This window comes from Nitrospirota bacterium, from assembly GCA_035873375.1.
Taxonomy (GTDB): Bacteria; Nitrospirota; Thermodesulfovibrionia; order Thermodesulfovibrionales; family JdFR-85; genus BMS3Bbin07.
On sequence record JAYWMQ010000002.1, the window covers coordinates 1 to 57,671 of the forward strand.

At 45.6% G+C, this 57,671-nt stretch carries 51 protein-coding genes, 5 tRNA genes and 3 pseudogenes (1 of these 59 running past the window's edge); 41 read left to right on the top strand and 18 right to left on the bottom strand.

Features of this window, described 5'->3' with window-relative positions:
* The first annotated feature begins 71 nt into the window (after positions 1–71).
* The 5 genes and pseudogenes from VST71_00015 (at position 72) to VST71_00035 (ending at position 6,642) form a co-directional block, all read left to right on the top strand.
* Positions 72–1,201 (top strand): IS3 family transposase gene (locus VST71_00015; protein ID MEC4684114.1). Its coding sequence is split into 2 segments (ribosomal slippage): positions 72–330 and positions 330–1,201, totalling 1,131 coding nucleotides; the frame shifts between segments, so codons are not numbered across the junction.
* A gap of 505 nt (positions 1,202–1,706) precedes the next feature.
* Positions 1,707–2,912, top strand: a pseudogene (locus tag VST71_00020) (ISL3 family transposase).
* A gap of 279 nt (positions 2,913–3,191) precedes the next feature.
* The gene (locus tag VST71_00025; GenBank protein MEC4684115.1) at positions 3,192–4,187 is read left to right on the top strand and encodes a glycosyltransferase; all 996 of its coding nucleotides are present in this window, start codon (positions 3,192–3,194) and stop codon (positions 4,185–4,187) included.
* Entirely contained in the window at positions 4,184–5,365 is a 1,182-nt protein-coding gene (locus VST71_00030) for a glycosyltransferase family 4 protein (GenBank protein MEC4684116.1), read from the top strand. Before VST71_00025 ends, VST71_00030 begins: the two co-directional genes overlap by 4 nt.
* Positions 5,362–6,642, top strand: coding sequence for an O-antigen ligase family protein (locus VST71_00035; protein ID MEC4684117.1), 1,281 nt, complete (start codon positions 5,362–5,364; stop codon positions 6,640–6,642). Before VST71_00030 ends, VST71_00035 begins: the two co-directional genes overlap by 4 nt.
* A 165-nt stretch (positions 6,643–6,807) precedes the next feature.
* Here VST71_00035 and VST71_00040 read toward each other — a convergent pair.
* The 8 genes and pseudogenes from VST71_00040 to VST71_00075 all read right to left on the bottom strand — a co-directional run bounded on the left by VST71_00040 (position 6,808) and on the right by VST71_00075 (position 14,079).
* Positions 6,808–6,942, bottom strand: a pseudogene (locus tag VST71_00040) (transposase domain-containing protein).
* A gap of 476 nt (positions 6,943–7,418) precedes the next feature.
* Positions 7,419–8,867: a catalase gene (locus VST71_00045; GenBank protein ID MEC4684118.1), complete on the bottom strand. Its 1,449-nt coding sequence runs from the start codon at positions 8,865–8,867 to the stop codon at positions 7,419–7,421.
* A 340-nt stretch (positions 8,868–9,207) separates the two neighbouring features.
* Positions 9,208–9,507 (bottom strand): antibiotic biosynthesis monooxygenase, encoded by a 300-nt coding sequence (locus VST71_00050; GenBank protein MEC4684119.1) that lies wholly within the window; start codon positions 9,505–9,507, stop codon positions 9,208–9,210.
* Positions 9,508–9,521: 14 nt separating this feature from the next.
* Complete coding sequence (locus tag VST71_00055; GenBank protein MEC4684120.1) at positions 9,522–10,184, bottom strand: helix-turn-helix domain-containing protein; 663 nt, start codon at positions 10,182–10,184, stop codon at positions 9,522–9,524.
* Positions 10,185–10,771: 587 nt separating this feature from the next.
* A complete protein-coding gene (locus VST71_00060; protein ID MEC4684121.1) occupies positions 10,772–12,094 on the bottom strand; it encodes a hypothetical protein in 1,323 nt (440 codons plus the stop codon).
* Positions 12,095–12,248: 154 nt separating this feature from the next.
* Positions 12,249–12,653 (bottom strand): hypothetical protein, encoded by a 405-nt coding sequence (locus VST71_00065; protein ID MEC4684122.1) that lies wholly within the window; start codon positions 12,651–12,653, stop codon positions 12,249–12,251.
* Positions 12,654–12,823: 170 nt separating this feature from the next.
* Positions 12,824–13,144 (bottom strand): hypothetical protein, encoded by a 321-nt coding sequence (locus VST71_00070; GenBank protein MEC4684123.1) that lies wholly within the window; start codon positions 13,142–13,144, stop codon positions 12,824–12,826.
* 257 nt (positions 13,145–13,401) lie between these two features.
* Entirely contained in the window at positions 13,402–14,079 is a 678-nt protein-coding gene (locus VST71_00075; GenBank protein MEC4684124.1) for a hypothetical protein, read from the bottom strand.
* 645 nt (positions 14,080–14,724) lie between these two features.
* Between VST71_00075 and pyk the strand changes: the two genes are divergently transcribed.
* From pyk to VST71_00220, 29 genes and pseudogenes are all read left to right on the top strand, one after another.
* Complete coding sequence (pyk, locus tag VST71_00080) at positions 14,725–16,152, top strand: pyruvate kinase (protein ID MEC4684125.1); 1,428 nt, start codon at positions 14,725–14,727, stop codon at positions 16,150–16,152.
* 100 nt (positions 16,153–16,252) lie between these two features.
* A complete protein-coding gene (locus tag VST71_00085; protein MEC4684126.1) occupies positions 16,253–16,876 on the top strand; it encodes an MBL fold metallo-hydrolase in 624 nt (207 codons plus the stop codon).
* A gap of 1 nt (position 16,877) precedes the next feature.
* Positions 16,878–17,513 (top strand): endonuclease III, encoded by a 636-nt coding sequence (nth, locus tag VST71_00090; protein MEC4684127.1) that lies wholly within the window; start codon positions 16,878–16,880, stop codon positions 17,511–17,513.
* Entirely contained in the window at positions 17,513–18,382 is an 870-nt protein-coding gene (locus tag VST71_00095) for a biotin--[acetyl-CoA-carboxylase] ligase (protein MEC4684128.1), read from the top strand. Before nth ends, VST71_00095 begins: the two co-directional genes overlap by 1 nt.
* On the top strand, positions 18,372–19,127 hold the full coding sequence (locus VST71_00100; GenBank protein MEC4684129.1) for a type III pantothenate kinase: 756 nt from the start codon (positions 18,372–18,374) through the stop codon (positions 19,125–19,127). The genes VST71_00095 and VST71_00100 overlap by 11 nt, the downstream gene beginning before the upstream one ends.
* Entirely contained in the window at positions 19,108–20,139 is a 1,032-nt protein-coding gene (locus VST71_00105) for a galactose-1-phosphate uridylyltransferase (GenBank protein MEC4684130.1), read from the top strand. Before VST71_00100 ends, VST71_00105 begins: the two co-directional genes overlap by 20 nt.
* Positions 20,129–20,581 carry a universal stress protein gene (locus VST71_00110; protein ID MEC4684131.1) on the top strand — a complete coding sequence of 151 codons (453 nt, stop codon included), beginning with the start codon at positions 20,129–20,131 and terminating at the stop codon, positions 20,579–20,581. The genes VST71_00105 and VST71_00110 overlap by 11 nt, the downstream gene beginning before the upstream one ends.
* 65 nt (positions 20,582–20,646) lie before the next feature.
* Positions 20,647–21,786, top strand: a complete 1,140-nt coding sequence (locus VST71_00115; GenBank protein MEC4684132.1) for an NAD(P)/FAD-dependent oxidoreductase — start codon at positions 20,647–20,649, stop codon at positions 21,784–21,786.
* 122 nt (positions 21,787–21,908) lie between these two features.
* The gene (locus VST71_00120) at positions 21,909–22,595 is read left to right on the top strand and encodes a TonB family protein (protein MEC4684133.1); all 687 of its coding nucleotides are present in this window, start codon (positions 21,909–21,911) and stop codon (positions 22,593–22,595) included.
* Positions 22,596–22,827: 232 nt separating this feature from the next.
* Complete coding sequence (locus VST71_00125) at positions 22,828–25,158, top strand: GAF domain-containing protein (protein ID MEC4684134.1); 2,331 nt, start codon at positions 22,828–22,830, stop codon at positions 25,156–25,158.
* A 70-nt stretch (positions 25,159–25,228) separates the two neighbouring features.
* Positions 25,229–25,735, top strand: a pseudogene (gene cysE, locus VST71_00130) (serine O-acetyltransferase).
* 159 nt (positions 25,736–25,894) lie between these two features.
* Complete coding sequence (gene cysS / locus VST71_00135; protein ID MEC4684135.1) at positions 25,895–27,352, top strand: cysteine--tRNA ligase; 1,458 nt, start codon at positions 25,895–25,897, stop codon at positions 27,350–27,352.
* Entirely contained in the window at positions 27,349–28,101 is a 753-nt protein-coding gene (rlmB, locus tag VST71_00140) for a 23S rRNA (guanosine(2251)-2'-O)-methyltransferase RlmB (GenBank protein ID MEC4684136.1), read from the top strand. Before cysS ends, rlmB begins: the two co-directional genes overlap by 4 nt.
* A 134-nt stretch (positions 28,102–28,235) precedes the next feature.
* Positions 28,236–28,311: transfer RNA gene (locus VST71_00145), tRNA-Thr, on the top strand.
* A 53-nt stretch (positions 28,312–28,364) separates the two neighbouring features.
* Positions 28,365–28,449: transfer RNA gene (locus VST71_00150), tRNA-Tyr, on the top strand.
* A 97-nt stretch (positions 28,450–28,546) separates the two neighbouring features.
* Positions 28,547–28,621 (top strand) — tRNA-Gly (locus tag VST71_00155).
* Between the two features lie 40 nt (positions 28,622–28,661).
* A tRNA-Thr gene (locus VST71_00160) sits at positions 28,662–28,737 on the top strand.
* Between the two features lie 81 nt (positions 28,738–28,818).
* The gene (tuf, locus tag VST71_00165; GenBank protein ID MEC4684137.1) at positions 28,819–30,018 is read left to right on the top strand and encodes an elongation factor Tu; all 1,200 of its coding nucleotides are present in this window, start codon (positions 28,819–28,821) and stop codon (positions 30,016–30,018) included.
* Between the two features lie 40 nt (positions 30,019–30,058).
* A complete protein-coding gene (gene rpmG / locus VST71_00170; protein MEC4684138.1) occupies positions 30,059–30,211 on the top strand; it encodes a 50S ribosomal protein L33 in 153 nt (50 codons plus the stop codon).
* A 75-nt stretch (positions 30,212–30,286) separates the two neighbouring features.
* Positions 30,287–30,363: transfer RNA gene (locus VST71_00175), tRNA-Trp, on the top strand.
* Positions 30,364–30,437: 74 nt separating this feature from the next.
* Positions 30,438–30,623 carry a preprotein translocase subunit SecE gene (gene secE, locus VST71_00180; GenBank protein ID MEC4684139.1) on the top strand — a complete coding sequence of 62 codons (186 nt, stop codon included), beginning with the start codon at positions 30,438–30,440 and terminating at the stop codon, positions 30,621–30,623.
* A gap of 10 nt (positions 30,624–30,633) precedes the next feature.
* Positions 30,634–31,158, top strand: coding sequence for a transcription termination/antitermination protein NusG (gene nusG, locus VST71_00185; protein MEC4684140.1), 525 nt, complete (start codon positions 30,634–30,636; stop codon positions 31,156–31,158).
* Positions 31,159–31,265: 107 nt separating this feature from the next.
* A complete protein-coding gene (gene rplK, locus VST71_00190) occupies positions 31,266–31,694 on the top strand; it encodes a 50S ribosomal protein L11 (protein ID MEC4684141.1) in 429 nt (142 codons plus the stop codon).
* Between the two features lie 68 nt (positions 31,695–31,762).
* Entirely contained in the window at positions 31,763–32,458 is a 696-nt protein-coding gene (gene rplA / locus VST71_00195) for a 50S ribosomal protein L1 (GenBank protein ID MEC4684142.1), read from the top strand.
* Positions 32,459–32,816: 358 nt separating this feature from the next.
* Positions 32,817–33,362 (top strand): 50S ribosomal protein L10, encoded by a 546-nt coding sequence (rplJ, locus tag VST71_00200; GenBank protein ID MEC4684143.1) that lies wholly within the window; start codon positions 32,817–32,819, stop codon positions 33,360–33,362.
* A gap of 61 nt (positions 33,363–33,423) precedes the next feature.
* Positions 33,424–33,804, top strand: coding sequence for a 50S ribosomal protein L7/L12 (gene rplL / locus VST71_00205; GenBank protein ID MEC4684144.1), 381 nt, complete (start codon positions 33,424–33,426; stop codon positions 33,802–33,804).
* Positions 33,805–33,926: 122 nt separating this feature from the next.
* Positions 33,927–37,904: a DNA-directed RNA polymerase subunit beta gene (rpoB, locus tag VST71_00210; GenBank protein ID MEC4684145.1), complete on the top strand. Its 3,978-nt coding sequence runs from the start codon at positions 33,927–33,929 to the stop codon at positions 37,902–37,904.
* Positions 37,905–37,977: 73 nt separating this feature from the next.
* Entirely contained in the window at positions 37,978–42,087 is a 4,110-nt protein-coding gene (gene rpoC / locus VST71_00215) for a DNA-directed RNA polymerase subunit beta' (GenBank protein MEC4684146.1), read from the top strand.
* A gap of 144 nt (positions 42,088–42,231) precedes the next feature.
* On the top strand, positions 42,232–43,230 hold the full coding sequence (locus VST71_00220) for a potassium channel protein (protein MEC4684147.1): 999 nt from the start codon (positions 42,232–42,234) through the stop codon (positions 43,228–43,230).
* On the opposite strand, the gene VST71_00225 is transcribed toward VST71_00220, so the two are convergent.
* From VST71_00225 to VST71_00250, 6 genes are all read right to left on the bottom strand, one after another.
* The gene (locus VST71_00225) at positions 43,225–43,422 is read right to left on the bottom strand and encodes a hypothetical protein (protein ID MEC4684148.1); all 198 of its coding nucleotides are present in this window, start codon (positions 43,420–43,422) and stop codon (positions 43,225–43,227) included. The two genes, VST71_00220 and VST71_00225, sit on opposite strands and share 6 nt — an antisense overlap.
* 41 nt (positions 43,423–43,463) lie before the next feature.
* Positions 43,464–44,108, bottom strand: coding sequence for an ABC transporter ATP-binding protein (locus VST71_00230; GenBank protein ID MEC4684149.1), 645 nt, complete (start codon positions 44,106–44,108; stop codon positions 43,464–43,466).
* A gap of 65 nt (positions 44,109–44,173) precedes the next feature.
* Positions 44,174–44,878 carry a cobalt ECF transporter T component CbiQ gene (gene cbiQ / locus VST71_00235; GenBank protein ID MEC4684150.1) on the bottom strand — a complete coding sequence of 235 codons (705 nt, stop codon included), beginning with the start codon at positions 44,876–44,878 and terminating at the stop codon, positions 44,174–44,176.
* Positions 44,879–45,046: 168 nt separating this feature from the next.
* Positions 45,047–45,712: a hypothetical protein gene (locus tag VST71_00240; protein MEC4684151.1), complete on the bottom strand. Its 666-nt coding sequence runs from the start codon at positions 45,710–45,712 to the stop codon at positions 45,047–45,049.
* On the bottom strand, positions 45,709–46,314 hold the full coding sequence (cbiM, locus tag VST71_00245) for a cobalt transporter CbiM (GenBank protein ID MEC4684152.1): 606 nt from the start codon (positions 46,312–46,314) through the stop codon (positions 45,709–45,711). The genes VST71_00240 and cbiM overlap by 4 nt, the downstream gene beginning before the upstream one ends.
* Position 46,315: 1 nt before the next feature.
* Positions 46,316–47,089 carry a DUF4198 domain-containing protein gene (locus VST71_00250; protein ID MEC4684153.1) on the bottom strand — a complete coding sequence of 258 codons (774 nt, stop codon included), beginning with the start codon at positions 47,087–47,089 and terminating at the stop codon, positions 46,316–46,318.
* 516 nt (positions 47,090–47,605) lie between these two features.
* Here VST71_00250 and bioA point away from each other — a divergent pair.
* On the top strand, positions 47,606–48,967 hold the full coding sequence (gene bioA / locus VST71_00255) for an adenosylmethionine--8-amino-7-oxononanoate transaminase (GenBank protein MEC4684154.1): 1,362 nt from the start codon (positions 47,606–47,608) through the stop codon (positions 48,965–48,967).
* A gap of 12 nt (positions 48,968–48,979) precedes the next feature.
* Here bioA and VST71_00260 read toward each other — a convergent pair whose 3' ends face one another.
* Positions 48,980–50,734, bottom strand: a complete 1,755-nt coding sequence (locus tag VST71_00260) for an ABC transporter ATP-binding protein (protein MEC4684155.1) — start codon at positions 50,732–50,734, stop codon at positions 48,980–48,982.
* Positions 50,735–50,793: 59 nt separating this feature from the next.
* On the opposite strand from VST71_00260, the gene VST71_00265 reads away from it, so the two are divergent.
* From VST71_00265 to VST71_00280, 4 genes are read left to right on the top strand one after another with little or no spacing between them, the layout of a single operon-like run.
* Positions 50,794–52,104: an O-antigen ligase family protein gene (locus VST71_00265; protein MEC4684156.1), complete on the top strand. Its 1,311-nt coding sequence runs from the start codon at positions 50,794–50,796 to the stop codon at positions 52,102–52,104.
* Between the two features lie 14 nt (positions 52,105–52,118).
* A complete protein-coding gene (locus VST71_00270) occupies positions 52,119–53,006 on the top strand; it encodes a glycosyltransferase (protein ID MEC4684157.1) in 888 nt (295 codons plus the stop codon).
* A gap of 16 nt (positions 53,007–53,022) precedes the next feature.
* Positions 53,023–53,817 carry a glycosyltransferase family 2 protein gene (locus VST71_00275; protein MEC4684158.1) on the top strand — a complete coding sequence of 265 codons (795 nt, stop codon included), beginning with the start codon at positions 53,023–53,025 and terminating at the stop codon, positions 53,815–53,817.
* Positions 53,814–54,584 carry a glycosyltransferase family 2 protein gene (locus VST71_00280; protein ID MEC4684159.1) on the top strand — a complete coding sequence of 257 codons (771 nt, stop codon included), beginning with the start codon at positions 53,814–53,816 and terminating at the stop codon, positions 54,582–54,584. The genes VST71_00275 and VST71_00280 overlap by 4 nt, the downstream gene beginning before the upstream one ends.
* Before the next feature lie 61 nt (positions 54,585–54,645).
* Here VST71_00280 and VST71_00285 read toward each other — a convergent pair whose 3' ends face one another.
* Both VST71_00285 and VST71_00290 read right to left on the bottom strand, forming a co-directional pair.
* Positions 54,646–54,939: a helix-hairpin-helix domain-containing protein gene (locus VST71_00285; GenBank protein ID MEC4684160.1), complete on the bottom strand. Its 294-nt coding sequence runs from the start codon at positions 54,937–54,939 to the stop codon at positions 54,646–54,648.
* A gap of 106 nt (positions 54,940–55,045) precedes the next feature.
* Positions 55,046–55,180: a hypothetical protein gene (locus VST71_00290; GenBank protein ID MEC4684161.1), complete on the bottom strand. Its 135-nt coding sequence runs from the start codon at positions 55,178–55,180 to the stop codon at positions 55,046–55,048.
* 89 nt (positions 55,181–55,269) lie between these two features.
* Here VST71_00290 and VST71_00295 point away from each other — a divergent pair, with 89 nt between their 5' ends.
* Both VST71_00295 and VST71_00300 read left to right on the top strand, forming a co-directional pair.
* Positions 55,270–55,452 carry a hypothetical protein gene (locus VST71_00295; protein MEC4684162.1) on the top strand — a complete coding sequence of 61 codons (183 nt, stop codon included), beginning with the start codon at positions 55,270–55,272 and terminating at the stop codon, positions 55,450–55,452.
* A gap of 207 nt (positions 55,453–55,659) precedes the next feature.
* A complete protein-coding gene (locus tag VST71_00300) occupies positions 55,660–56,946 on the top strand; it encodes a glycosyltransferase family 39 protein (protein MEC4684163.1) in 1,287 nt (428 codons plus the stop codon).
* A gap of 112 nt (positions 56,947–57,058) precedes the next feature.
* Here VST71_00300 and wbaP read toward each other — a convergent pair whose 3' ends face one another.
* A protein-coding gene (wbaP, locus tag VST71_00305; protein ID MEC4684164.1) for an undecaprenyl-phosphate galactose phosphotransferase WbaP crosses the window boundary here: on the bottom strand, positions 57,059–57,671 show its end. The gene runs 830 nt beyond the window's last position; the window shows 613 of its 1,443 coding nt (coding positions 831–1,443); its start codon lies off the right edge, out of view — the gene reads right to left on this strand; its stop codon occupies positions 57,059–57,061.

A 57,671-nucleotide genomic window follows, 5' to 3' on the forward strand; every position in this document is an offset into this window, starting at 1 on the left:
GGGAAAAACTGGACAGGGACAAAAGTGATAAAGCTGCTCTAAAATAGGGAAGGAAAAAAGGAGGAGCAGAAATGGCAAGAAGACCGAGAAGGAACCACGGAGCGGGATACAAGGCAAAGGTAGCGATGGAAGCACTGAAGGGGGAACAGACGGTAATAGAACTATCGGAAAGGTACGAGGTACATCCGAATCAGATCAGTAAGTGGAAGAAGCAGCTACAGGAAGGGGCCGAAGAAGTGTTTGCAAAAGAGAGGAAGGGAGAGGAGGGGCCTAAGGTCAAGGAGTTACATGCGAAGATCGGACAGTTAACAATGGAGAACGATTTTTTATCAGTAGCGCTCGGGCGCATAGCCGAGCCAGGCGCAAAGAAATGATAAACCCGGAGCATGAATTACCGCTGACACGACAAAGTGAGATATTGAGGCTGTCACGTTCGAGCCTATACTACAAGGCGGTTTTGGAGAGATCGAGAGACATAGAGCTGATGCGGCACATAGACGAGATCCACTTAAAATACCCCTTTTATGGGTCAAGGAGAATCCGGGATGAACTGTGTGGCATGGGCTACGAGGTAGGGCGTGGGCATGTCAGGACCTTGATGAAGAAGATGGGAATAGAAGCGCTGTATAGAAAGCCACGTTTGTCAAAGCCGAATAGTGACCACAAGGTTTACCCGTATTTACTGAGGGGCCTTGAGATCAGCCGAGCGAACCAGGTCTGGGCGGCAGATATAACGTATATACCGATGGCGAAGGGTTTTTGTTATCTCGTAGCTATTATGGATTGGACAAGTCGCCGTGTGCTGTCCTGGCAGCTTTCAAACACTTTGGACACCTTGTTTTGCACCGAGGCGCTTGAGGAGGCGCTTGAGAGATTCGGGAACCCGGAGATATTTAATACAGACCAAGGCAGCCAGTTTACATCGGAAGCGTTTACGGAGATACTCATCTCTCAGGATATTAGAGTTAGTATGGATGGCAGGGGCCGATGGATGGATAATGTCTTTATCGAGCGGCTCTGGAGAAGTGTAAAGTACGAGGACGTGTATCTGAAGGCTTATGACTCGGTAGGAGAGTTGAGGCAGGGACTCAAAATATATTTTGAGTTCTACAACCATCGGCGTCGGCATCAGAGCCTTGACCGAAAGACACCGAATGTTGTTTACTGCAGTACGCTGCCTCAGAAGTGGGTGGCGGCATGAATGGGCAGCTTATCACTTATAAATCGCTTCTGCCTGTCCAAACAATCCCGGCCACCTCTGCAGAGCATATTTGTTAGCTATTAACTTGGCAACTCTTCAGGGCGACATATTCGTCAGCAAAGCTAACCACTCAGCCAGCAAAAGAACTCTGTATTTGTTTGCCAGGTTAATAAGGTTCTTCAAAGGCGTTACGAAGTAGAAATTATTGGTCCTGTTTTTGGTGATGGGATATGGGAGCCTGTAGCGATGATGAATGGCTTCCTCAAAAATTAGAAAAACAGATGAAAGTTTTTGAAACTGTGTCACTATGTGGGAGTTGTCTATACTGGCTTTTTGAGGATTGAGAATGATAAAAAAAAGGCTCTTCAGGAAAATTCGTGGGTAAAGCAAAGGATGAAGGAAGAGGAAAGAGAAAGGTAGAGAAGGAATAAAAGTAGCGCATCCTGCTCCAAGTCTGTCAAAATGGAAGCGAAGAACAACCAACTGACAGAGCGAAGGAGGCAGGATGCAACTAAAGGTTATCCTAACCCGGGTACTAAAAATCAAGTCATTTGTATATGGAAGGGTTAGCTGGGTAGAGGGGGAAGGGGAAGCAACAATAGAAATTGAGGTTCGAGAGAGGGCGAAGAGTAGTCCTGAATGTTCTGGATGTGGTCGTCGAGGAGCGGGATATGATAGATTGGGGGAGCGGCTGTTTGAGTTTATACCGTTTTGTGGGGGATCAAGGTATTTTTTCTTTATGCACCGCGGCTGGTAAGCATCGTTTGAGTAATGCCTATGCATGGTATCTTGCAGGATGGGGCAAACGGCTTAGCTGGAAAGAGGTAGCCGAAGTATTTCACACGACTTGGGAACATGTGTGTTTCATTCGGTGGAGATGGCAGTGCAGTGGGGGCGTAAGCATATGGAGCTGACCAATATAGAAGCAATAGGGATTGATGAAATCCACTGGCAGCGTGGGCATAAGTATCTTACGCGGGTGTACCAGATAGATGCCCATTGCAAACGGCTGCTCTGGATAGGAAAGAAACGGAAGGTTAAAACACTGCTTGGATTCTTCCGTTGGTTTGGCAAAGAACGAAGTGAGTCGTTGAGTTTCATATGCAGTGACATGTGGAAACCATACCTGAAAGTGATTGCCAGAAAGGCTGGACAGGCAATCCATGTGTTGGACCGCTTTCACATTATGTCACCCCGGACTTGCTCCGGGGATGAAGTTCGTGTCACGGAGGCGAGAGACCTGAAGGCCAAGGGCTATGAACCGGTGCTGACGAAGACACGCTGGCTTTTGCTTAAGAAGCCGGAAAACCTGAGCAACAAGCAGGAGGTTAAACTTGCTGACCTTCTTCGGTACAACCGTAAGTCTGTCAGAAGCTACCTGCTAAAAGAGGAGTTTCAGTTCTTCTGTACATATAAATCACCCTATTGGGCGGGATGGTTTCTTGATAAATGGTGTGCAAAGACAATGCGTTCAAAGATTGAGCCGATGAAGAAGACAGCTCGGATGCTGAGAAAACATTGGGAACTTCTGCTCAACTGGTTCCGAGCCAAAGGACAGGTCTCCAGCGGTGTTGTGGAGGGTCTTAACAATAAAGCAAAACTGACTACCAGAAAAGCTTATGGTTTTCGTACCTATGATGCCGAAGAAATTGCATTATATCATACACTTGGCGCTCTTCCTCAACCGGAAGTTGCCCATAAATTCTTCTGACGAGGCAAAAATATATACCCTATCCCTGGGTTATTCAAAAAGAAGGTGACATACATAGGGAGCTTTTGCTCCGGAGATGTGGGCCAGAAGCTGGCTTATCAAAATAGGGGGTAGCTTTTACATAACTGATTTGCCATGTCGTTGCACGAAAATAGAGGGTAACCTGTTTTGGGCTATAGAAGCTATGGCTACAGAATTGCGCCCGTTGGGCGAGGGATTGGTGCTAATTGCAAGAAGAGATGACAGTGAATCCGATATGCAGATAGATCCGGCAAAGATATGAAAGTTTGCGTTGTCATAGTAACATATGCTAACAGGTTTCATCTCTTGAGGCAGGTTGTGGATTCTTTGGTTGAGCAGCAGATTACAAAAATTATAATTGTTGATAACAACTCTGTTAAAGAAAGTTACAAGAGATTAAAAAGATTGGAGGATCTTTTTAAAAACAGATTAAAAGTAATTTATTTATCGGAAAACACAGGCTCTGCCGGGGGCTATAAGAGGGGATTACAGGAGGCCAACAACTGTGAGGATTGTGAGTTTATTTGGCTGCTTGATGATGATAACAAACCTGAAAAGGATGCACTGAATATACTAATTAATGCATGGGATAGAGTAAAAGAAAAACATAAGAAGAGAAGAATAGCCTTGTTGTCTCTAAGAGAGGATAGAAAACAATATGTGATGGTTGCTCAAGGTGAGTCTGCAGAAAAATGGTTTGGAAGAAAAAACAGTTTTCTGGGATTTGATCTTCTGGCTCTGCCATCAAAAATTTCAAATAAAACATGGATAAGAAAAAAAAAGAATACAAAAAAATATATAGATAAAACAGTAGTTCCGTATGCTCCTTATGGAGGCCTTTTTTTTAATAGGGAGTTGTTGCAGGAAACAGGATATCCTAAAGAGAAATTTTTCCTTTATGGTGATGACCATGAATTTACCCATAGAGTATCCCAAAAAGGTGGCAGAATATTTTTGGTTCCCAACAGCAAGATTAGAGATATTGATACATCCTGGCATTTGAAGGATAAAAGAGGGCAATTGAAAACCTTCTTAAGCGGGGAAGGTTCTAGGGTATACTATACAATCCGGAATCGGGTTTTTTTTGAGAAAAACAGCCTATCAACTAATAAGTTTGCATACAATGTTAATAAGTTTGTCTATTTGAAGCTATTGTGGTGTTTGTCGAGATCGAAAGGAAAAAAGGATATGTATTCCTTGATAATAAGAGCCGTAACCGATGGTTTGGAGGGACAACTTGGGAGAAGTTTGTGAAAGTATTAATATTTAATTCTTTATATCATCCACATGTAATTGGTGGGGCTGAAAATTCTGTTCGCATCCTGTCCGAGGGGCTGAAGGAGAAAGGTGTGGAGTCTGCTGTAGTGAGCACCGCAGATGCCGACAAAGTGGAGTATGTGAGCGGTGTCAAAAATTATTATGTAAGCTCTCCCAATCTTTACTGGATGTACAGGGCTAAGGAACAGAGTGGATATAAAAAGCCGTTTTGGCATTTACTGGATGCCTATAATCCTTTGATTAAAAAGAAGATACAAAACAGGATCGAAGGGGAATCCCCTGATGTTATTCACACGAATAATTTGGCAGGATTTTCCGTTTATGTATGGAGAATAGCTGAACAATTAAGTATTCCCATTGTTCATACCATCAGGGATTATTATTTGCTGTGCCCAAAGTCTTCCATGTTTCATAAGGACAGAAACTGTTCAAGTCAATGCTTGATTTGCAAGTGTTATTCTGTTCCAAAGAAGATACTCTCAAATAATGTTGAAGCTGTAATCGGTGTAAGTAGGTTTGTTTTGAATATGCATTTAGATAGAGGTTATTTTGAAAAAGCGAAGGAAAAAACTCATATACATAATCCAATAGACGGGGCTACTAAAACTCTCGGGCATAGCAGTGATAAGGACCTGAGGTTTGGTTTTGTAGGTTTGTTATCTCCAGATAAAGGTATAGAGTATCTTTTAACTGAGTTTTCCGAAGGAAGATTTAAAAATACGAAACTTTTTGTTTTTGGACGAGGTGTTACAAGGACATATGAAGAATATTTGGTAAGAAAATTCAAGGCGGAGAATATATTTTTCATGGGGTATAGGAAAACTGAGGAAATCTACCCTTTAATTAATGTTCTGATTGTGCCTTCATTATGGAATGAACCTTTTGGTAGAACTATTCCTGAGGCTTATTCATATGGTATTCCTGTGATAACCTCTGATCGGGGAGGTATGCCGGAAATCATAGATGAAAGCAGAACAGGCTTTGTTGTTTGTGCTGATAAGAGGGGAGATTTAGAAGAAAAACTAAGAGTATTTGTTGATAATCCTGACCTGATTAGCAAGTTTTCAAGGAACTGCCTGGAGCTTTCAGAAAAATTTGATAGAAATAAAATCGTAGATGAATATATAAGAGTATATAGAAAGGTTCAAAGATGAGAAACTTAACAAAAATTATTTTATTTACCTGGTTTTTGTTTATAGTCTTTGAAGCTCCATTACGGTTTGTGTTTTTTAAAACCAGTGTACCTTATTTTATTTATATGAAGGATTTATTGCTATTTAGTCTATTCTTAGTTTTTATATTTAATGCAATATATCAAAATAGAATAAATAAAGTTATTTTGCTTATCTTTTTGTTTTTAGCTTATGGTATTGCAATAGGTTACATTAACAAATTAAGCATTTTACAAATATTATTTGGTTTTAAAGTATTTCTGTCTTTTTTTGCAGGGTTTATTGCTGTTTACTCTTTAAAGGTGGAAGAGAGATTTTTTCTGAAAATATTCAGGGTTTTTGTTCCTATTATTATCTTCGGCTTAATTTTAGAGTATTTGCACCTTCTGCCATGGAAGGGTTTTAAGTACGAACTACTTGGTTTCTCAATAGAAGCTTCTCGTCAATGGAGCACCTTTGGCGTTTCCAGACTATCAGGTTTTGGAAGGGCATCCTTTGAAACAGCGTTTTTACTCTTCTCACTATCTGTGCTTTATATCGTTATCAGTTATAAATTAAAGTCTGAATTAAAACTTTACATGAAGTTTTATGACTACCTTTTATTAGCTTTATCCTTTGTAGGAATAACGCTAACAACTTCCAAGACCGTTTTTTTTGCCTTTCTAATTTTTATATTTTTCTTTGTGTTAATAAAAATATATGACAGGGTTAATAACATTCCCAAATTATTTGCCGACCTATTATCCCGCGTCCTTTTATTTGCTCTATTCTTGGTTGGAATTATACCCCCGGTATTTGCCTTATTAAGGAAATCTTATTTGCCCAATGGATTTTTACATTCCCATGCTGCCAAATTTTTATTTGGCTCTTATATAGAAAGAATTGAATATATGTGGCCGAATGCAGTTAAATTACTTTCTGGGTACCATATGTTCTTTACCGGAAGAGGGTTGGGTGGCATAGGAGCTGCGCAGAAATATTTTGAAGCGAACATATACAATGCGGCAGATAATTTATATGTGTATTTATTTGTTGACTTTGGGTTTATTGTATTAATTATTTTTATTTTCTATCTTTTATATAATTTGCTTTTTTTAAAGTTGAATAATAAGGAGAATATATATTTTTTTGTTTTTTGTTTGATTATATTTTCCTGTGGGGCAACTTTGAATGTAATAGAGTCCCCTACATTAATGATGACGCTCGGTATTTTGTTTGGTCTTTGGAAAAGAAGTGTTACGTCCCACCGACAGGTATAACAGGAGTTTAAGAGATAAAGGTTTCAATTGACTGTACCCCCCTGAAAACATTACATTTTTTGTCTTCAGAACCGTAAGACCCCTGATTCTCAATCTGAAGTTTCGCCAATACAGCAAGAAAGAAGACGTAACGCATTGAGTAAGCGTCAAATAAACCCCACGTGATTAACCAGGAAGGACGCTGGAGCCACGATTAAGGTATTGAGGCAGGAGGGCTCTGTAATCCTTGTTGGTATCGGCACCGGGCAGTTTTTCAAAGAGAAAGCGCAGATAGGCATAAGGCTCCAGGCCGTTGCCTTTCGGGAACCCCAAATGTTGTTTGCTGCGGTACGCTGCCTCAGAAGTGGGTGGCGGCATGAATGGGCAGCTTATCACTTATAAATCGCTTCTGCCTGTCCAAACAAACCCGGCCACCTCTTTTCTTTTATCCGGTAACTTGTAATATTGAGCTCCAGAATTACGCTGTGATGAACGATCCGGTCGACAGAGGTGGCCGGAAAAAGTTTTAATGGTGTATGCCGGGACCTGAAGGTGGGAAGGAATCGGGTATCACATATCCGGGAGCTGGCACGGGAGTATGGTTGCCTATTCCAATGAAAGCGGCCACCTGTTCCAACAGCACAACCACCCGGTGCGCAACCACCCGGGCAACCACCCGGGGTCGCATCTTTACGGGCAACCACCCGGGGTCGCATCTTAAATATTAAGTTTAGATATTGCCTCGGCTTCATCATAATCGAATACTTAATATTTAGCATGTTACCCCCATGGTCACCCTATACAATCGAAATGCCCAAAGCGTCGGCAACTCCATTTCCATAAGCCGGATCAGCTTTCATGCAGTTGCCGATATGGCGGATTTTGATCTCCCTGGGAGCATCACCCATGGCTCGGGCGGTATTGGCAAACAGAGCCTTCTGCTGATCAGGGCTCATCAGCCGGAAAAGCAGGCTGGGCTGGGTATAGTAATCGTCGTCCTCACGATGATTCCAATGATCAGCAGCCCCTTCAAGACCGAGAGGTGGTTCTGAAAACTCTGGCTGCTCTTTCCACTCACCGTAGCTGTTAGGCTCATAGCCGATAGTGCTGCCATAGTTGCCGTCGACTCGCATGGCGCCATCGCGATGATAACTGTGGAAGGGACAGCGCGATGCATTGACTGGAATCAGGTGGTGGTTAACTCCAAGTCGATAACGCTGGGCATCACCATAGGAGAAGAGACGGCCCTGCAACATTTTATCAGGTGAAAAACCAATGCCTGGAACGATGTTGGCCGGGTTGAAAGCAGACTGCTCAACCTCGGCAAAATAGTTCTCGGGGTTGCGGTTCAGTTCCATAATCCCGACCTCAATTAGCGGGTAGTCCTTGCGGAGCCAGACCTTTGTCAGGTCGAATGGATTGTAGGGGCAGTTGACAGCTTCTTTTTCTGTCATTATCTGGATGAAAAGCTTCCATTTCGGAAAGTCTTTCTTCTCAATGCTTTCATAGAGGTCGCGCTGGTGGCTTTCGCGGTCCTTGCCTATGAGGACCTCGGCTTCAGCATCTGTGAGATTCCTGATGCCCTGTTGGCTGACAAAATGGAATTTGACCCAGTGCCGTTCGTTTCTGGCATTTATGAGGCTGAAGGTATGACTGCCAAAGCCGTGCATGTGGCGATAAGAGAATGGAATCCCGCGGTCGCTCATGGTTATTGTAATCTGGTGTAGCGCCTCCGGCAGCAATGTCCAGAAGTCCCAGTTATTGCGGGCGCTGCGCATGTTTGTTCGAGGGTCCCGTTTCACCGCGTGGTTAAGGTCGGGAAACTTGAGTGGATCACGCAGAAAAAAGACGGGAGTGTTATTACCCACCAGGTCCCAGTTACCCTCTTCGGTGTAGAATTTTATGGCAAATCCGCGGATATCGCGCTCTGCGTCTGCTGCTCCGCGTTCTCCTGCCACTGTTGAGAAACGTGTGAAAAGTTCGGTCTGCTTTCCAATATCCGAGAAAATTTTTGCCCTCGTGTAGCGGGTAATGTCATGAGTAACAGTAAAGGTTCCATAAGCTCCTGATCCCTTTGCATGCATGCGCCTTTCGGGGATGACCTCTCGATCAAAGTGGGCGAGTTTTTCCAGGAACCAGACATCCTGCAGCAATTGCGGTCCGCGAGGTCCGGCGGTTATCACATTCTGATTGTCAGGCACAGGAGCGCCTGCATCGGTAGTCAACTTCTTCTTTTCATCTTTCATCATGTCTTCTCCTTATCAGTTTTTGGTTTGTGCAGACCAGATAAGTCACGATTCCTTTAGCCGATTTTCGTTAGCCTCTCCAGAGGAAAGAGTGATAGTGAAATGTTACCATGTTTCTGAAAAGTTTGTCTCAGGTCTCAGGAAGGTGAGAAATTCATGGACATCTCCGCCATGCCCAAATTGTAGGCAAAGGTATTGCCTATGTATTTTGTGGGACAGTCACGAAGTCATTTCCATTACCCAAAACAGCCTTGAGCTGAAATGAGTAAAACATGCTTCATTAAAACGTATTCTGTGATGCAATATGACACATGTGTTTTTGTATCCCCGGATCTTTTGGTCAGGCCTTGTGGATTTGCTCAAAATGATACAGCCAGCATTTCCTGATATATTTTTCCATTCCATGTGGTATTAATGCTTGTTCCCAATCCTCTCCACAAAAAGCAATCAAGGCATCTTGATTTTCCCATGTGGTAATCAGAACATACTCATCTTTATCTCGATCCATGACCTTGCCGAATGATAAGGAAATTAATCCTTTTTGGGCCTTCACCAATGGTAGTGAAATTAGGTCAAAATCCTTTTCGAAATCCTGCTTAAATTCCTGATGAATCCTGACTCTAAATATCCTTACAATCATTTAATCCATCCAATTTAAAGTTTAAGTGTTAAATGTTTCCTGAGCCTGTTTACCTTACGCCTTAGGCTTTTATCACTGGCAACATCTTTAGCAACCTGTTTATACCTCATGGTAATTGCAGCCCCTGATATACTATTAAAAAATGTACCCACCTCTTTACATGATAATCCACTGAAGTCTCTCGCAAGATAGATTGCAATCTCTCGGGCCTTATTCTTCTTTCGGCCTCTTACCAGGATATCTTCTTCACTGCACCTGAATTCATCGCATACTGCCTGAAGGATTTTCTTCAGGGATGGCCTGGATTTCAATTTGCCAAGTTGCGGAATCTCCTTTTTGTCTTCCATTTTTGAAAGAAATGTTTCTCTCACCCATCCAACAAAGTCTGAGTCTCCCAGGATAAACCCGCCAACTACGTCTTTGCCGGGGTCTTCAAGGGTCTTTGCATCAATACCTTCTACAAAGTTCCTGTAGTTTCTGATCGCTCTCTTTTTCTGCTTCCCCAAATACCCCAATAGCCGTCCTGTCTCCAGCCAGGCTGGCACCTTTGTTTTTCCGATAAATGCAGGATAGCTGCTCCATGGATATTGCTCTACAGTTGTAACCATCCCTGCACGTACCGGATTGAGGTGAATGTAGCGGGAAAGCTGGCCTAAGTATTCATCTGCATCTATCAATATAGCCTTATATCTTCCCTGAAAGATATGGCCACTTCTTTGGTGTTTTCTGTTGTAGTATGCAGCATAACTGACATTAAGCCATTGGATGGCAACGCTTAAATTTGGTTGAGGTGTCTCGATTAGCAGATGGTAATGGTTGGTCCATGAGACAATAGGTATGGAGTATTAATGAAAACCGTTCCACGGTCTTTTCGAGGTATCCAAGAAATTTCTTTTTGTCGCCTATCCCCTTAAATACCTTCTCTCCACCGTTGCCACGGTTTATCACATGATAATATGCTCCAGGATATTCTATTCTTAAGGGTCTTGCCATTAGGGGTTACTCAATATGTTAGTGATGTGTACTTATTTGTGTTAAAGATATTTTAAGTAAAGCACTTCAGGAAGTCAATAGTTAATATTTAAGACGCGACCCCGAATGTGTTCCCCCTTAAGCAAATTACTTAAAGGGTGACCCTAAAATGCAAGAAGCAAGACTTGACCCCCCGCCTTTCCTTGCTGGAAGGTGCGCCCTAATTTGCCTTTCTATCAAATTTACACAAAATAGTTGACAGTACCCCTTTTTTCTCTTGACAAGGGGCCTTTTAATGGGTGACCCCGGAACCGTTTGCTGTGGACTCTGATAATTTTGGCTGTTGCTTATCATTTATATCATATTTATCTATAAGTTCATTCAGTTCGTTTTCTCTTTCGGTTCTAATTAGCCTAAACAGAGGCCATTTCTTAATATCATTAATATCCAACTTGCCTGATTCTATTACCTTTGGCATAAGATCAAGTGCTAGCTCGTAATTTTCCTGTAAAACATACTTTGCCAATAGGTAAATAGGTTCTTTTGCCGAGAAATCTGCATCATCGACTTCCGCTTGTACAGACTCATACATACCTTGCCATTTTTTTGACTGCCAATAATTTATTTGTGCTATAAGTCTCGTTGATTCAGGAAGGGCTTTATCACCAATTGTGAAATAACTCAGAGATTCAGAAATTTCCCATCTTTCTCGTTCTAAATGGTCAAAGGCTAATTTAATTAATAACGAACCACGCAAATTATTATCAGGTTCTTGTTTTTTCCAGAGCTCTGCTGCGATGAGTATAAAGCAACGTTCAAATCTTGATATTTTATCCTCCAGATATTCCGGGGATACTCCTAGCAGTTCCCCAATATTAGGTGGTTCTCCTAATGTCTCTGGACGATTCCTAATATAAGTTGAATTCACAATGGCACCGTTGTGAACTAACAAATTTCTTCGTTGACAAGCTTCAACAAGCTCATCATTGTGTTCATTAACGTAGCTTGCAGAAAGCTTCATTTTTTGCTTCATAAAAACCATCCAATCATTGAAACTTCCACGTAGTACACCTTCCACTTTATTATCTATAATGTACTTTCTGGCATCCTCTACTGAACCAATGGCATTTAGATCTTCAAGACTTAAGATCTTATCCTTTAAATCCACAGCATTAGGACTTTTATCATAATAAATATGTATTAGGCTAGCTAAAAAGCACTCCACAGAACTAATTAAGCTAATCAGTGAGCTGTGATACAGGTTTTCCTGCCTTGTTCTTGATTTTTTAAATCGTGACATAGCATCATCAAATCTTTTTTGACCTTCGTCACCAATTTTTAATTTAATACTTTTTTTATCGTTGTCGTCTGATTCTTCAATCATGACTTCAATGTTATCGCCAAACAGAGCTTTAAATTTCTCTTTTCTTTCTTCGTCAATATCAAAAAGATCAGGATCAAATTCACTAAGTGCAAGTATCATTGGTATAAACCCAATAGGGTCTTCAGATAAATCATCGGCTTGTTTTTTTTCAAGGAAGCCAGAGACCATTTCAACAAAATCACGTAACCCTTCAAGATTCTCGTTAAATCGAATAATTGGATTTTCGAGCATTACAACCTCTCTATCTATTAATTATTTAGCGTATAACGGTTCATGATAAACGGTGGCGCCGAAACGTTACGGCCTACCAGCGCAATTTGGTTTTGCTTTTTGGGAAGCACACCTGCATTTCCCGTCCGCTTGATTAATTGGTTAGCCAAATCTCTTAATTGCAAACCCCCAATGATGCGACTGCGTAAACTCCAGAAAAAGTAATTAAACCAGCTGAAACACGAGAAAATTTGCCCGTTTTCTTGTCAATGACGAAGCTATCAATGCCACCACTTTTTGACTCACCGGCCAAAACTAAAGAAAGCGTCCTTTCGTTTTCAAATCTTTTTCTGAAGGAATAGTTCATGCCGCTTTCAAATAGGACATCTGGAAAGGAACTATTCAACCCCGTAAAGGTCAAATTTTTACCAATATCATTTTTGTCAGACGATTGAATGATAGTACACATCAATTTGTCGCCCATGACAAATGAAGGGTTTGATTTAATCTTTTTTTCATCCAATGAATTAGAACAGCCTACGAGAAAAAATAGAATAAGTGATAGTGCGGCTATACGCATGAATTCTCCTTTATTGGCTAACTAACAATTATTAAATGTCTCATAATTGAATTGACATCAATGAGTCAATCTATCTGCTCTTGAAGCTCAGGGTTGAGAGGATGTCATCTTGACTATTTTGAGACGATTAATGGTTATTTTATTTGTACTTGTTTGAAATCAAATAAATATTAATTTTTTTTGTATGCTTCAATGATAAATTCGCAATATTTTTGCCAATCACTGAAATCGTACCACCATCTATAGGAATGAGACTCAATTCCATTTTTCTTTAATTTTTCTGATAGGCTGGACAACATTTGGAAAAGTGTACTTGTTTCAGGAGAATCAGCATATTTTTGATCTTGATTAATGTTCCCTTGACTACCAGCAATATACACAGGATGTCCACCATCGGCATTATGTAACCCCAGGCCTGAATTTGTTTCTATTAATGATTTTAATCCACGATAAAGTAATTCTAATTGGTTGTTATTAAAGTCTTGAAACATTTGATGCCTCCTTTGGGGGGTATATTTTTAATCAGTATAACGATATATTAAGCACTGTTGGCATATTAGCAGCAATCCAGAAAATTCACAATAAGAAATTGACATATACCACCTGATACTACCTTTTTTGTCAGTTATTAACCTGGCAAACAAATACAGAGTTCTTTTGCTGGCTGAGTGGTTAGCTTTGCTGACGGATATGTCTCCCTGAAGAGTTGCCAAGTTAATAATATCCGGTATGGAAAAAATCTACCATGTTAGCCATTGGTTGTTGGTATCTGAACTTTGCAGATTTTACCTAAAAATATTCTATAGGCAAGCAATGCCTCATATATGAAATCTGGGAGTATTGTTAATTGAGCCCAACCTGAGCCTGGGTCTTCAGGATGTACAATTAAGTGGGGATGTTTTCTTGCGTAATCAAAAACTGATTTGTGCTTTTTCTGAGTGAGATCTAATTTCCCAGAAGCATGTACTAGAAGGTTACGAACCTTTGAATAATTTTGAATTTCATTCCACTCTGTAGAATGAAAAACCTTTTTAATGCCAATGACTTTTGAAAGAAATATTTTGGCCTGTTCAATGCCTTTTCCTTTCAAGTCTTTTAGGCAGATTTCTTTTGAGATATTTTTTTCAAAAATTTGGCATAGCTCAATCATATGGGTTTCAAACATTGTGTAAGCTGAATTAAAAATTGAATTCCACTGCAAAGCAGGGAATACATCATTTAATTTCCAGTCAATATCAATTGAGAACCCATCAAAGTCCTCTTTTTCATCCGCAGTCAATTCACTTACTTTTGCCTGGTATATTTCTTTAAATTTAACTTTTTCATTTTCCAATGAACTTTCTGTAAACTTACAATATGAAAAGACATTTTCAAAATCGAGTTCAATCTCTACATGATAGAAAGTGCTTATAATTTGTTCTTTCATATTCATCGGATAGTATTAAGTTGCATTAAAAGAGAAAGAATATTGGTTGCAAACCCCTTGATTTTATTGTGTTTTATTAGCAAAACATGAAGCATTAAATTATATAGCTATGTCCTAACAATATAATATACGAACTACTTGTTTCTCCCCAAATTTCCCTTCACTATATCACACTTTAGAAACATATGCAACTCTAAGTGATTATTTTATAAAGAAAAAAATTGTTTTTCGTGTTTGTAGATTAATTTAATATCAAGATAGGATGTACTCGTAAAAAGTCGGAAAACTTTTTACGAATAGATTCCGGCTTAAGAACTGCCGGAATGACAGATAGGAAAGTGGAAAAAACAAAAATCCAAAAACTGTCATTCTGAATCCCGAATCAGGTTTGTTGATTTTTAGAGATTCTGAAATAAATTCAGAATGACACATATATTTATATTATGCAATATCCTCATTTCGCTTTTTCCCCCTGTTTGTACAACAAACCTTTATCCTGTTAAAAACTCTGTAGAAACATAATTTATTTGCCGGGTTGTTAACCGCAAGGAACATGATGAGATAAATTATGAAATTTGGTATGATAGACAAAGATGGTATGTGTCATGGCTGGCTTTAATAATTACTCGGTGAGGTTATATAAAAATGGCAAGGGCAAAGATAGTCTGTACAATAGGTCCGGCTACGTCGTCGGAGAAGATGATTGCATCCATGATCAGGGCCGGTATGGATGTGGCCAGGCTGAATTTCTCCCATGGAACCCATGAGGAACACAGGCGCTATATTGACGCTATAAGAAAGTGGAGCCTTAAACTTAAAAAACCTGTAGCCGTACTCCAGGACCTGCAGGGGATAAAGATAAGGATCGGCAAGGTTGAGGGTGGCGCGGTCAATCTGAAGAAAGGGCAGACCGTCCTGCTCAAACCCGGTGACGGTATTACCACGGGGCAGACGATTTTTATATCATACACCGCCCTTATTAAGGACCTGAAAAAGGGTCAGCGGGTCCTGCTTGATGATGGATTGATATTGCTTGAGGTTACAGGCAAAAAGAAGGATGCCGTAGTGGCCCATGTCAGGGAGGGAGGGGGGCTGACGGATCATAAGGGTGTAAATCTCCCGGATTCAAAGATATCCCTCAGCTCTTTTACCGACAAGGATCAGGATGACCTTGCATTTGGCCTTGAGGTGGGAGTGGATTATGTTGCGCTTTCGTTTGTTATGAGGGCCAATGATATCAGGAAGGTCAAGGCGTGGCTGGACGAGCGCGGTGCAGCCATTCCCGTTATTGCAAAGATCGAAAAGCCCGAGGCACTTCAGCATATTGATTCCATACTTGATGAGGCAGACGGGATAATGGTGGCCCGTGGAGACCTGGGAGTGGAGGTTCCGCCTGAAGAAGTCCCCATTATTCAGAAAGAGCTTATCCGGAAGGCCAATGAACGGGGCAGGCTGGTGATTACGGCAACCCAGATGCTCGAGTCCATGCGTGTGCATATGAGACCCACAAGGGCGGAGGCAACGGATGTGGCAAATGCCGTGATTGACGGCACGGATGCCCTGATGCTTTCTGCTGAGACAGCCACCGGCAGGTATCCCATTGAGGCCGTGAGGATGATGAGGAGAATAATTGAGTATACGGAGGGTGAGGTTGTTCTTATCCCCCGGGGATTGCCTATGGTGTCTTTTGAGTTGGAGAGTGATGAGAGACCGAGTCTTGCAGTGGCGGATGCTGCTGTCAGGGCTGCTGCCGACGTTGGTGCAAAGTGTATAGTTGCATTTACGCGTTCAGGGTTTACAGCGCTCCTGGTCTCAAAATGCAGACCCTCCGCGCCTGTAATTTCCTTTGCACCTGATGAGGCTGTTATGAGACGGCTCTCCCTTTACTGGGGTGTAAGGCCCTTTCAGATGAGACGGTTGACTCATACGGATGAGATGGTCTTTGAGGTAGAAAAGGCGCTGATTAACAGGAAGGTGGCAAGGACAGGTGATCTCATAATAATTATTGCAAGCTCTCCTTTGCATGACCGCGGAAAGACCAACTTTATGAAGATTCACAGGATTGGTGGGTGAAATGGCAGGTCAATTGTCCGTGAAAAGAATCCTGACCGGCTGTATTGTACTTTTGTTCGTGCTTTTATCTGTTAATATCCAGGCAAAGGAGGTAAATGCGATGGTAGAGAACATTTACTGGTTTGGGCATGATACGTTCAGGATTGCAGGCAGGGATGTTACGGTGTTTACAGACCCCTTCAGGCTTAAAAGGCAGGATAAGGCCGATATCATTCTCATTACCCACGAACACTATGATCACTGCTCTCCTGAGGACGTCGCGAAGGTTCAGTCAGACGATACGGTTATTGTGACAACCCCTGACTGTGCCGGAAAGCTGTCGGGTAATATCAGGACTGTAAAACCGGGGGACAGGCTGGAGGTTAAAGGGGTTGAGATCGAGGTTGTGCCTGCATATAATACCAACAAGCAGTTCCACCCAAAGGCCAAAAACTGGGTGGGTTATATATTTAAAGTGGACGGAAAGAGGATATACCTTGCAGGAGATACTGATTATATCCCGGAGATGAAGACTTTTAAGGATATCGATATTGCCCTTCTGCCTGTAAGCGGCACCTATGTTATGACCGCTGATGAGGCAGTGCAGGCAGCCCTTGATATAAAACCAAAGGTGGCGATTCCAATGCACTACGGTTCTATTGTGGGGTCAGAGGCTGATGCCAGGAGATTTGCAGATGCCTTAAAGGGTAAAATAGAAGTAGTTATCCTGAAAAAAGAAGAGTGATATGGCTGATGCAAAAAAGATTCTGAAACTCCTGCTGAGAAAATATCCTGATCCCGGGATTGCCCTTAATTTTACCAATCCACTTGAGTTGCTTGTAGCCACCATCCTTTCCGCTCAATGCACTGACAAGAGAGTAAATGAGGTGACCAAAACTCTCTTTAAGAAATACAAATCCGCCCGTGATTATGCAACAGCCGATATAGAGGTCTTTGAGCAGGAGATCAAGCCTACCGGTTTTTATAAAAACAAGGCACGCCAGGTGATTAACTGCTGCAGGGCCCTGGTTGAAAAACATAACGGCAAGGTGCCCGACAGCCTTGAGGCTCTCACAGAACTGCCGGGGGTGGGCAGAAAGACCGCAAATGTCGTGCTCGGCTGTGCCTTTGGAAAACAGGCAATTGCAGTGGATACCCACGTTCTGAGGGTGAGCAACCGTCTCGGGCTCGTTCACTCGGATAATCCGGAGAGGGTTGAAGAGGAGTTAATGAAGCAGATTCCAAAGGACAAATGGACCCGGTTTACACTTGCGATGATCCTTCACGGCAGGGAGACCTGCGGGGCAAAAAAGCCCGGGTGTGGTGAGTGTATCCTGTTTGATGAGTGTGAGTGGGAGGAGAAGGGGAAGTATAGAAAGTGATGGAGAGTTGGAGAGTTGGAGTGTTGAGGGGATTATTGCCTGAAGATTTACAATCCCTTGCGGCCTTTCAGGAAGAGACGGACCTCTACAGGTTCTCTTTTTACGACAGTGTCAGCTCTACAAATGATGTGGCCCTCAAACTTGCCAGAGAAGGCAATCCTCACGGCACAGTGGTGATAGCCGACTCTCAGGAAAGGGGCAGGGGGAGGCATGGAAGGACCTGGTATTCACCGCCGGGAGTAAACATATATATGAGCATTATCCTGAATCCCGGAGTTATTACGTTTCATCCTGCCCTTGTTACACTGTCGGCATCTCTTGCAGTTGTAAATGCTGTAAATTCCTGCCTGTTGTCTCAATCCGGGGCCGGCACTGTTGCCAAGGTGCCTTCTGTTGAGGTATGGCCGAAGTGGCCAAATGATATTTACTGTAATCACAGGAAGCTTGGCGGGATACTTACAGAGGCGTCAACTGCAAGGGAGAGGATAAGATTTATGGTGGCTGGCATAGGCATGAATGTAAATATGCAGGCGGACCAGATACCCCCGGATTTCAGGGATAATACAACGTCCCTGTATTCAGAGACAGGTGAGGTCTTTGATCGGGGCAGGGTTATAGTGAAGATACTGGAGTCTTTCAGCAGGTATTATACCCTCCTCTTTAATGATCCTGCCTCTGTAATAGCCCGATGGTGTAAAATAAGCCATACCATTAACAGTTATGTGAAGGCCGTTACGCCGCAAGGAGAGATATACGGAACGGCCCTGGGCCTTGATGACAGGGGGTTTCTGAGGCTCGGAAAAGAGGGTGGTGAGGAGGTATGCCTGAACACAGCCGAGATTGTCCATCTGAGAGACCATGACAGATAAGATTCTGACCATAGATATAGGAAACAGCAATATAAATATCGGTCTTTTTAAGGATGACACGATCAGGACCGTAAGCCTCAGTACCCGTCCACTTAAGGACAGGGCCTTTTATGAAGGTGTTTTGAGGGAATTTTTGGGAGATGATCAACCCGCCGGTGGGGTGCTGTCATCTGTTGTCCCGTCTCATGACGGGTTGTTTTACGAGCTCCTGAAGACTTTTAGCGGCGAGGATCCTGTTGTGGTAACCCATGAGATAAACACGGGGCTTATATTTGATGTTGCAGAGCCCGAAAGTATCGGTGCGGACAGGATAGCCAATGCAGTTGCCGCGTGCAGCAGGATAAATGGCAGCCTTGTGGTTGTTGATCTCGGCACGGCAACCACGATTACGGTTGTAGACAGAGAGAAGAGATTGACTGGAGGGGTGATTATGCCCGGGGTGGAGATGATGTGTGTTGCGCTTAACAGGCAGACGGGCAAGCTCCCCCTTGTAAGGCCCACTTCCTTAGCCGGACCTTTAGGTAAGGACACAAAAAGTAGTATAATCTCAGGAGCAGGGTATGGAACTGCGGGCGCAGTGGATAGATTGCTTGACGAGATCTCTGTTATTCTTGGGGAGTTCATAGCCGTTCTTACCGGAGGTAATGCCCCCTTGATTAGGGGGTTGTTAAAGAGGGAGTACATTTACATCCCGGAGCTTACATTAACGGGGTTGAGAATAATCTATGAGAGAAACAGGGGATAACAGGAATATGAACGAGATCAGAAGAGAGCCGTTGCTTGGAAGATGGGTGGCTGTATTGAGTGAGTCAATGAAGCCGGAGGATTATCTCTCCTCAATGGAACCTTCAGCAGGAGGACATTGCGACCTGTGCGAAGAAGAGTCAGGGGGGGCTGAGGAGATATACAGTGTAAGGGACGAATCCGGTAAATGGCTTGTCAGGGTTTTGCCCGCAATGGTGCCGGTCTTTTCACCCGAGGGCGACCTTGGCAGAAAGGGTGTCGGTATTTATGACCGGATGAATGCAATAGGTGTCAACGAGATGCTGATAGAATCACCGCAGCACAATGTGCAGCCTGAAGATATGGGATCGGAGCAGATGCTCAGGGTTGTGGAGGCCTTTTCAGCAAGGATGATCGAGCTTGAGAAGGATGTAAGAATCAGGCATATAATGATACACAAGAATTGCGGAGTCCCTTCCGGTGATGCGTGCGGTCATCCCCACTCGCTTATTACTGCAACACCCGTAATCCCCAAGCGGGTAAAAGAAGAGCTGGATGGCGCAAAACAGTACTATGAATACAAGGAAAGGTGTATATTTTGTGATTTTATGAGGGAGGAGGAACGACTGAAGGAGCGTGTTGTGATGGAGACCCCTTATTTCCTGGTCTTTTGTCCTTATGCTGCAAGATTTCCCTTTGAGTTCTGGATACTTCCCAGGATACACAACTGTTCTTTCAGGGATGTAACAGAGGATGAAAAGAGAGACCTTTCAGAGACCCTCTCCATTATGTTCAAGAAACTCAGGAGGCTCCTGAAAAATCCCCCATACAATTATGTTCTTCACACAGCGCCAAGCAGGATACCGAGGAGAAACCACTGGCACACACTTGGCGAGGATTTTCACTGGCATATAGAGGTTATGCCGAGGATGAGGAGCATCGGCAGTTTTGAGCTTGGCTCCGGCATGTACACTTTAACTACATCCCCTGAGGATGCAGCAAAATATCTTAAGGAGGTTTCTCATGGAGATTAAGAAGATTTTATTCCCGACTGACTTTATGGAAGGTACTACACAGGCGATTCCCTATGCAGTGGATCTTGCAAAAAAGTATGGAGCAAGGCTTTATATAATTCATGTTATCCATGAGGTAACCAGGGCGACAGGTCTTTATGTGCCTCATATTGCCGTTGACGAACTCTACAAAACCATGCAGGTTGAGGCGGAAAAAGAGATCACCCGTGTCTATCTTGAGGAATTGAGAGGGTTTGAAGATGTTGAATACAAGGTCTTAACGGGTATTCCCTATGAAGAGATAATCAACTTTGCTGAAGAGAATGCAATGGATATGATAGTGATGGGCACACACGGTAGAAAGGGACTTGACAGACTCTTTTTCGGCAGTACGGCTGAAAAGGTTGTCAAGGGTGCACACTGTCCTGTTCTGACGGTCAGGGCAAAGGAATTTTCCGAGTGAAGAGTCTTTTAAGTGTTGTCTGAAATATATATCGTGAAAGGTTTTTGGGCTGAAGAAAAATGGTCATGCGTACACAGGTCCTTGTAGTTGGAGGCGGCCCTGCCGGTGCAACTGCTGCCAGGAGGCTTTCAGAGGCAGGCATTGAGGTTATACTTGTCGAGAAGGACCTTCTTCATCACAGGAAACCCTGTGGAGGCGGAATAGCTTCCACTGCCCTTCAAGAATTTGAAATCCCCCGTAACATACCTCACAGGATTGTTAATACGATAAGATTCGTTTCTCCTTCGGGCAGGAAGCTCAATATTCCACTTAAGGGCGGCGAGATACTGGTTGTGGACAGGATGGCATTTGATTCTCTGCTTAGAAGTCTTGCAGGTGCATCCGGAGCGCAGGTTCTGGAGGGAGAATTCTCGGGGTTTCAATCAAGAGACGGCAAATTAAAATCCCGTGTATTAATAAATGGTGAAACTGAAATAATAGAATCAGATTATCTGATCGCTTCCGACGGTGTTAATTCAAGGGTGAGAAGCTCCCTTGGTCTCAAAGCATCAGGCTATGTGTTTACTCTCTCGTGTTCAGTGGAGGGCCTTGAGGTTGATGCCTGTGAATTCTGGTTCGGCTCTGAACATGCCCCTTCTTCATATTCATGGGTTTTTCCAAAAGTTGGCATGGATTCTCATGAGCCGGAGGCCTTGAGACATTCCGTGGGGGGGTGCTCTGTGGGTACAGGGGGTAGCTATGGTAGTGATGCGAGATTGTTTTTTGAGAGGTTTTTAAAGAGGCTGAATATTAATGGTTCTCAGGGGATGGCCGCAAGGGGATATAAGGTGCCGCTCTGGAAAAATGGACTTTACAATATAGGGAACATACTCTTTGTGGGGGATTCAGCCACTCAGGTAATGCCTTTTACATATGAGGGTATCTATTACGCTATGAAATCAGGAGAATTTGCTGCCGAAGCAATAATCAATAACAGTCTGTCTTTGTACCGAAAACTATGGCGCAGGAGGTTCCTCTCAAGGTTCATGCTTATGAGAACCCTCGAAAGTGTCTTTTTGCGCAATGATGCAGGGGCGGAGAAACTGTTCGATATGTTTGGCAGAACAGATGTTCAGGAGGCGTCAATGAGGCTGTGGCTGATGAAGGATGCCAGCCGGGGAAGCCTTTTAAGTTATGTTAATCTCTTCAGGAAATTCCTGCATTGAGACTCAAAAGTGCCGTTGTTTTATCTTTTCTGTTCCACCTGTTGATGATCTTTCTTATTCTAAGGATAACGCTTCCTTCACCAGAAGAAAGAAAGACTGAAGAAAGACAGAAGAGCCCCTTTATGGCAGAGATTGTCACTCCCCCTGCGCTCAGCAGGAAGACAGAGGTCCTGCGGGGTAAAGACAGGAGCCTGCCGGTGAAGAGACTTGAACAACCTGCTCCAAAAATCACGCCCTCTGCAGAGAAACCATCCGTAAGGCAGGAGCAGTCTTCTTCCCCGAGCGAGACTTCCGGATCGCCTGTTGAGTTGAATAAAGGGTTGTTGCCGGAGAAGGGGATAAGGCCTCCCGGGCAGGGTTCGGGGGTAGAGGGAGAGTCGGGGATGCAGCGACTGCCGCGGGGCAGAGAGCTTTTTGACTCCAGGATAATAGGAGATATTGCCAGACTGAAGCCCGCTGAGAAAGGGAAAGAGGAATCGGAAGTTACCTTCAGCACAAAAGAACTCAAGTATTACAGCTACATGATGAAGCTTAAGGGCAAGATTGAGAGGATATGGAGATACCCGCCTGAGGCTGTAAGGCGGGGTCTTTACGGTGACCCCTACATAAGGTTTACAATAAAGAAGGACGGCTATCTGGGGTCTGTAGAGTTGGTACGCACGTCAGGCTACAGGGAGCTTGATGAGGCTGCAATGCAGGCGCTCAGGGATGGTGAGCCATACTGGCCCCTGCCTGAAAACTGGGATATGGATGGAATCACAATTACCGGACATTTTGTCTATACACTTTATGGGACCTATTTAAGGTAGTCCGGTATTTTCATTTTGCAGACGCACATGACATTATCATTTTGCAACGGCACAGGTGGTGAGAGCTTCTTGACAACCCCCGGGTCATCTGCTATAAAGGACAGAGAGGAGGGCATCGCCTGTTTTTTGTAAGGTGTGAAGTGAAACAATCCTGCCCCGGCAAGGGTCGGGCTACAACGGGGGAATTTATATTTTCACCCTTTAATGAGGGGTGCGAGGGGGGATTTTTCGAATGAAAGACGAGGATAAGCCAAAAGAGCAATTTGTAGAAGAGTTGCTGAAAATGCGTATGCGGATTGATGAACTGGAGGACGCTGAATGTCGATGCCGGCGGGCGGAGGGGGAACTGCGCAAGGTAAACAGGGCACTCAAGGTGCTTAGTGAGTGTAACCAGATAATTGTGCGGGTGAGAGATGAGCCGGTCTTGCTGAATAGGATATGTAGGGTCTTTGTGGAGATCGGGGGGTACCGTCTTGCATGGATCGGGTTTGCCGAGCATAACAGGGAGAAGAGTGTGCGGCCGGTGGCACAGGCTGGTTACGAGGATGGGTATATCGAGACGCTGGATATTACCTGGGCAGATACGGACAGGGGGCGCGGTCCAACCGGCATAGCTATCCGGGCGGGGGAAGTAAGTATTAACAGGAATATTCCGTCAAACCCGGATTACGCTCTATGGCGGGTTGAGGCGATTAAGCGTGGTTATCAATCGTCGATTGCCATTCCTCTGATTGACGACAATCGGTTACTGGGTGCAATAAACATATATGCCCCTGAGCCGGATGCCTTTGACAGCGAAGAGGTGAGACTGCTGACAGAGCTGGCGAATGACCTGGCCTATGGCATTACAACGCTACGTATGCGTGCCGAGCATAGTCGGGTCGAAGAAGAACAGACCCGCTTGCGGCGACGACTTGAGATGCTCTGGAATATTGCGCGCATGGCTGATGCGGACTACCAGACCTTATGCGACCTCGTACTGGTCGAAATCACAGCAATGACACAGAGTCCCTACGCTTTCTACGGTTTTCTCAATGAGGAGGAGACGGTGATGAAAATTTATGCGTTCTCTGCGGGCGCAATGAAGGAGTGCCGCATACAGGACAGGCCGATTGAATATCCTTTAGTCAATGCAGGGCTTCTGGGTGATGCAGTCCGCTTCAGGAGGACACTTATGATCAATGACTATCAATCCTGTTCCGGCAAGAAAGGAATCCCTGATAGTCACATTCCGCTTGCCAGGGTACTGATAGTTCCTGTTTTCAGTCACGGCCGTATTGTTGCACTGGCAGGTGTAGCCAACAAACCCTCGGACTATACGGAAGATGACGCCAGACAGATCGAGTCTTTTGCCACAAACGTACAGGTGATTATGGATCGCCGGCAGGCAGAGGAGGAGAAAGGAAAAATACAGGCCCAGCTTCTCCAGGCGCAGAAGATGGAAGCTGTGGGAACACTGGCAGGAGGGGTTGCCCACGATTTCAACAATCTGCTGACGGCTATCCGGGGATATGTCGATCTGGTGATGATGAAAGTTGACGAGTCGGAACCTTTTTACAGGAATCTGAAGCAGATACGTAATGCCTCTATGCGCGCGGCCGACCTCACCCGCCAACTGCTTCTTTTCAGCCGCAAGCAGCCAATGGAATTTATCCATCTCAACATCAACAGGACGATTGATGATTTACTGAAGATGCTTAATCGTCTTATCGGTGAGGATATAGCTATCAGGACATATCCGGAGCCGGACATCTGGATGGTCCGGGCAGATCCGGGCAGTATCGAGCAGGTGATCATGAACCTTGCCGGCAATGCCAGAGACGCCATGCCTGACGGCGGGAGTCTCACTATCAGGACCGAAAACGTTTTGCTGGACGAGGAGTATTGCAAGGTTATCCTTGAGGCGCGGCCCGGCAGATTTGTCTGTCTGTCGGTCGAGGACACGGGAGCCGGCATGAATAAAAAGACCGTTCAGCACATTTTCGAACCCTTCTTTACCACCAAGGAGGCAGGAAAGGGTACCGGACTCGGCCTCTCCGTTGTCTATGGTATCGTCAAACAGCACGAGGGGTGGATAAATGTTTCCAGTAAGTCCGGCTTGGGTTCGACGTTCAGGATATACCTGCCTGCCTCTTCTGTAAAGTCGGAAGATGAGGCGAGAAAGGAGAATCCCGTACAGAAGCTCCAGGGCAGTGGTGAGCGGATACTTCTGGTAGAGGATGAGGAAGGAGTCCGGGGATTTGCCTCGGAAGCGCTTCGTGGAAGCGGATACGTAGTGATTGAGGCCGCAAATGTTCAGGAGGCGTTGGAGATTTTTGAAAGAGAAAAGGGGGACTTTCACCTGATTCTCAGCGATGTTGTTCTGCCCGACAACAGCGGTCTTCATCTGGTTGACCAGCTCCTCTCTTACAAGCCTGATTTGCAGGTCCTGCTGAGCAGTGGCTACACGGATCAGAAATCGCAGTGGCGCCTTATACGGGAGAGAAAATTCCGGTTTCTGCAGAAACCTTATGCCCTGGGCGATCTGCTTCAGGCCGTTAAAGAGGTTATGGAGCAAAACTGAAGCCATAAATATCCCCCGTGTAAAGCCTGAAAGATTGCCTTGTTGACGTGTCAATGACTAAAATATAACAATGGGCTTCTGGAACAATATAAAAAGAGATTTTCAGGCAGTCTTTGAGAGGGATCCTGCAGCAAGGAACAGGCTGGATGTCATGCTCAGTTATCCGGGATTTCATGCCATCCTCTGTCATAGAATAAACCACATACTGTGGCAGAAGAAGATCCCCGTCCTGCCCCGGCTTGTATCCAATATTGTCAGGCTGATGACCGGGATCGAGATACACCCGGGGGCAAAAATAGGAGCGGGGTTCTTTATAGACCACGGGATGGGGGTAGTGATAGGGGAGACGGCAGAGATCGGGGAGGACTGCCTCCTGTATCAGGGCGTTACCCTCGGGGGGACGGGAAAGGAGAAAGGCAAGCGCCATCCCACACTCGGAAAACGTGTTGTGGTGGGTGCCGGGGCAAAGGTGCTTGGTGCCATCAGGATAGGCGATTATGCTAAGATAGGGGCCAATGCCGTGGTGCTGAACGAGGTCCCTGACGACTCCATTGTTGTCGGTGTTCCAGGCAGGGTTATAAAGAAGAAGATAATGAGGGTTACTGATCACGGTGTGGAAGAGGTGCTTGATCATGTCCATATGCCGGACCCTGTGGAAGACAGGTTTAAGGAGCTCGAGAGCTACATCGGTCACATTGAAAAAAGGATAGAGCAACTTGAAGGTAAGGGAGGAAGGATGAGAGTTTATAATACCCTCTCAGGGAAGAAGGAGGAGTTTGTTCCCCTCGAACCTGGGAAGGTTAAAGTATATGTCTGTGGCGTGACGGTCTATGATTACTGCCATATAGGACATGCAAGGAGCGCCATAGTCTTTGATGTTATGAGACGCTACTTCAGGTATAAGGACTTTCAGGTCAGGTATGTCAGGAACTTTACTGATATTGATGACAAGATTATCCGCCGTGCACAGGAAGAGGGAATACCCTGGAATGAGGTGGTAAGGAAATATACAGAGGAGTATTACAGGGATATGGATGCCCTTGGTGTGGAGAGGGCGGATGTTGAGCCCAGGGCAACCGAGCATATTCCGGAGATAACAGAGATGGTCAGGACCCTTATAGACAAGGGATATGCCTATGAGATTAATGGCGATGTATATTTTGAGGTCAACAGGTTTCCCGGATACGGCAAGCTCTCCAAGAGGTCAATGGATGAGCTGGTTGCCGGGGCGAGAGTTGAGGTGGACGAAAGGAAGAAAAACCCGCTCGATTTTGCACTGTGGAAGGCAGCCAAGGAGGGTGAGCCTGCATGGGACAGCCCCTGGGGGCCGGGAAGACCTGGCTGGCATATAGAGTGCTCGGCAATGAGCATAAAACACCTTGGTGAGACCTTTGACATCCATGGCGGTGGGGCTGACCTGATATTTCCTCACCACGAGAACGAGATCGCCCAGTCTGAGGCCTGCACCGAAAAACCCTTTGTCAGGTACTGGCTTCATAACGGCTTCATAACGATATCCAAAGAGAAGATGTCCAAATCCCTGGGTAACTTCTTTACCATAAGGGAGATCCTGGAGAGATTTGCCCCTGAGGTTATAAGGGCCTTTATCCTCTCAACCCATTACAGGAGCCCGATAGAGTTTTCAGAGGAACAGCTTCTTGATGCAGAGGTCTCGATCAACAGGTTCTATTCTACGATTATGAGGGTGGAGACCTACCTTGTCAGGATGCCGCAGAAGGTAAAGACTACTCCGGAGGAGGGATATCTGCAGGAGATGCTCCGGCAGTTCAGGGCAAGGTTTGAGGAGGCGATGGATGATGACTTCAATACAGCCCTTGCCATCGGGTACATGTATGAGCTTGTCAGGGAGATTAACCGGTATCTTGACTCAAAACCATCCGGAGGACCTGCAAGGGAATTGCTGCTGGAAGGTATCAGTACCCTGAGAGAGACGGGCAGGGTTCTGAATATTTTTCAGAGGCCGCCTGAACAGTGGCACTCTTCCCTGCTTAAAACAAAGAAGCTGCCTGTAACAGAGGATGATATAAACAGAAAGCTTTCCGAGCGGCAGGAGGCAAGAAAGGCAAAGGACTGGCAGAGGGCGGACTTGATAAGGGATGAACTGTTGAAGGCAGGGATTATACTTGAGGACACCCAGGAGGGCACCATCTGGAGGGTCAAGGTCGGGGAGTGAATGACACTCGAAGTAAGGGAACCGGTCTGTGGCTTTACGGCGTTAATTCAGTAAGAGAGGCGCTTCGTGCTGAAAGGACTGTCCATGAGGTGTATGTTTACAGAGAGAGGACCGACAGGATAAAGAATGAGATTGTTGCCCTTGCAACAAAGAGCGGCATCAGGGTAAAATTTGTTGACAAATCTTTTTTTTCAGGATTTCCAAAGGGACATCAGGGAGTAGCAGTCAGGGTGAGTCCTGAAAAGGTGGTGAGCGTTGAGGACCTTTTCACTATATCCCGCCGCAAAGGAGAGCCTCCTTTCTATCTGATTGTTGACGGGGTGGTCGACCCCGGAAACCTTGGCGCAATTATAAGGACGGCAGAAGTCGGGGGCGTACACGGAATCATTCTCCAGAAGAGAAGGGTTGCCTCGGGAGAGACCGTTGCAAAGGCTTCTGCCGGTGCCGTAGAGTATTTGCCCACTGTGAGAGTCTCTAATATTAAACATGCAATGAGAGAGTTGAGAGAGAAAGGGGTGACAATTTACAGTGCCGAGGCCCAGGCCGAGGAATTATACTGGGCTGCAGACCTGACCATTCCCCTGGCCTTTGTTGTGGGCTCAGAGGGTAAGGGTATCAGAACAACGGTAAAGCGGTATTGTGACCAAATGGTGAAGATACCCGTCCTTGGTAAAATTAACTCACTTAATGTGTCTGTAGCAACAGGAATTCTTGTTTATGAGGCGGTACGCCAGAGGATGTCAGCCTGATAATACCACTCCCTCTCCAAAATAATACTTGAATTTTTCGGTTTGACATTTCTATAATTAATGTCTTATTCTATTAAGTTCCGAAAGGTTCCATATAAATTAAATAAAAAATCGAAGGTTTTTGCCCTGTCAAAGCCACCGTAGCTCAGCTGGTAGAGCAGCTGATTTGTAATCAGCGGGTCGGGGGTTCGAATCCCTTCGGTGGCTCCATATCCGACATGGCAGGGGCAAGCAGTAAATAGTGTGTGCTGCTTGCCGGAAAAGGAGAGGTACCCGAGTGGCCAAAGGGGACGGGCTGTAAACCCGTTGGCTCAGCCTACGGAGGTTCGAATCCTCCCCTCTCCACCAGCTTGGGTCTTTAGGTTTAATTTAATATAGATAAATTGAAGATGATTGGACAGGTTCGGAATTTCCAAAAAACCTGAAATGAAATAATGTTATAGATGCGGGAGTAGCTCAGTGGTAGAGCGTCAGCCTTCCAAGCTGAGGGTCGCGGGTTCGAATCCCGTTTCCCGCTCCAGCAGTTGTTTAAACCTGAGAAGGGGTTTAAGTTTTTTTATGCCCATGTAGCTCAGTCGGCAGAGCACGTCCTTGGTAAGGACGAGGTCACCGGTTCGATTCCGGTCATGGGCTCCAGACGCAGACATTATTCGCTGGTCACTGGTAATTTGGTAAGTAGACGACTTTAATGCCCAATGACTGAATGAAGGAGGAAAAATGGCGAAGGCAAAATTTGAAAGGACGAAGCCGCATGTAAACGTAGGGACGATAGGGCATGTGGATCACGGAAAGACGACATTGACGGCAGCGATAACGAAGGTACTGTCAATGAAGCAGATGGCAGCGTATACGAGCTACGATGAAATAGACAAGGCGCCGGAGGAGAAGGCGAGGGGAATAACGATACAGACGGCGCATGTAGAGTACGAGACGGACAAGCGTCACTACGCGCATGTGGACTGTCCGGGACATGCGGACTATGTAAAGAATATGATAACGGGAGCAGCGCAGATGGATGGTGCAATCCTGGTGGTATCGGCAGCAGACGGGCCAATGCCGCAGACGAGGGAGCACATACTGCTGGCGAGGCAGGTAGGGGTGCCGTACATAGTGGTATTTATGAACAAGACGGATCAGGTGGATGACCCCGAGCTTCTGGATCTGGTAGATCTGGAGATAAGGGAGCTGTTGAGCAAGTATGATTTTCCGGGGGACGAAATCCCGATAATAAGGGGAAGTGCGCTGAAGGCGCTTGAGAGTGAGAGCACGGATACCGAGGCAGAGGAGTACAAGAGCATATATGAGTTGATGGATGCGGTGGATGAGTACATAAAGACGCCGGAGAGGCCGATAGACAAGCCGTTTCTGATGCCTATAGAGGATGTATTCAGTATAAGCGGAAGGGGGACGGTGGTAACGGGCAGGATAGAGCGTGGAGTGGTAAAGGTAGGAGAGGAAGTAGAGATAGTAGGATTTGGTGAGACGCGCAAGACGGTTGCAACGGGGATAGAGATGTTCAGGAAGATACTGGATGAGGGAAGGGCCGGAGACAACGTAGGAGTGTTGTTGAGAGGAATAGGGAAGGAAGAGGTGGAGCGGGGCCAGGTGCTGGCAAAGCCCGGGAGCATAACACCGCACAGGAAGTTCAATGCAGAGGTATACGTGTTGACCAAGGAGGAGGGCGGCAGACATACGCCGTTCTTTAACGGATACAGGCCTCAGTTTTATTTCAGGACAACGGACGTAACGGGAATAGTAACACTGCCTGAGGGAGTGGAGATGGTGATGCCCGGAGATAACGTAAATGTAGAGGTTGAGCTGATAACGACCGTGGCAATGGAAGAGGGAGTGAGGTTTGCGATAAGGGAAGGTGGCCGTACTGTAGGCGCTGGTGTTGTTACCAAGATAATTGAGTAGCTTTTATGAAAATAGTATTTCAAGAAAAGGATAAAACGAGATGAGGGATATTATACTTTTACAATGTGCAGAGTGCAGAAACAGGAATTACTCAACCATGAAGAACAAGAAGAATACAACGGAAAAACTTCAACTGAAGAAGTATTGCCGTCATTGCAGAAAGCATACTTCTCACAAGGAGACAAAGGCGTAGCGATTGAGGATTGACTATTAAGGATTGAAACTGATAATTATCAATCGACAATCGACAATCGACAATATTATTGATGGGCCAGTAGCTCTAACTGGTAGAGCGTCGGACTCCAAATCCGAGGGTTGCGGGTTCGAATCCTGCCTGGCCTGCCATATTTTGTATTATGAAAGGGTATGATGTCAGAGATGTTATTTAATAAATATATTTCAGGAACAGGAATCGGAAAATGTTAAAAGGAATAAAGAATTTCCTAAGAGAAGTAAAGCTGGAGACAAAAAAGGTGCTGTTTCCAACGAAGGCTGAATTGATAGGTTCAACGTGGGTGGTTATTATATCCACCGTTATTGTTGCGGTATTCCTCGGAATGGTTGATTTTATTTTGTCAAAATTTGTGAAATTTATTTTAAGTTAAGGTAGGGGTAATGGACAAAAACTGGTACGTTGTACATACATATTCCGGATTTGAGGAGAAGGTCAGGGATGCCATAGAGGATAAGGTAAAGAGAAAGGGGTTGGAAGATAAAATATCCCGTGTGCTTATTCCGACTGAGCGTGTTGTTGAGCTTAAAAGCGGAAAAAAGAAAGAGACGGACAAGAAGTTTTATCCCGGATACATCCTGGTGGAGATGGTGCTTGATGACGAGACCTGGCATCTGATAAGGAGTATTCCCCGTGTGACGGGATTTGTTGGTGGAACCAAGCCTTTAGCCTTGCCTGAAGAGGAGGTTGAGATTGTCCTGCAGCAGTTGGAAAGGGCTCCTCAGCAGCCCCCGAAAACACAGTACCAGCGGGGAGAGAATGTGCGTATAATTGACGGTCCATTCGCTAACTTTATAGGTGTCGTTGATGAAATAGATATTGATCATGGAAGATTGAAGGTTATGGTGAGTATCTTCGGAAGGCAGACACCCGTGGAACTCAGTTTTTATCAGGTGGAGAAGACATAGAATCACCAAATTAAGTTCTATAAGAGACAAAAACACGGCAATACGGGCATTACCAAACTTTTTGATAACCTGTTTTCGTGTAACAAAATTTAAAAGGGAGGAACAAAATGGCCAAGGAAGTAATAGCGGAAGTCAGGTTGCAGATCCAGGCAGGTAAGGCATCGCCGGCCCCGCCTGTAGGTCCTGCCCTTGGTCCCCACGGTATAAATATCATGGACTTTTGCAAGCAGTTCAATGCAAAGACCGAGGCAATGGGGGACACGATAATTCCTGCAGTTCTTACTGTATATGCAGACAGGTCCTTTTCCTTTATCACAAAGACTCCGCCTGCCCCTGAGCTTATCAAAAAGGCAGCCGGGGTAATAAAGGGGGCTTCAGAGGCAGGAAAAGAGACCGTTGGTAAGATAACCATTGATCAGGCGAAGGAGATCGCCACGACCAAGATGCCTGACCTTAATGCCTACAGAGTTGATGAGGCTGTAAATATTATTAAGGGCACTGCCAGGAGCATGGGCATCGAGGTGGTTGAAAATTGACGATTGGTTGCAGTTTGAGGATATAGAGGATCGTCAATCGTAAATCAAAAAGGAGGACTTTGAGTTTTATGGGTAAAAAGATTATAGAGGCCAGGAAGAAAGTGGATACAACGAGGGAATATTTCCTTGATGAGGCTCTGGATATTATAAAGGAGACCTCTTTTGCAAAGTTCGATGAGAGTGTAGACCTTGCTGTAAATTTGGGGGTTGACCCAAAGAAGTCAGACCAGATTGTCAGAGGGACGGTCTCTCTGCCTTACGGAACAGGCAAGAAGGTTAGGGTTCTTGTTTTTGCCAAAGGTGAAAAGGAGAAAGAGGCCCTTGAGGCAGGCGCAGATTATGTCGGGGCTGAAGACCTCGTTGAGAAGATACAGAAGGGCTGGCTTGAATTTGACAAGGCCGTGGCTACCCCGGATATGATGGGGTTAGTCGGGAAGATTGGAAAGATACTCGGTCCAAGGGGATTGATGCCCAACCCGAAACTTGGCACCGTCACCTTTGACGTCGGGAAGGCGGTTAAGGAGATAAAGGCAGGTAAGGTTGATTTCAGGGTTGAAAAGGGGGGCATTGTTCATATGTCGGTTGGCAAGGTTTCCTTTGATAAGGAGAAACTATCTGAAAATGTAAAGGTTGCCTTAAGTGCACTTATGAAGGCCAAGCCTGCGGCTGCCAAGGGTAAGTATATAAAGGGAGTCGTTCTTTCCTCAACCATGGGGCCCGGGATAAAGGTTGATGTAAACACTGTTATAAAAAAGGCTGCTTAATGTTGGTTGCTGAAGTAGATGCTCATCATGTCCGCTGCTACGGGGGGTAACAACCTTGACTTTCATTATTCCATTTCAAGTAAGTGAGACCTTGTTAAACAGCCATAGTTAAAAACCATAAAATTGCCGTAAAGTCTCAAAACATCAGAACATTGTTCTGTGTCCAGGTATTACCTGGTTAATTTTTCGGTCAGAGACAGCAGGTTCAAATATTAAATGGCAAACGCAGATTCAGGATTTGGAAAATCTTGAATCATGAATCGTCAATCAGTTTGTCAGCCTGCCGAGGCCCTTGGAATTGTTGATTTGCGATTTGCGATTTTTTTAATCGTCAATCGTCAATCTAATTTTGGCGTTGTTGTCTCTGGGAAAGGAGGTAAATCTGAAAACCAGAAAACAGAAGTCCGGAGAACTTGAGGAACTTAAAGAGAAATTTGCAAGGGCAAAGGGAGTAGTCGTAACAGACTATAAGGGTTTGACAGTTGCCCAGATATCGCAGATGCGAAGGTTGCTCAGGGAGTCGGAGCTCGACTACAGGGTAGTAAAAAACACCCTTGCAAGGATTGCTGCTGAAGATACACCCGTTTCCGTTGCAAAAGAGCAGTTTGTTGGTCCTGTTGGTATAGCTATCGGATATGATGACCCGGTGCTGGTTGCCAAAAAAGTCCTGGAATATGCAAAAGGCAACGACATGTTCGGGGTAAAGGGTGGAGTAATTGAGGGTAAGTTTATGGACCTCAAAGACTTAAAAAGTGTGGCAAGTCTCCCGCCAAGGGATATTCAGCTTGCAATGCTTGCCGGTACCATGGCTGCCCCGATGTCGAAGATGGCGTCTCTACTTCAGGCAACCATCCGGAAGTTTGGCTATGCCCTTAACGGGTTGAAAGAAAAGAAGAGTCAATAGTGCATTGCTGATAAACGTTGACTGATAACAATAACAATATTCCTAAAGGAGGATAGAAAGAATGGCAGAAGTTACAAAGGAGCAGGTTTTTGAATTTATTGATAATATGACAATCCTTGAAATGTCACAGTTTATCAAGGAGTTTGAAGAGAGGTATGGTGTGGAGGCCGCAGCTCCGGTTGCTATGGCTGCCATGCCTGCAGGTGCCGCTGAGGCCCCTGCTGAAGAGAAGACGAGCTTTGACGCGGTGCTTACAGCAGTCGGTGACAAGAAGATTCAGGTAATCAAGGTGGTGAGGGAGCTCACCGGTCTTGGCCTGAAGGAGGCAAAGGCTGTAGTGGACAGTGCGCCGGCACCTGTTAAGGAGGGTGTTTCAAAGGAAGAGGCAGAGGCCGTCAAGGCAAAACTTGAGGAACAGGGAGCAACTGTAGAAATAAAGTAGGACCGTTAATCGCGTTATACGCTATACTGACGGCATTGTCATAATGTATAGCGTATAACGGCTTAACTATATTTTGATGTGTAATGACGTATTAACCAATAACGAATTTTGAAAGGAGAACCATGGAAAGGGTTTTAAGAGAAAGACTCAGTTTTGGAAAGGTTCCCCCCTTGTTGGATGTACCATACTTGATTGAATTTCAGAAGGTTTCCTACGAAAGATTCCTTCAGAAGGATATCTTGCCGGAGAAGAGGAAGGAGTCGGGACTGCAGGCTGCCTTTAAGAGTGTATTTCCTATTTCCGACTACAATGAGACTGCGACCATTGAATTTATAGAGTATGCCATCAGAAAACCCAAGTTTACAATGAGGGAATGCCTTCATAAAGGTGTTACTTATGGGGCTCCCCTGAAGATAAAAGTCAGGTTAGACCTCTACGAGATCGATGAATCAAAGAACAAGGTGCTCAAGGAGTCAAGAGAGCAGGAAGTTTATATGGGAGAGATCCCGCTGATGACTGATACGGGTACTTTTATTGTAAACGGCACCGAGAGGGTTATTGTGAGTCAATTACACCGTTCTCCCGGTGTCTTTTTCAGTCCGGACAAGACGAAGACCCATGTGAGCGGCAGGCCGCTCTACACCTCAAGGGTAATTCCCTCGAGGGGGTCCTGGCTGGACTTTGAGTTTGATACAAAGGATGTTCTTTATGTAAGGATAGACCGTCGGAGGAAGATACCTGCAACGATAGTCCTAAAAGCCCTTGGCTACAGTAACGAGGACCTCCTTAACACCTTTTATCCCTCGGAAGTTGTCAGAATCCAGGGTAAGGATAAGTTTACAAGGCCTGTTTCCGAGATACTTGCCGGTGTGAAGTCGAGGTTCGAGGTTAAAGCCCCTGATACCGGTGACGTGATCCTCAAGGAGGGGAGCAAGATAACGAAGGTAGCCCTCAGGAGGCTCGCTAATTCAGGTGTAGAAGAGATTCCCGTTACCCGCGAAGAGATAATCGGCAGGATTACACTGAAAGATATCATAGACCCTGAAACCGGAGAGATAATCCTGGAGAGCAACGAATCCATAACCGAGGATGTGCTTGACAGGCTGATCGCCCTGAAACTGGACTCCATAGAGCTTCTCTTTATAGACAATATAAGATATCTCCCGTCCTTGAGGGATACCATAATCACGGACAAGGTAAGCAGCCGGGACGAGGCACTTATCGAGATATACAAGAAACTTCGTCCGGGGGAGCCGTCAACGGTTGAGGCTGCCGAGGAGCTCTTTAACGGGTTGTTCTTTGATGAGAAGAGATATGATCTTTCCCCGGTTGGCAGGCTGAAGATAAACAAGAAGTTGGGACTTGATATACCTTTAGAGACAAAAGTGCTTACAGACAGGGACATAATAGAGATAGTGAAGTATCTCCTGAAACTCAGAACCGGCCAGGGTGAAGTGGATGATATAGACCACCTCGGAAACAGGAGGGTGAGGGGAGTTGGTGAGCTGCTGGAGAACCAGTTCCGTATCGGTCTTATCCGGATGGAGAGGGCAATAAAGGAGAAGATGACACTTACTGAACTCGAAGAGGTGATGCCCCATGATATTATAAATGCCAAGCCTGTAATGGCGGCTGTAAAGGAATTCTTCGGTTCAAGCCAGTTGAGCCAGTTTATGGACCAGACCAATCCCCTCTCGGAGATAACCCATAAGAGGAGACTGAGTGCCCTTGGTCCCGGAGGACTTACCAGGGAGAGGGCCGGGTTTGAAGTCAGGGATGTACACCCGACACATTACGGAAGGATCTGTCCTATCGAGACACCGGAAGGACCGAATATCGGCCTGATAACATCCCTTGCTACCTATGCACGGATAAACGAATACGGTTTTATTGAAGCGCCGTACAGAAAGATTAAAGCAGGAAGTGTTACAGATGAGGTGGAATATCTTACAGCCATTGATGGTGAGAAGTATGTAATTGCCGAAGCTACAACGCCTGTGGGTAAAAAGGGGAGGCTTATTGGTGATGCGGTGCCTACCAGGCTTGCAGGTGACTTCAAGATGGTTCCCCCGGAAGAAGTGCAGTTTATGGACGTTTCACCTAAACAGGTTGTAGGAGTATCGGCAAGCCTGATACCTTTCCTGGAAAACGATGATGCCAACAGGGCGCTTATGGGCTCAAATATGCAGCGTCAGGCAGTTCCGCTGCTGACCTCGGATGCCCCGCTTGTTGGAACCGGAATGGAAGGGGTTGCGGCAAAGGATTCAGGTGTTGTGGTGATTGCCCAGAGGTCGGGGATTGTCGAGAGCGTGGACTCTACAAGGATTGTGGTTAGGGTTACTGAAGACAAGGATCAGGAGTCGGAATTCGACCTGCTGGATCCGGAAGCGGGCGGCAGAGTTGATATATATAACCTTATGAAGTTTGCCCGTTCAAACCAGGGTACATGTTTCAATCAGAAGGCCATAGTAAAGCAGGGTGACAGGGTTGAAAAGGGTGATGTACTTGCCGATGGTCCATGTACCGACCTTGGTGAGCTTGCACCCGGCAAGAATGTCCTTGTGGCCTTTATGCCGTGGGGTGGATACAACTTTGAGGATGCAATTCTTATATGTGAAAGGCTTGTGAAGGATGACGTTTACACCTCAATACACATTGAGGAGTTCGAGGTTGAGGCCCGTGAGACAAAGCTTGGGCCGGAAGAGATTACAAGGGATATCCCCAATGTGGGAGAAGAGGCACTGAAGGACCTTGATGAAAGTGGTATAGTGAGGATTGGTGCGGAGGTTAATCCAGGTGACATTGTTGTCGGCAAGGTTACACCAAAAGGTGAGTCGCAACTGACATCGGAAGAGAAGCTGCTCAGGGCAATCTTTGGCGAAAAGGCTGAGGATGTCAAGGACTCCTCTCTCAGGGTACCGCCGGGCATATCAGGTGCTGTGGTGGATGTGAGGATATTCTCGAGAAAAGGTTCCAAGAAGGATTTGAGAACCAAAAGCATAGAGGAAGATGAAATAAAGGAGCTTCAGAGGGACCTGGAGGAAAGGGTACGTATTGCTACTGAAGAGGGATACCTTAGGATTAGGGAGCTTCTTGTGGGACAGAAGGCTGATGAGGATATCAGGATTCCAAAGAGCAGGGATGTAATCTGTGGTAAAGGAAAGAAGATTACCGACAAACACCTTGAAAAGATAAAGGACCAGTACGTCGGCAAGATTAGGGTGCATAACCCTGAAGTGCAGAAGAAGATCGATCTCTATATAAAGCAGATAAAGGATTATACCAAACAACTTCAGTCGCTGTATGATGAAAAGGTGGAGCGCCTCAGAAAAGGGGATGACCTGTCGCCGGGTGTGAACAAGCTTGTAAAGGTCTATATAGCCATGAAGAGAAAGGTTCAGAGTGGTGACAAGATGGCCGGAAGGCATGGCAACAAGGGAGTGATAGCAATGGTCCTCCCTGAAGAGGACATGCCTTATCTCCCTGACGGCACCCCTGTGGATATAGTGTTAAACCCTTTAGGTGTTCCTTCAAGAATGAATGTGGGACAGATACTGGAGACCCACCTTGGCTGGGCAGCGAGGGCTCTTGGGATATATGTTGCTTCACCTGTCTTTGAAGGTGCAAGTGAAGCTGAAGTAAAGGATTTACTGAAGAAGGCAGGGCTGCCTGTAAGTGGTCAGGTCACCCTCTGTGACGGCAGAACGGGTGAGCCCTTTGAGAGACCTGTTACAGTGGGAACCATGTATATGATGAAGTTGCACCATCTTGTGGATGACAAGGTACACGCAAGGTCAATAGGTCCATACTCTCTGGTTACACAGCAGCCTCTTGGCGGAAAGGCCCAGTTTGGTGGTCAGAGACTCGGGGAGATGGAAGTCTGGGCCCTTGAGGCATATGGAGCTGCCTATACACTGCAGGAGTTCCTGACCGTCAAGAGTGACGATGTCCAGGGCAGAGGAAAGATGTATGAGGCTATAGTCAAGGGTGAAGCCTCCCTTGAATCCGGAGTGCCGGAATCCTTTAATGTCCTGATAAAGGAACTGCGGAGTCTCTGTCTGGATGTCGAGATTTTAGAAAAAAGGAAGAAGGGGGAATAGATATATGAATGCCTTGCAGAGTGAAGCAAAATTGGTTAATAAAAAAAGTCCTTACATTGAGATGAAGTCTCCTATGGAAGAGATTTACTCCCTTTATCAGAAACCAAGGAATCCGAGGGATTTTGATGCAATCAGGATAAAAGTGGCCTCTCCGGAGAGGATACGTGAGTGGTCTTTTGGTGAAGTCAAAAAACCTGAAACCATTAATTACAGGACATTTAAGCCGGAAAGGGATGGCCTCTTCTGTGCAAAAATATTTGGTCCGGTAAAAGACTGGGAATGCCTCTGCGGAAAGTACAAGAGGATGAAGCACAGGGGAGTGGTCTGTGACAAGTGTGGAGTTGAGGTGATTCAGGCAAGGGTCCGAAGGGAGAGGCTCGGACATATTGAGCTGGCAACCCCGGTGGCCCATATATGGTTCTTAAAAGGTGTTCCCAGCAGGATAGGAACGCTCCTTGACATGACCATGCGTTATCTTGAGAAGGTGCTCTACTTTGAGAGTTACATTGTGATAGATGCCGGGGATACTCCCCTTAAGGAAAAACAGCTTCTCTCCGAAGAAGAGTATAAGAAGATGACCGCCGAGCATGGAAGTGCGTTCAAGGCGGGAATGGGGGCCGAGGCCGTACGGGAGCTGCTCAGAAAGGTCGATCTTGACATTCTCAGTGTTGAGCTCAAGACAAGGATACAGGAATCCTCTTCAGTTGGACAGAAGAGGAAGCTTACGAAGCGTCTGAAGGTTATAGAGGCATTCAGAAAATCAGGGAACAAGCCGGAGTGGATGATACTGGATGTAGTTCCGGTGCTTCCTCCGGATCTCAGACCACTCGTTCACCTCGATGGCGGAAGGTTTGCCACCTCCGACCTCAACGACCTGTACCGGAGGGTGATAAACAGGAATAACAGGCTGAAGAGGCTGATGGAACTCAAGGCCCCGAGCGTGATAATCAAGAATGAAAAGAGGATGCTCCAGGAGGCGGTGGATGCCCTTTTTGATAATACAAAACGTACGCGTGCCATGAAGACCTCATCCAAGAGGCCCCTGAAGTCACTAAGCGATATGATAAAGGGCAAACAGGGACGTTTTCGTCAGAACCTTTTGGGTAAGAGGGTTGATTATTCGGGCCGTTCCGTTATAGTGGTCGGCCCTGATCTGAAACTCCATCAGTGTGGTCTGCCCAAAGTCATGGCGCTGGAGCTTTTCAAGCCGTTCGTCTTCAACAAACTTGAAGAGAAAGGCTATGCAACGACCATTAAACAGGCCAAGAGGCTGGTAGAGGTTGAGACGCCCGAGGTATGGGATGCCCTTGAAGATGTTATCAGGGAACATCCTGTCCTGTTGAACAGGGCCCCGACTCTTCACAGGCTTGGCATTCAGGCCTTTGACCCCGTGCTTGTTGAGGGAAAGGCGATAAAGCTCCATCCCCTCGTATGTACGGCCTACAATGCGGACTTTGACGGTGACCAGATGGCAGTGCATGTCCCGCTGTCCATAGAGGCCCAGATCGAGGCAAGGGTGCTGATGATGTCTGTAAACAATCTCCTTTCACCTGCCAACGGGAAGCCCATTGTTTTCCCCACACAGGACATGGTCCTCGGTCTCTATTACCTTACAAAAGAGAGGAGGGGTGTTCAGGGAGAGGATATGGTCTTTGCAGATCCTGAAGATGTAAGAGATGCCTATAATGCCGGGGTTGTTACAGAACATGCAAGGATCAAGGTGCGGATCGACGGTGAATTGACGGAGACTACAGTCGGCAGGGTCATTTTTGGTGAGATACTTCCAAAAGAAATCCCCTTTTCCTCTATCAATAAAGAGCTGAGCAAGAAAGAGATACAGAATCTTGTTGATCATTGCTATAAGAATATCGGCAGGAGGACGGCCGTTGTATTTCTTGACAACCTTGAGAGGCTCGGCTTTGAATATGCCACGAGATCAGGCATATCCATCTGCATAGAGGATATGCATATCCCATCGAAGAAGACTGAACTTATCAAGCAGGCTGAACAACAGGTCCTGGAGGTTTATAAGCAGTACTCGGACGGTCTTATAACTCACGGGGAGCGGTACAACAAGGTTATTGATATCTGGGCCAATGTTACCGAGAGGATTGCTGAGGAGATGATGAAGGAGCTGGGTGCAGAGGATGGCAGGGAATTCAGTGAAGAGGAGCTGATGGAACGGAGGTCTTTTAACAGTATCTTTATGATGGCGGATTCAGGGGCGAGGGGATCGGCTGCCCAGATAAGGCAGCTTGCCGGTATGAGGGGACTGATGGCCAAGCCTTCCGGAGAGATTATAGAGACGCCGATTACGGCTAACTTCCGTGAAGGGGTGAGTCCGCTGCAGTACTTTATCTCTACGCATGGAGCAAGAAAAGGCCTTGCCGACACAGCCCTCAAGACAGCTAATGCCGGATATCTTACCAGAAGACTTGTGGATGTGGCACAGGATGTTATTATCACAGAGCATGATTGCGGAACCCGGGAGGGCATAGTGGTGACGGCCCTGATCGAGGGTGGTGAGATTATACAGTCTCTTGAAGACAGGATTCTCGGCAGGACTACAGCGGAAGACGTAAAGGATCCCTTAACATCTGATGTGATTCTCAAGAGGAACGGAGCGATAGACGAGGTAGCCGTCAAGAATATAGCCGATGCAGGTGTCGGCAGCATAAAGATAAGGTCTGTGCTGACATGTCAGACAAAGTTCGGTGTATGTGCCACCTGCTACGGCAGGGACCTCAGCAGGGGTGTGTTTGTTGAGAATGGAGAGACAGTGGGTATTATGGCAGCACAGTCCATTGGTGAGCCGGGTACCCAGCTTACGATGAGGACGTTTCATATAGGTGGAACTGCAACAAAGGTTATTGAACAGGCCGTGCTTGAGGCCAGAAACTCCGGCAAGATAAAGTTTATAGATATCAATGTCGTTCGCAACAGGGAGGGTGTTCTTGTTGTACTGAACAGAAATGCAACATTTGCTGTTGTGGATAACCAGGGAAGGGAAAAGGAGAAGTATAATCTTGTCTATGGCGCAAGGTTGCTGGTGGATGACGGACAGACGGTCAAGATAGGTCAGAAGCTTGTTGAGTGGGATCCGTATTCAGTGCCTATCCTGACAGAGCTGGGAGGCCGTATCGCCCTGGGCGATATAATTGAGGGCGTTACCGTGAAAGAAGAAGTTGATGAGGTAACCGGTCTCAGCCAGAAGGTGATTATTGACTATCCCCTGAATATGAGGCCCCGTATCTCTATAAAAGACGAGCATGGAAAGGCCACATTAAAGATACCGGGAACCACCCACCTTGCAAGATACCTCCTGCCTGCCGGAGCACACGTTCTTGTGGATAAGGGGGATATCGTAAGGCCGGGCGACATACTGGCCAAGATACCCAGAGAGACGACAAAGACCAAGGACATTACAGGGGGTCTTCCGAGGGTTGCCGAACTCTTTGAAGCGAGAAAACCAAAGGAGCACGCGATTGTTTCAGAGATAGACGGTATAGTCGAGTTCAAGAATGCCCCCAAGGGACAGAGGATTGTTGTGGTCAAGGCCGGAGATACCGCTAAGGAATATGTGATTCCAAAAGGAAAGCATGTGACCGTGCATGAGGGAGACTGGGTGAGGGCTGGAGAGCCCCTGATGGATGGGGCTGTTAATCCCCACAGTATACTTGATATCCTTGGACCAAGGGAGCTCCAGGCGTATCTGGTGGATGAAGTGCAGAAGGTCTACAGGTTGCAGGGTGTTACCATTAATGACAAGCATATCGAGATTATAGTAAGGCAGATGATGAGAAAGATAAAGATTGAGGACCCCGGAGACACGGTGTTTCTGATAGGCGACCAGGTGGACAGGCTGGAGTTCATGGAAGAGAACGACCGTGTCAGGGCAGAGGGCGGAAAGCCTGCAACCGGCAAGCCGATGCTGCTCGGAATAACCAAGGCATCCCTGTCAACATACAGCTGGGTGGCGGCAGCCTCGTTCCAGGAAACCACCCGTGTCCTTACAGAGGCAGCGCTGGAAGGCAAGGTTGACGAGTTGAGGGGTCTGAAGGAAAATGTGATTATGGGAAGAATCATTCCTGCTGGAACCGGGATGTCGAGATACAGAAACACATTTGTGAAAAGGGACACTCCAGAGATGGAGATTCAGGAGACGGAAGAGCAGGAGGCATAAAGGTCCTGTTTAGCATAGTTTATCAGTGACAAAACCAGATGGGGGACAGAGACTGTCCCCCATCTGGTTTTTTTGTTTTGGATGATTGCCGGTACAGTCAGGGCCGGGTTTATTGTAAAATAAAGGAAGGGGACGGACGGTATTTTGAGGAAGAGGGCATTTCTTTCACTGGGACTCGTATTTCTGGTTATTTTGTCAGGTACTGTTGGCTATTCCATCATTGAAGGGTGGACTCTCTTTGATTCTCTTTATATGACGGTCATCACCCTCTCCACCATCGGCTATCAGGAGGTAAGGCCTCTCTCGTATACAGGCAGGGCATTTACCATCATCCTTGTCTTTGTCGGTGTGGGAGCTGTGGCCTATGGAATCAATAACGGGATAAGGATAGTTTTTGAGGGTGAAATCCAGAAGGCCTTTGGGAGGAGAAAATTGGAAAAAAGGCTTAAGTCGATTAAGGATCACTTCATTGTCTGCGGTTACGGACGCATGGGCAGGATAATCTGCAGTGAATTGAAGGCTAAAGGTGTTCCATTTGTCGTTGTGGAGAAAGAACCTCCGGAGCTTGATGCGGATGAAGAGACCGTCTTTGTTTACGGCGATGCAACAAAGGACGAGATTCTCAGACATTCAGGTATAGAGAAGGCGAGGGGATTGATCTCGGTGCTTTCCACAGATGCCCAGAATCTTTACGTGGTTCTGAGTGCAAGGGAGCTGAATCCGTCCCTCTTTATAGTTGCAAGGGCAGGTGAGGAGGGTTCAGGGCAAAAGCTCCTGAGGGCAGGTGCCGACAGGGTGGTTTCCCCTTATCATATTGGTGGGCTCAGAATAGCCCAGACAGTATTAAAGCCTGCGGTTGTTGATTTCCTGGAGTTTGCAACCAAAAGCGGGAACCTGGAGCTGCAGATGGAGGAGGTTCAGGTTGAAGAGGGGTCGGACATTGCAGGGAAGACCATCCATGAGGCCGGGGTCGGCAGAGAGCTTGGTGTTATTGTTGTTGCCATCAAGAGAAAGGATGGTGACATGAAATTTAATCCTGTGCACAATACTCTTATCAACGCAGGGGATACGTTAATTGCAATAGGGGAGACGGAGAAGCTCAAGGCCCTGGAAAAGCTGGCGAAGGGCCGGGGAAAATCATAACTTTTTTAGGGCTTCTTCAAATAGCCCGTTCAGTTTTTTTGTTTCAAGGTACAGCCTGTCAAGTATCCCGGACACTTCCTCTTTGTCGAGCGCGGATGTCTTCTCCGCCCACTCCCTGTAAACCCTTGCATGTTCATCATTATGCTCCATCCAGTGGTGAAGCAGTTTCTTCAGCTTTTCAAGGTTGTCCATCTCTTCTCCGTTGTAATAGTTTATTTGCTCTGCTTCTCTGTTTAAACAAGCGTGATTCTGCCCTCATTCAACCTGTAAACCCTGTCTGTTGCTCCCCTTAAAAACTCATGGGAATGGCTGATAATTATATAGGTATCTACGTGTTCCTTCAGGTAGCTCAAGAATCTCTCTCTCGTTGTCTCATCAAGTCCGGCAGTTGGCTCGTCAAACAGAAAACACTCGGGATTCATAGCCACAACCGTGGCAAGGGCAACAAGCCTTTTTTCGCCGCCAGAGAGGCGGTAGGTTATCTTTTTTTCAAAACCTTCAAGCCCGAGGGCCTTACAGGTCTCTCTTACAATAACCCGTGCTTCCTTGTGGGATTTACCGAGGTTCAATGGGCCAAAAGCAATATCCTCTTCAACCGTGGGGCTGAAGAGCTGGTCATCAGAGTCCTGAAACAGCAGTCCGATCCTCTGTCTCACCTCGCTGAAATCCTCTTCTGTTTTCCTTACCTTTTCAAATATGCTTATTTCTCCGGAGCCGGGTCTTAACAACCCCATTATAATATGAAACAAAGTGGTTTTTCCGGCGCCATTGGGCCCGATCAGGCCGACCCTGTCACCCTTTTTCAATGAGAAATTCAGGTCATTAAAGACCTGTTTTCCATAGGGGTAAGTGAAACTCAGATTCCGCAGTTCTATCAAGTTCTCCTCCATCTGCCAAGTGGAAATCGCTTCCAACAACCTTTTATTTCTGGATTCGGGGGTTTTTAAATAATCGCCAGCATGACCGTTACCACAGCCATCGACAGACCGAATACCACATCTCCTTTCCCAAGTCTGAAATGGCTTGATACAGGGAATCTGCCACTGAAACCCCTGCACAGCATAGCCTGGTAAATCCTCTGGGACCGTTCATAACTCCTGACAATCAGCATTCCCACGAGGTATGCGTATGTCCTGTATGTATGCATGTTTGTGCCTGCCTTAAAACACCGTATCAGCATGGCATTCTTTAACCTGCTGTATTCCTCGTGTAAGACAGTTATGTATCTGTAGAAGAAAAAGAATAAGTGAACAAGCTTGTCAGGTACCTTCAGGTGAATGAGTGCATGGGCAAGTGAGAAGATTTCAGAGGTGCCGAGGATTGCTATGGTTGCAAGCACAATGGCGTTTGTCTTTAATGTAATGGAGAGGGCATAGAGGATACCTTCCCTGGTGGCTGTCAGCGGGCCGATTTGAAAGACCGTTACCCCGGGATAACTGAAAGGAATAAATATCCATAACAGAAATATAAACACATTTACGGCAACGAGCCTGCTGAGGAGTTTTTTCGTGTCGAGCCTTGCGAGGATTGTCAGCAGGGTTGAGACGAGCAGGGCCGCAAGCGGGTTCTTTTGTCCTGGCATGATGGCAATAACCAGGACGTACGGGACTATGGCCAGAAACTTTACCCTCGGGTCAAGCCTGTGCAAAAATGAGCTGCCTTCTGCGAATTCTTCAAGATGCATTTTTTAAGTAAGTTAAGAAAGAAGAACTGTTGCGAGTTGCGAGTTAAGGAAGAAGAACTGTTGCGAGTTGCGGGTTGCGGGTTGAAAGACAATCCACCACCACTCCCTAACAATCCTCCATCACTCCAATCCCTACCCCCTTCTTCTGCTCTTAAAATACATTACTGCTCCCATAAGCCCTATAATATAACCTATCCCACCTAATATTTCGGTAAGTCCCGGTTTTTCACTCTTCTCCTGAAGTTTGAGGAGCATTGTTATTACCGGCTGGAGTTTTCTATCCATGGCCTTGTTCACTACTGCCTCTATTTCAGCAGAGGATACCCCTGAAGCAACAGTCAGCGGTACGGTGGATTGCGGTTTGCTTTCCGTCTTCTGCTCTTTAACCCCTGACTCCTGGTTCCTGACTCCTGTATCCTGTATCCCCATTGCCTCCTTCACCTCTTTTGCACCGAGAGTATAATCGTTCCGGTGGCCCATGCTTGCGTGGAGTACGAGCCTGATGGATGTTGCCTTTGGGATCCTGAAGGAGAATTTCCCCTCACTGTCGGTTTTACCTTCAAGGAGCTTCTCTCCGGTATTTGCATCAAAGACCTCAATCCGTGAGTTCCTGCTCCTTGTACCGTCAGCAAAATAACCTTCTGCAAAGACCATGTTATCCTCTGCATAAGCATAGATACTTACTTTATGGGCAAGAACAGTTGAAGAAGTAATATGCAGGATGCAGAATATTAAGATAAAGACAGAGATCATTTTGAACCTTGAACCTTGAATCTTGAACCTTGAATCTTTATTCACTTCCCTACCTCCAATACTTCGGGTTTTACTTTTTTCAGAAATATAACACAAAAGGCTGTGATAATGCCCTCGATTACCATGACAGGCAGGTGGGCTGCAAGTACAAGCTTTGCTACACCAAGAAAACTTTCACCTGTACTTATGAGTGAGAGGGCGACAAGTATGGCCCCAAGGGCGATTCCTGTGGCTCCTGCACCAAACCCTGCAAGGGTGCTCAGGGTGTGATTGCCCCTCCGGATCGGCAGGTTGAAGAGATAATAGGCTATGACCCCTGGAGTGGCCATGATGACTGTGTTGACCCCGAGTGAGCTGAGTCCTCCAAACTGAAACAGGACTGCATGTAGTGTCAGTGCAACAAGGATGGCGGGAAATGCCATCCAGCCAAGCAGCACTCCCAGAAGCCCGTTCAAAACCAGATGGACACTTGAGGGACCTATGGGTACATGTATTAACGAGGCAACAAAGAATGCAGAGGAAAGGACTGCCACCTCCGGTATCTTTTCATAGTCCATCTTTTTCAGTCCCACGGCTACGCCGCCTGTAGCAAGCAGGGCACCGGTTACAAGAACGGGTGCCGACAGGACTCCCTCTGATATATGCATCTTATTTCATCTCCCTTGTCCTTACCCATATGACCGCGCCAATTTCAACAGGATATTCCCTTCCCTTGTGCTTTAACCTGAAGTCTGCGGTATTAAGGGCAGCAAACCCCCACCATCCGGCTATGGGCATTGCATAAGTAAAGACACCGTTTTTATCAGCCTTGATTACCTGGGTTATATAGGGCTCAGCCGGCGGCTTTATCTTTCCGCCCTCGTTGTAGTATTCAATCTCTACCCTTGCGTATGGCACGGACTTGCCGTCCACCTTTACAATCCCCTGGAATACATTGCCGGCCCAGAGACCGTACGGCCTTGTCAGGGGTACTATTTCTGTCTTGAGCCCTACCTCGGCATCCCATCCCGTTTCCAGTTCAAGCGCATCCACTATAACCTTGCTGTAATGGATTATAAAGCTCTCTTCTGCAGGTTCCCAGTAGGGTGCAGGCTCAACATAGAATACATGGTCTCCCGGTCTCCTGATCCTGTAGGCAGCTTCCCAGGTGGAAAACCCCTTGACCATCTTCTTTTTAAGTGCAGGCAACAGGTCGTGTTTTTCTCCATTTACCATAACACCAAAAGCCTTTGGCCTTGCCATCTCCATGTACTGTCCTTCAAAGGGGTGGATGAACTTCACCTGGAGTTCGATCTTTTTACTGTCCTCCTTTGAGACTATGTCATCGGATGGGATGATGACACCAAAATGTGCCCATGAAAGAGATGCCGGGGTTAACATTAATAGTGTTACCAGTAATGTCTTAAGAAATGTTCTCTTCATAAGCTATTCCTCCAAAAAGAAGAAGATTTTTTTTCAGCCTCGAATTTACGCGAATATTCACGAATTAAAAAAGATTACAGTTTAAGATACTTCTTATTACTGATTATTGGTGTAAGTTTGTATTTATTCGTGGCGAACTTTTAGATCTCTTACATCAAACAAAGGCCATGAAAGCTCACCTTCGTGGTGATGAGCCTTCATGGCCTTTGTTTAATGTACAGATTGTGGTGCTTCTTCTGTCAGAAATAAAAAAAACCACAAAAGTCATTTAAAAACCTTCGTGGTCTGTTCAAGCCTTCATGGCTTGTTTTGATAAAAAGGAAAAAAACTGCTTCTTTGTAATACTTACTAAAAGATATCATAAAGCATTTATGATTGTCAAACCAGGGTTTTCCCGGGTTTTATTTATGTTGTTCTCAGTATCTGTGCCATCTGCGTAATCTGCGGCTGAATTCTGTTCAATGTTTCTATATGATATAATATTAACTCGTAAATCTGACGAGGTGATAAAAACTTATGGATATCGTTGATAGAAACAGGAGACTTGAAGAGCTTGACAGAAGATACGTCTGGCATCCCTTTACACAGATGAAGGAGTGGGAAGAGGGTGTGCCTGTTATTATTTCAGAGGGCAGGGGGTCTTTTTTAAGGGATATTTACGGGAGGTGGTATCTTGACGGGGTATCCTCTCTGTGGGTAAATGTCCATGGACACGGAAAGAAGGAGATAGACGATGCCATCAGGGGTCAGCTTGAGAGGATTTCACATTCAACACTCCTTGGGCTTGGCAGTGAATCATCCATTGAATTGGCGGAGAAGCTGATAAATATTGTGCCCGCTGGTCTTACAAGGGTTTTTTACTCCGACAATGGGTCCACCTCTGTTGAGGTGGCGCTGAAGATGGCCTATCAGTACTGGATTCACAGGGGGGTGAAGGGAAAGGAGACATTTATCTGTCTGAATAATGCCTATCACGGAGACACCCTCGGGGCAGTGAGTGCCGGGGGGATTGATATATTTCATGAGGCATTCAGGCCCCTGCTTTTCAATACTTTCAGGGCCCCGTCGCCTTACTGTTACCGTTGTGAACTCGGGCTTGAATCCCCGGGTTGTGGCCTTGCCTGTCTTGAGAGATTGGAGGAGATATTGAAGGGGCATGCACCGGAGATTGCAGCCGTCATTATTGAGCCGATGGTGCAGGGGGCCGGAGGTATGATTGTCTTTCCCCCAGGTTATCTGAAAGGGGTCAGGGAACTGACAGAAAAGTACGGGGTGTTGCTTATTGCCGATGAGGTTGCAGTCGGTTTTGGCAGAACAGGAAGGATGTTTGCCTGTGAGCATGAGGATGTAGTACCTGATTTTCTCTGCCTTTCAAAGGGCATAACCGGAGGTTATCTGCCCCTTGCCGCCACAATAACCACGGAAGAGGTCTACGCGGCATTCCTTGGCGAATACAGGGAGCTGAAGACATTCTTTCACGGCCATTCCTATTCAGGAAACCCCCTTGCCTGTGCAGCGGCCATAGCCTCAATCGGGCTCTTTGAAAAGGAAAAGACCGTTGAGGGGGTCAGGAAAAAGGAGAAAATACTGTTGCCGTGGCTTGAGGCGGTCAGAGGGCTTGAGCATGTTGGTGATGCAAGGGGGGTTGGTCTTATGGCAGGGGTGGAGCTTGTCAGGGACAGCAAAAATAGAGAGCCCTATCCCCTTGATGAAAGGATGGGTTTTAAGGTCTGCCTCAAGGCAAGGGAAAAGGGACTTCTGATAAGACCACTTGGAGATGTGGTTGTGATTATGCCGCCCCTTTCAATAAGTGAGGAGCACCTTGCAGGGATGCTTGATATAATCAGGGATTCTATAGTGGAGGCTACAGAAGGATAGCCGGTTTTTTTATCATGCCTGCCTGTGTGCACTGTAGAGTTCCTGATAGACCCCTCCGGAGGAGAAGAGTTCATCATGACTCCCCTGCTGTATAATCCTTCCCCTGTCCATGACAATAATTCGGTCGGCCTTGTTGATGGTAGAGAGCCTGTGTGCGATTATCAGGGTTGTCCTTCCAGGCATTATTGACTCAAGTGCCTTCTGGATCTTTGCCTCTGAGTCAGCATCAAGGGATGATGTTGCCTCATCAAGGATGAGGATTTTCGGGTTTTTAAGTATAGCCCTCGCAAGGGATATCCTCTGCTTCTGCCCCCCTGACAACTTGACTCCACGTTCACCAATATATGTATCATAGCCTTTGGGCATATCCATGATAAACTCATGGGCATAGGCAGCCCGTGCTGCCTCGACAACCTTTTCTTCCGTTGCATCCGGCTTGCCAAACAATATATTGTTTCTGACTGTGTCGTCAAAAAGGATTATATCCTGGGATACCACGCCGATGTGAGACCTGATGCTCTTGAGAGAATAATCCCTTATATCCAGTCCGTCTATCGTAATCCTGCCAGTATAATCCTTCCAGAACCCAAGGAGCAGGTCTATCAGGGTGCTTTTGCCTGAACCACTGTATCCCACGATTGCAATGGTCTCGCCCGGCCGGATTTCGAGGTTGACATCCTTCAGTGCCGGCTCAACTGAGTCAGGGTAACGGAAAGAGACTTTATCATATACTATATGCCCTTCTATTTTTGCCTTTTCTACGTTTCCGGACACTTCATCGTTGAGAAGAAATATCTCCTTGACCCTGTGGAGTGCTGTTCTTATCATCTGGAAATTGTTATTGACCTGGCTCAATCTTTTCAGGGGGGTGTAAATCATCAGTATTGCAGTAATAAATGAAAAGAATGCACCTACCGAGAGCTTGTTGTTAATGATAAGATAGCTGCCGTACCACAGGATTATGGCTATGCCCGCACCTGCAATAATCTCCATGGATACAGCGGTAAACTCCCTGATCCTTACTTCCCTCATTACATTCCTGTAATGCCGTGAGACTGCCTCATCATTGCGGCTGCGCATCTTTTCTTCCATTGTAAATGCCTTGATAACCCTTATGCCCAATACTGTCTCCTGTACCAGCTTGGTCACATCTGATATGAATTCCCTTGTCTTTTTGCTGGTCTTCTTCATCCTCTTACCAAACCTGTCGGCAACGAGCACGACCAGGGGTATGATTGTAAAGGAGAGGAGTGCCAGGTCCCATCTCCTTAAGAGGGCGACAACAGCAAGGACTATTACTGTTGTGGACTGGACAAAGAAGTTCCTTGCCGTGTTGGCGATCAGGTTCTCAAGGCTTCCTATATCATTAAGGACCCTGGATATTATGGAGCCACTGGATTTTTTGGAGAAGAAAGATATGGGGAGGCTCAGGAGCTTGTTGTAAAGGGCCTGACGGAGCGTTTTTACGATTTTTGCACCAATAGAGCTCATCAGAAAATTATTGAGAAAGGCAAACAATCCTCTAAATACGAACAATAAAAAGACCCCTGCCGGCAGCAGAAAGAGGATTGTCCTGTTCTTTTCAACAAAGAGGCTGTCCAGGGATGGTTTGACGAGCCATGCAATACCCCCGTTAATAGCTGAAAGCGCAAGGCTGCACAGCACTGCTGCTATCAGTCTGGGAAGATGCTGTCTCGTGAGCGCCCATATTGTGTGAAAATCGTTTTTCCACTCTTTTGAAGAAGTTTCCCTGAAAAAAATTTTCATGGTTATAGTATACTATACCGATTAAGCATTTGTGACCACCCTGCTTACAAGAAAGATTCATGAAGAACACGTCTGAGGCACACTATAAATTTATTTTTGCAGTCCTGTTGCTCTTTGGGTTGAGTTTGCCCCTTTCAAAAAGTTTTAACAGCGTCCTGATGGGCCTGGTCTATATCTATTCCCTGGCAATGGCCTTTTTTTGCAGGGACTTCAGGAAAGCTATAGCCTGCAGCATCAATCAGCCCCTCACTATTCCCATAATTTTATATGTTCTGGTGTCAGTCCTGGGATTATTCATCAGTGAAGATTTGCTGGAAGGTGTAAGGAGAGTCAAAACAATATCAAACCTTCTCCTTATTTATATAATGGTATCCACCCTTATGGACTTCAATCAGGATGCATCCCTCAGATTTAAAAGAGGAGAGCAGTTACTCCTTTCCTTGCTTGCAGGACTCTTTATTTTTGATCTGATTGGACTTTTTACTTATTTTGGTATAATCGGCAACCGTGCCTACATGCTACCCCTATCTCCGCTGGGCGTTCATCATATCTGGTTTGCCAACCTTAACGCTGTTGGATTATATACAGCAGCCTCACTATTCCTTTTTTCGTCATACCGCAGGATTCCTCTTCTAAAAGTATTTATAGCCTCCTTTATCATTATAGGGAGCATCTCCATCCTGCTCTCTACTTCGAGGACAGCATGGTTCGGCCTGGCAGTTGTTGTCCCTCTGTTTGCCTTTTTTCTCTTTAAAAAGAAAAAGCACTTCCTGATATCGATGCTCTTTCTGATTGGTGCTGCCCTGCTGTTGTATCTCTTCAACTCCACGGTCCACGCCAGGATTGCCCAGATCTTCAGTGATATCTCAGGTTTCTACTCCGATTCAGCGGCTGCAACTTCTGTGGGCGCCCGGTTCATGATGTGGAAGGCATCATGGAAGATGTTCCTTTCAAATCCTCTTTTCGGGGTCGGGACAGGAGATTACATAGTTACTATTTCCCGGTATGTTGAATCAGGGGAGTTTCCAGGATACCTCTTAGAGTTCAACCAGCCGCACAATATCTTCGTTTTTGCCCTTGCTACCAATGGTCTTCTAGGGTTAACTGCACTTCTTTTTGTTTTTTGTTCCATTCTTAAACTGTCTAAAAAACATGTCAAGTCGAGCTCGGAAGAAAGACTGTTCGGGTTTGTCTCACTCGCAGTGGCCGTTCATTTCATGGTGGCAGGGCTTGCAGACTCCTTGCTGCACATACACGTACTGTTGTGCACGTTTGCCTTTGTCATGGGTGTATGTGTGCGCAGGTCTGACTATGGAAAAGAGATGAAAGCAAAAAAGATGTTAAAATTGAACTGGTTTTTCAAAAAATAAAAAATAAGGAATTCATGGAAATCGAGATGAAAGTCAGCGGTTTTACTTTTGTAAGGAATGCTCAGATATTAGGCTATCCATTTGTACAGTCCATTAAATCTGTTCTGCCGATTGTGGATGAGTTTATTATCGCACTTGGTCCATGTGAGGACGGAACCGAGAAAATGATAAAGGATATCGGAAGCGATAAAATTAAAATTATCCATACCCAGTGGAACGAAAACATGCGGACAGATGTAAAGCTGAAAGGTTTTGTCTATGGTCAACAGAAAAGTATTGCTCTTTTTAATTGTACGGGTGACTGGGCATTTTATCTGGAGGCGGATGAAGTCATTCATGAAGATGATTTGCCCAGGATTAAGTATTCTATGGAAAAGTATTTGCATGACGACAGGGTAGAAGCCCTGGTATTCGACTACATTCATTTTTATGGAAACAGGAATACTTTTGCATGGTCCCCAGGGTGGTACAGGAGGGCACCGAGGATATTAAGAAACAATATCCCAAGCTGGGCGTCGGAGGGGCTTTTCTTCATTGTGCTGGAAAGTCACAAGAGGGGAAGATATCCGCGAGCAGCCCTGACAGGGGCGAAGATATACCACTATGGATGGGTTAGAAGTGAAGAACAGATGAACTTGAAGGCGCAGAAGGTGGGGAGGTACTGGAGTGACAAGGGTTCTTCAGAGGTGAAGTATTCTGATATTGACAGTGCAATACTGAGAGAGTTTAAAGGTGTCCATCCAGCTATCATGCAGGAGTGGCTGCCGGAAGCCGAGGGCCTTTACGAGGCCAATCCCGCGCACAAGTTGAGCAGAAAAGAGATAAAACACCGGGCTGCCTTGTTTATAGAGAAGATATTAGGCGTTGAATTAAGCAAGAAACATTTCAGCCTTGTCAGGTAGAGCAAGTATTTGCAGAATGAAAATATCCGTAATCATCAGCACATATAACCGTCCCCATTACCTTGGAAGGGTAATGGAGGGCTACATGAACCAGACTTGCAGGGACTTTGAGATTGTGGTTGCTGATGATGGCTCTACAGAAGAGACCGTCTCCATTGTCAAGGAAGCGGCAGGGGAATCTGATATCCCTATTCTGCATGTCTGGCATCCTGATAAGGGATTTCAGCTTGCGAAGATACGGAATAAGGCAGTTGCAGAAAGCTTCGGCGACTATATAGTCTTTACTGATGATGATTGTGTCCCTGATCCACGGTTTGTGCTGGACCACCACAGATATGCTGAGGATGGATATTTTTTGCAGGGGCATAGGGTTTTAATAGGTAAAAGTGCATCCGGAGAGTTTGGTTTCAGGTGTGCAGTTCCATCGAAACTTCTTGTCTTGCTGATGAAGGGTGAGATCGGGAACTTCTTTAACTCTGTAAGGATGCCCTGTCCCCTGATTAAAAAAGGCAGTTCGCTGAAGGGTATCAGGGGCTGTAATATGAGTCTTTTCAGAAAGGATTTCTTTGCAGTCAACGGGTTTAATGAAGATTTTAAAGGATGGGGAAAAGAAGACTCGGAGCTTGTTGCAAGGTTGTACAAGCTTGGCATAAAGAGAAAGGATGTCAAGTTTCGTGCATGTTGTTTTCATCTTCATCATGAATTTTTTGACAGGGACAGGCTTAACCGGAACATTGAAATTCTTCAACAGAGCGTAAGTGGTGACATCTATTATTGCAGGAAGGGAGTTGACCAATATCTGAGACAATGAACAGTAAGGTTTCGGCAATTATCATAACCCATAATGAAGCAGGGCAGATAGAACGGTGTTTGAGAAGTCTATCCTGGTGTGATGAAATTATTGTTGTTGATTCAGGAAGCTCTGATGGAACAGTTGAGATAGCGAAAAGGCTTGCAGGTAAGGTTTATCTGGAAGAATGGAAAGGCTTTGGTCTTCAGAAGCAATCTGCCCTTGAGAAGACAACATGTGAATGGGTCTTCAGTATAGATGCCGATGAAGCAGTAACTGCAGAACTCTCAGGTGAGATCCTTCAGGCGGTGAAGGAGGATAAGGGAATAGCCGGCTTTTATATACCCCGGAGGAATCTCTACGGCCGGAAATGGCTCCGTTTCGGGGGGCAGTATCCTGATCTTGTCCTGAGATTATTTCGTAAGGAGGCAGGAGGGTTTACAGAAAGCATTGTCCATGAACGGGTTGTCGTTAAAGGAGAGTGTGGAAAGTTGCGTTCCCCTATAATGCATTACGCCTTCAGGGATATTTCTTCCATGATACAGAAACTTAATAACTACTCAACCCTTGCCGCTGAGCAGATGTTTTCAAGCGGTAAGAGTGTCAGTGCCCTGGCGCCATTGACTCATTCCATGTCTCTGGGTATCAAGGATTATATATTCAGGCTCGGCTTCATAGACGGCAGGGAGGGCTTTAATGTTGCCCTCCTCAAGTCCCTCGGCGTATACTTCAAGTATGCGAAGCTCCTTGAATTGCATCATAAAAAGGGTAACCCATCCCGGGGATAAGGGGTTCTGTCTCTTCCTTTCAGTCCCAAACCACAACCTGTCAAAGCCTTTTTTAGCCTCTTCAGGGGGTCGCGGACTTATCCTTTATCTCAAACTCTTCCTTTATCTTTTCCAACATCTTTTCTCCAATGCCCTTGATCTTAAGCAGTTCATTCATCTCCTTTACAGGCCCATGTTCCTGCAGATACCCTAAAATGACCGATGCCTTTTTTTCTCCGATTCCCTTGACGGATGTCAGGTTTTCAAGTGTAGCGTTGTTAATGTCCTTCTTCTGCAGTATATCCGCCGAGACAGCGGTTCCTCCAGAGACAAGAAAAATACCTAAAATCATAACGACAATCAAATTTGCTTTCATTCAGCCCTCCCCGGGTTTCATATTTTATGGATTCAGTAACATTATACCTAAGATGCCCCTTTTTTTAATACAACCCTCGTTGCTTTATCAGTATAACAATATCCAGTCAAAGATTCCAGTTTCTTGCATACCATGTGTCAAGAGAGGTGTTGCTCCTGCCGCTTACCTGCCATGGACCTGTTATGCCGGGCAGAACACTCGGAAATACCTCGCCTGATTCTTTAAGTGAAATCCCTTTCATGAGATATAGTTATACGATGAAAAAGGGGTAGCTTTGTCAAAGACTTGAAATAATGTCACGTTCTCCATATAATTAACAACATGTTTTTCATGCTTTTGAGTGCTACATTCATTGGTGTTGAGGCACATCCTGTTGAGGTGGAAGTGGATATTACCTCAACAGGTCTGCCACACTTCTCCCTGATGGGACTTCCTGACACGGCGATCAAGGAGATGAGGGCAGCTCTGAAGAATGCAGGTTTTGTCTTTACATTAAAAACCCCTATTTCCTAAAGATGTCGTATAAAAACAAGGACAGAGAAGATGGCGGAATTTCTGAGTCTTAAGACTGACACCCATAAGGACAAGATTATAGTCCTGGCTTTATGGATCCTTCTGGTCATGTTGCCAAGGCCATGGATGGGAGATTTGCGAAGTGACCCTCTTACCTATGCGAGCATAGCAAAGGATATGGTTGAGAATAACAACTGGTTTTCTCCCATGCTTGATGGACAGCCATATCTTAATAAACCACCGTTATATTTCTGGTTAGTTTCCGTTTCTTTTAAAGTCTTTGGCACAAACTTCTATGCCACAAAGATACCGTCTCTTTTCTTTGCCGTTATCAGTGTGTTTTTTCTTTACTGGATTGTCTACAGATGGTTCAAGGACCGTGATATAGCATTCTTTACAGCTTTCAGCTTTGAGACAACCCGCTGGATAGTTAGAAACTTCACAACAAATCGACCCGAAAGTCTCCTTGTTTTCTCAATACTTCTTGGATGTTATGCTTTAATTCTTATTAATGAGAAAGACAGAAAAGGCCCGTATCTCTTTGGAATTTCTTTTGCAATTGGTTTTATGACAAAGCTTTTTTTTGCTCTCTTTCTTCCTGCTATCGTCCTGATGTATGGTCTAACCACTAAAAAGATCTATGACTGGCTTAAATGGTCACACGTATACTTTGGTGCTCTATTAGGCATTATTCTCTCATCCATCTGGTTTATCTATTTTGAGACCAAACACCCTGGTTATATGAAATATCTTTTTAATCAACAAACGTTACAAAGATTTACAGGTGGTCTTGATGTAAACAAAGACCCTCTAATGTACCTGAAGGAGATGATTAAATATTATCATCCCTGGTTAATATTCTTTATAATCGGGATACCCGTGTTATTGAAAAAGCTGAAGGAAGAATATTACTGGTTTGTTTTTCTGGCTATCCTGATAATGTTTGTACCCCTTCAGCTGTCAAAAGGAAAGGCATCACGGTATTTGATAATGGTTACACCTTTTCTTTCAGTAATTGTATCCATTGGTATCCTTCGCTTCAGCAAAGTCAAGAATTTCTTTAAAGGATTTGCAGTTTATACCACATTGCCACTCTTTATTTTTTTCTGGCTCACTCCTGTACGGGTAAATCCAGAAAAATTTCATGTCATTCATCTGGCAGAGAGGATAAGCAAGGGAACAAATGTGGATTATACTAATCCCTTAGCTTTTCTGAAATCAGGAAGGGCAGTAAAGGAAGGAAAGTTACAGTTTGTGGAATGGACCCCTTTTGAAACTGAACTTGAATACCGCCTTGCCTACTACTTTTACTTATCCGACTCTTTTGAACATTGGAGTAACACGAGGTTCTTAAAATGGACTGAGGAAGGCAAAACGCCAATTCTATTGTTGACCCACCCATCTGCTTTAAAAGAGTTGCCCGATGAGACAGTTAGATGGGTTGAGATCGATGCAGATAGGTATCATGTCCTTTTGACAGGGGTCAGGAAATGAAGGCCTCTACAATTATCCGTACCTGTAACCAGACTTGCAGGAATTCTGACAACCATATTGTCTCTGGTTCCGGCTCATACGTTTCGGCAACAGTATATATGCCTGCTATATACTAAGACGCTCCTTCTTTTTTTAATACAACCCTTGTTGTTTTTATCAGTATAACAATATCCAGCCAGAGATTCCAGTTTCTTACATACCATGTGTCAAGGGATACACGGTATTTATAAGAAGTGTTGCTCCTGCCGCTTACCTGCCATAGTCCTGTTATGCCGGGCGGTACGCTATAGTAGAACTCGGCGTTTTCTTTATAGTATTTTTCAATCTCTTCCTGAACAACAGGTCTTGGTCCCACAAGGCTCATCTCTCCCTTCAATACATTGAATATCTGCGGGAGTTCATCGAGAGAGGTCTTTCTGAGAAAATTACCAAGCCCTGTTACCCTCGGATCGTTCCTGAGTTTCCAGTATTCCTTCCACTCAGCCCTTGCGACTGAGTCAGTTTCAAGGATATGCCTCAATCGTTCCTCTGCATCCTGATACATTGTCCTGAATTTATAACACATGAAAGGCCTGCCACTTCTACCTATCCTCTCCTGTTTAAATATGGCAGGCCCTTTTGATGTTATTCTTATGAGTATTGAGATAATCAGGACTGGGATTATAAGGAGCAAAAAGAGTATACCCCCGGCAGTATAGTCAAAAAGCCTTTTTGCTATGTAATTA

Bases quoted from the DNA above. Each gene is read 5' to 3' on its own strand.
- VST71_00250 (MEC4684153.1), bottom strand. From the start codon at position 47,089: ATGAAGAGAACATTTCTTAAGACATTACTGGTAACACTATTAATGTTA.
- cbiM (MEC4684152.1), bottom strand. From the start codon at position 46,314: ATGCATATATCAGAGGGAGTCCTGTCGGCACCCGTTCTTGTAACCGGT.
- VST71_00260 (MEC4684155.1), bottom strand. From the start codon at position 50,734: ATGAAAATTTTTTTCAGGGAAACTTCTTCAAAAGAGTGGAAAAACGAT.
- VST71_00115 (MEC4684132.1), top strand. From the start codon at position 20,647: ATGCGTACACAGGTCCTTGTAGTTGGAGGCGGCCCTGCCGGTGCAACT.
- nth (MEC4684127.1), top strand. From the start codon at position 16,878: ATGGCTGATGCAAAAAAGATTCTGAAACTCCTGCTGAGAAAATATCCT.
- nusG (MEC4684140.1), top strand. From the start codon at position 30,634: ATGGACAAAAACTGGTACGTTGTACATACATATTCCGGATTTGAGGAG.
- cysS (MEC4684135.1), top strand. From the start codon at position 25,895: ATGAGAGTTTATAATACCCTCTCAGGGAAGAAGGAGGAGTTTGTTCCC.
- VST71_00035 (MEC4684117.1), top strand. From the start codon at position 5,362: ATGAGAAACTTAACAAAAATTATTTTATTTACCTGGTTTTTGTTTATA.
- VST71_00025 (MEC4684115.1), top strand. From the start codon at position 3,192: ATGAAAGTTTGCGTTGTCATAGTAACATATGCTAACAGGTTTCATCTC.
- secE (MEC4684139.1), top strand. From the start codon at position 30,438: ATGTTAAAAGGAATAAAGAATTTCCTAAGAGAAGTAAAGCTGGAGACA.
- VST71_00045 (MEC4684118.1), bottom strand. From the start codon at position 8,867: ATGAAAGATGAAAAGAAGAAGTTGACTACCGATGCAGGCGCTCCTGTG.
- VST71_00120 (MEC4684133.1), top strand. From the start codon at position 21,909: ATGGCAGAGATTGTCACTCCCCCTGCGCTCAGCAGGAAGACAGAGGTC.
- VST71_00275 (MEC4684158.1), top strand. From the start codon at position 53,023: ATGAAAATATCCGTAATCATCAGCACATATAACCGTCCCCATTACCTT.
- VST71_00075 (MEC4684124.1), bottom strand. From the start codon at position 14,079: ATGAAAGAACAAATTATAAGCACTTTCTATCATGTAGAGATTGAACTC.
- bioA (MEC4684154.1), top strand. From the start codon at position 47,606: ATGGATATCGTTGATAGAAACAGGAGACTTGAAGAGCTTGACAGAAGA.
- VST71_00265 (MEC4684156.1), top strand. From the start codon at position 50,794: ATGAAGAACACGTCTGAGGCACACTATAAATTTATTTTTGCAGTCCTG.
- VST71_00110 (MEC4684131.1), top strand. From the start codon at position 20,129: ATGGAGATTAAGAAGATTTTATTCCCGACTGACTTTATGGAAGGTACT.
- VST71_00285 (MEC4684160.1), bottom strand. From the start codon at position 54,939: ATGAAAGCAAATTTGATTGTCGTTATGATTTTAGGTATTTTTCTTGTC.
- VST71_00270 (MEC4684157.1), top strand. From the start codon at position 52,119: ATGGAAATCGAGATGAAAGTCAGCGGTTTTACTTTTGTAAGGAATGCT.
- rpoC (MEC4684146.1), top strand. From the start codon at position 37,978: ATGGAAGAGATTTACTCCCTTTATCAGAAACCAAGGAATCCGAGGGAT.
- VST71_00060 (MEC4684121.1), bottom strand. From the start codon at position 12,094: ATGCTCGAAAATCCAATTATTCGATTTAACGAGAATCTTGAAGGGTTA.
- VST71_00105 (MEC4684130.1), top strand. From the start codon at position 19,108: ATGAGAGAAACAGGGGATAACAGGAATATGAACGAGATCAGAAGAGAG.
- VST71_00085 (MEC4684126.1), top strand. From the start codon at position 16,253: ATGGTAGAGAACATTTACTGGTTTGGGCATGATACGTTCAGGATTGCA.
- rplL (MEC4684144.1), top strand. From the start codon at position 33,424: ATGGCAGAAGTTACAAAGGAGCAGGTTTTTGAATTTATTGATAATATG.
- VST71_00300 (MEC4684163.1), top strand. From the start codon at position 55,660: ATGCTTGATGGACAGCCATATCTTAATAAACCACCGTTATATTTCTGG.
- VST71_00280 (MEC4684159.1), top strand. From the start codon at position 53,814: ATGAACAGTAAGGTTTCGGCAATTATCATAACCCATAATGAAGCAGGG.
- VST71_00095 (MEC4684128.1), top strand. From the start codon at position 17,513: ATGGAGAGTTGGAGAGTTGGAGTGTTGAGGGGATTATTGCCTGAAGAT.
- tuf (MEC4684137.1), top strand. From the start codon at position 28,819: ATGGCGAAGGCAAAATTTGAAAGGACGAAGCCGCATGTAAACGTAGGG.
- VST71_00290 (MEC4684161.1), bottom strand. From the start codon at position 55,180: ATGAAAGGGATTTCACTTAAAGAATCAGGCGAGGTATTTCCGAGTGTT.
- VST71_00125 (MEC4684134.1), top strand. From the start codon at position 22,828: ATGAAAGACGAGGATAAGCCAAAAGAGCAATTTGTAGAAGAGTTGCTG.
- VST71_00065 (MEC4684122.1), bottom strand. From the start codon at position 12,653: ATGCGTATAGCCGCACTATCACTTATTCTATTTTTTCTCGTAGGCTGT.
- VST71_00225 (MEC4684148.1), bottom strand. From the start codon at position 43,422: ATGGACAACCTTGAAAAGCTGAAGAAACTGCTTCACCACTGGATGGAG.
- VST71_00100 (MEC4684129.1), top strand. From the start codon at position 18,372: ATGACAGATAAGATTCTGACCATAGATATAGGAAACAGCAATATAAAT.
- VST71_00295 (MEC4684162.1), top strand. From the start codon at position 55,270: ATGCTTTTGAGTGCTACATTCATTGGTGTTGAGGCACATCCTGTTGAG.
- rplK (MEC4684141.1), top strand. From the start codon at position 31,266: ATGGCCAAGGAAGTAATAGCGGAAGTCAGGTTGCAGATCCAGGCAGGT.
- VST71_00070 (MEC4684123.1), bottom strand. From the start codon at position 13,144: ATGTTTCAAGACTTTAATAACAACCAATTAGAATTACTTTATCGTGGA.
- rpmG (MEC4684138.1), top strand. From the start codon at position 30,059: ATGAGGGATATTATACTTTTACAATGTGCAGAGTGCAGAAACAGGAAT.
- rplA (MEC4684142.1), top strand. From the start codon at position 31,763: ATGGGTAAAAAGATTATAGAGGCCAGGAAGAAAGTGGATACAACGAGG.
- VST71_00050 (MEC4684119.1), bottom strand. From the start codon at position 9,507: ATGATTGTAAGGATATTTAGAGTCAGGATTCATCAGGAATTTAAGCAG.
- pyk (MEC4684125.1), top strand. From the start codon at position 14,725: ATGGCAAGGGCAAAGATAGTCTGTACAATAGGTCCGGCTACGTCGTCG.
- rpoB (MEC4684145.1), top strand. From the start codon at position 33,927: ATGGAAAGGGTTTTAAGAGAAAGACTCAGTTTTGGAAAGGTTCCCCCC.